The organism is Pseudomonas sp. SWRI92 (genome assembly GCF_014268685.1).
Classification (GTDB): domain Bacteria; phylum Pseudomonadota; class Gammaproteobacteria; order Pseudomonadales; family Pseudomonadaceae; genus Aquipseudomonas; species Aquipseudomonas marvdashtae.
In genome coordinates, this window is sequence record NZ_JABWQY010000014.1 from 1 (window position 1) to 55,914 (window position 55,914).

A 55,914-nucleotide genomic window follows, 5' to 3' on the forward strand; every position below is an offset into this window, starting at 1 on the left:
CCCCCACACCACCCCCCCCCATACCAGGAGTGACGACACATGGACGCATCTCTCGCGCCAGAGCGCGAATTGTCCCTGGCTCAGGCAGCACGGCAAATCGAAGCCGAGCTGCTGGCCCTGGGATTGCAAAGCAGCCTGCGCGCACTGGGCAACCGGGTCGTCTCGGTCCAGGCTGAAGTCGGTAACTCGCGGGCAAAAGTCATGGGGTGCGGCAAGGGATATGCCGAATCGGCTCGCGTCGGCGCGCTGTACGAAGCACTGGAACATTATTTAAGCGACCCGGCCCTCGCCACGGACCTCAGTCTGTTGACGCCCCCTGACTTGAGCGGCGTCGCACTCGACAAAGACGACTTGTTGAATACCCTGCAGGACCAGCCTGACTGCCGGATCGCCTGCCGCTCCTAACGGCCATCACTGACGGCACCTCGTTCCACTACCCCATCGCATTGACGATGCCGCTTTATGCAAATGATCCCCTGCCAACCGATACGACCGACTACCGTTCGCTACGGCGCTATTCCAGCAACAGCGGCACCGCCATCGGCGCGACCCGTGACGAAGCGCTACTTCACGGCCTCAACGAGTGCGTGGAGCGTGATGCGATCTCGATATTCCTGCTGGATCATTTTTATTACCAGAACGCCACGCCCCTGCGCAGAGTCCAGCGCCTGCCCACCGAAGAGGCGGTGGGCAGACTGTGGGCCGATGCCCAGGCGGAGATCGACGCGCCAATCGTGTTATTGGACATCAGCACAGAGTTTTCGGCCACCACGTGCCTGGCCTTTGCCGACACCGACCACGGGTTGGTGGGCGTTTTCGGCGCGGGCACTTCGCTCGACCCGCGTCACGCCGCGTCGCGCGCCTTGACCGAACTGGTTCAACTGCACCTGAACGCCAGCGAATCCCCGCTGCGCGACCAACTGTCCAAGGCCGAGCGCCACTTGGCCAGATTTGCCCGCTTGCGACGCTGCATGCGCTTTGATCCACGCCATCTACTCGACACCCGGCCGCAAAAAATCATTCGGCTGCCGACAGTCGACGGAGCCTGCCCATTGGATCAGCAGATCCGGCAATTGGCCGATAACCTTCACCAACATGGATACATGGCCGGCAGCTCGACGCTTTACCGTTCCGAGGCAGGCACCACACTGGTCAATGTCGTGGTGCCCGGGCTGGAGCGCTTCTACATCGTCTCCAGCGGGAACGTTGTCGTGCCCATGGCGCGCGGACGACAACGCGCCCTGGCGGGAGCGACGACCGATGCCTGAACCGATGACGCGGCAGCGTCTGCGGCGCGAACTGGAGCTGGAAAACCTGTTGCAGGCCGAGCCCGTGGCGCCAGGATCATGGGCGCGCTTTGTCGAACCCAGGGGCGTCGGGCTCAACCACATCTTCATCCTGCGTTGCCGGGGACGCGACTGGGTCGGCCGCAAGACACTGCAACGGGATGAACACGCGCGCCTGCGCTTGGACAGTCGGCTCGCACCCTGGATGCTGCTCGGGCCGCTCGGCCAACTGCACTGGGGTGATGAGGGCCTGGTGCTCGATTACCGGGCCACTCGGCAGGCGGACAAAGTGGCCGCGTTCGCTGATGCGCTGGGAGCCCCCGACAGTGAGATCTACTTTCCTTTCCCCGCCCTTCGGCGCAACGGACGAGAGTTCGTCTGCCCTCCCGACTATTGGGCGTTCACTGAAGGTCTCGCCAGCAAGCTCGACAAGGGCGAAGCACACTTGCGACACCACTGCTGCACGCTGCTGCGGTCTTGGCTGAAACCTGGCGCGGTGATCCATGACCCGGCCTGCTCCACCGGCACGTTCATTCATCAACTGGCCCTTGCCCTGCCAGACAGCCGTTGCATCGGCTCGGATCGTTCGCCCTCGATGATAGAGGCGGCCCGCAATCGCTATGGACGTTCGGTTGACTTTCGGCGGGCCGATGCCGCCGACGCCGACCCCGTCAGCCTCTATTACGATGTACTCGTGCTTCGGTTTCTCAACGCGGAAGTCATGACCCGTTCCGAAGCCGAACAGTTGCTGCCTCGATTGGTGGAGACACTGGTCGTCGGCGGCAGGCTTATCGTGTTCGGACATACGCCCGTGCTGCCGGCGATGGACTACCTGGCCAGCCGATGCGCATTGACGCTCGTTTCCCGTCTCGCCTCGTGTAGCGTCACTGGACAGCTCTTCCAGTTCTACGTCCTGACGAAGGATTCGAGATGATGCAGGCTTTACCGCCCGAAAAAAAACGGCACCTCTCGGTGCCGTTCGTTTGTCACGCTTGAAGCATTACTTGCGTGCCGCCTCCCATGATTTCAACAGCTCGGTGTAGCTCACGGTTTCGCCTTTAGGTTTCTCGTTCGCCAGTTTCGGCTTCGGTGCGCCCGGTTGGTCGAACCAGTATTGCGCGTCGCGCTCAGGGTTCATCTTAGGCGCGCAGGTGGCCTGGGCCTTGGAGCGTTCCAGACGGGTCATGATCGCGTCCTGATCCTTGGCCAGGCCGTCGAGGGCCTGTTGCGGAGTCTTCTCGCCGCTTGCCGCTTCGGCGATGTGGCTCCACCACAATTGCGCCAGGCGTGGATAGTCCGGCACGTTGGTCCCGGTCGGCGACCATTGCACACGGGCCGGGCTGCGGTAGAACTCCACCAGGCCACCGAGTTTTGGCGCCAGGTCGGTCATCGCCTGGGAATTGATGTCCGATTCGCGAATTGGCGTCAGGCCAACAATCGTCTTTTTCAGCGACACAGTCTTGGACGTCACGAACTGCGCGTAGAGCCAGGCCGCCAGGCGCTGTTTCTCAGGCGTGGACTTCATGAACGTCCAGGAACCCACGTCCTGATAGCCCAGCTTCATGCCCTCTTCCCAATACGGACCGCGCGGCGAAGGCGCCATGCGCCATTTCGGCGTGCCATCGGCGTTCACTACCGGCAGGCCCGGCTTGGTCATGTCGGCGGTGAATGCGGTGTACCAGAAAATCTGCTGGGCAATGTTGCCCTGGGCCGGCACCGGTCCGGATTCGGAGAAAGTCATGCCCGCCGCTTCCGGTGGCGCGTACTTCTTCATCCAGTCCACGTATTTGGTGGTGGCGAACACGGCCGCGGGGCCGTTGGTGTCGCCGCCGCGGGTCACGCTGGAACCGACCGGATGACAGTCTTCGACGCGAATGCCCCACTCGTCCACCGGCAAACCGTTGGGCAGGCCCTTGTCGCCGCCGCCGGCCATGGAGAACCAGGCATCGGTGAAGCGCCAGCCCAGGGACGGGTCTTTCTTGCCGTAGTCCATGTGACCGTAGACGCGCTTGCCGTCGATCTCCTTGACGTCTTCGGAGAAGAACTTGGCGATGTCTTCATAGGCCGACCAGTTCACCGGTACGCCCAGCTCGTAGCCGTACTTTTCCTTGAACTTGGCCTTCAGGTCCGCACGCTCGAACCAGTCGGCGCGGAACCAGTACAGGTTGGCGAACTGCTGGTCGGGCAGTTGATAGACCTTGCCATCCGGCGCGGTGGTGAAGGAAATACCGATGAAGTCCTTGAGGTCCAGGGTCGGCGAGGTGAAATTCTTGCCTTCGTTGGCCATCAGGTCGGTGATCGATTCGGTCTTGCCGTAGCGAAAGTGCGTACCGATCAGGTCCGAGTCGTTGACCCAGCCGTCATAGATATTCTTGTCCGACTGCATCTGGGTCTGCAGCTTCTCCACCACGTCGCCTTCCTGGAGCAGGTCGTGGGTCAGCTGGATCCCGGTGATTTCGTTAAAGGCCTTGGCCAGTACCTTGGATTCATATTCGTGGGTGGCGATGGTTTCCGACACCACGTTGATTTTCATCCCGCGAAACGGTTCGGCAGCCTTGATGAACCACTTGAGTTCTTCGAGCTGCTGCTCGGCTGTCAGGGTCGACGGCTTGAATTCACTGCCGATCCATTTTTTAGCGGCGTCTTCATAGGCGTCGGCCCAGGCCGCAGCGCTCAGCCCGCTGAGTGCCAGCATGGCTGCCAATGAAACGCTATGTCGCAGCTTATTGTTTTTATCGAACATAGAGACCTCCTGTTTGGGTTTAAGAGCTTTCGTCGAACTTTTGCGACTAGCCCCACCGCATCACTGCCAACAGCCACACCAAAGACAACGCGAACGCTATCCAGATGCTCCAGTCGGTAACGCCGATCACCAGCAGGTGCAGGTAGGCGCTACCGAGAAGACCGATAAACAACCGATCGCCACGGGTCGTGGCAATCGGCAGGAAACCACGCCGAGGGATACTCGGCGAACGCAATTCCCACGTCGTCATGCCCGCCAGCAGCAAGGCAATGACCCCAAAGAATGCCGCCGTCGGGGCGGTCCAGTTCATCCATTCCATCATCGACTCCTCAGACCCGGCCCAGGGCAAAGCCCTTGGCCACGTGGTTGCGAACGAACCAGATCACCAGCATCCCCGGCAGGATGGTCAACACCCCCGCCGCCGCCAGCACCCCCCAGTCGATACCGGACGCCGACACCGTGCGGGTCATGACCGCCGCGATCGGCTTGGCATTCACCGAGGTCAACGTCCGGGCCAGCAACAGCTCGACCCAGGAGAACATGAAGCAGAAAAACGCCGTGACGCCGATGCCGGAGCCGATCAACGGAATGAAGATCTTGGTGAAGAACTTGGGGAAACTGTAGCCGTCAATGTAGGCGGTCTCGTCAATTTCTTTTGGCACCCCGGACATGAAGCCTTCGAGGATCCACACCGCCAGCGGCACGTTGAACAGGCAGTGGGCCAAAGCCACCGCGATGTGGGTGTCGAACAGCCCTATCGACGAGTACAGCTGGAAGAACGGCAGCAGGAATACCGCCGGTGGCGCCATGCGGTTGGTCAGCAGCCAGAAGAACAGGTGCTTGTCGCCAAGAAAGCGGTAGCGCGAGAACGCATAGGCCGCCGGCAGCGCGACCGCCAGGGAAATCACCGTGTTCAGGCTCACGTAGTACAGCGAGTTGAGGTAACCGGTGTACCAGCTCGGGTCGGTGAAGATCACCTTATAGTTGTGGAAGGTGAAATCGTGCGGCCACAGGGTCAGGCCGCCAAGGATCTCGGTGTTGCTCTTGAACGACATGTTCAGCAGCCAGTAGATGGGCACCAGCAGGAACAGGATGTAGATCAACAGCGGAATCAGCTTTCTCTTGCTCATTGTGCGGGCCTCAACGGTTGGCGTCGGAGTGCGTCATGGCGGTGTAGAACAGCCAGGACACCAACAGAATGATCAGGAAGTACACCAGGGAAAACGCCGCCGCCGGGCCCAGGTCGAATTGGCCGATGGCCATCTGCGTCAGGGTCTGGCTGAGGAACGTCGTGGCGTTGCCCGGCCCGCCGCCAGTGAGTACGAACGGCTCGGTGTAGATCATGAAGCTGTCCATGAAGCGCAGCATCACGGCGATCAGCAGCACGCTCTTCATCTTCGGCAACTGGATGTGGCGGAACACCGCCCAGCTGGATGCCCGGTCGATCCGCGCCGCTTGATAGTAGACGTCTGGAATCGCCCGCAACCCTGAATAGCACAGCAGCGCCACCAGTGAAGTCCAGTGCCAGACGTCCATCACCAGCACCGTGACCCAAGCGTCCATGGTGTTGGCCGCATAGTTGTAGTTGATGCCCATGGCGTTGAGCGTCGAGCCCAGCAGGCCGATGTCGGCGCGACCGAAAATCTGCCAGATGGTGCCCACTACGTTCCACGGGATCAGCAGCGGAATCGCCAGGATGATCAACACCAGGGACGACCATTTGCCCTTGGTCGGCATGGTCAGGGCGATAGCGATCCCCAAGGGGATCTCGATCAGCAACACGCACGCCGAGTAGATGAACTGGCGCAGCAGCGAGTCGTGCAAGCGTGGATCGAGCAGCACCTGCCTGTACCAGTCGGCGCCGACGAAGTAGCGGCTGGACTGGTCAAAGATGTCCTGCACCGAATAGTTGACCACGGTCATCATCGGGATCACGGCGCTGAAGGCCACCAGCAAAAATACCGGCAGCACCAGCCACCAGGCCTTGTTGTTCTGCACCTTGTTCATGGCTGCACCTCGCCAGTGGGTTCGAGCAGATATTCATCGGCATAGACCATCAGCCATTGCGCCGGGAAACTGATGTACGCCGTACCTTCCGGCACCGGTTTGTCTTCGGCCAGGCGCACTTTCAGCGGCGCACCGTCGAGGTTGAGGGTCAGGATCTTGTAGGTGCCGAGGTCTTCGACATGCACGACCTCGGCTCGCATCGCGTCGTCGTATGGACCGTCCCAGACATGGATGAACTCCGGACGGATACCGACCTTCAGGCTTTTGCCTTCGGCTTCGGCGACACGACGTTGCAAGGTTTCCGACAAGGGCAAGTGAGTCGAGGCAAAACCGACGCCGCCGGGCCGCGCCGTGACCTCGATCAGGTTCATGCCGGGGCTGCCGATGAAATAGCCGACAAAGGTGTGGCTCGGGCGTTCGAACAAATCCCGAGGCGTGCCGAACTGGACGATCTGGCCGCCGTACATCACCGCGATCTTGTCGGCGAACGTCGAGGCTTCCAACTGATCGTGGGTGACGTAGACCATGGTGATGTTGAACTGCTCGTGGATCTGCTTGAGCTTGCGCCGCAGTTTCCATTTCAGGTGCGGGTCGATCACCGTCAACGGCTCGTCGAACAGGATCGCCGACACATCGTCGCGCACCAGACCACGGCCCATGGAGACTTTCTGTTTTTCATCGGCGGTGAGGTTGCGGGCCTTTTTGTCCAGCAGGTTCTGCAGGTCGAGGACCTCGGCGATTTCATGCACCTTGGTGTGGATCCGCGCCTCGGCCATGCCTTGGTTGCGCAGCGGAAACGCCAGGTTATCGAACACCGTCATGGTGTCGTAGACCACTGGGAACTGGAACACCTGGGCGATGTTGCGGAGTTCTGGGGTCAGGTCGTTGACGACTTTACTGTCGAACATCACCTGCCCTTCGGAGGGGCTGAGCAAACCGGAGATGATGTTGAGCAAGGTCGACTTGCCGCAGCCCGAAGGCCCGAGCAGCGCGTAGGCGCCGCCCTGCTCCCAGATGTGGTTCATCTCGCGGATCGCGTAGTCTTCGGGGCCCGTCGGGGTGCTGGTGTAGCTATGGGCGAGGTTCTGCAAACGAATTTCGGCCATCAGGCAACCCTCGCAATGCGCTGCCCGGGGGCTTGGACGAGCTTGCCCTGGGCGTCGAAGACAAACAATTTGTGGGTCGGGATGTAGATGCGGATCGGCGCGTCGACATCGTATTCGTGCACGCCGGGCAAATGCAGGACGAGCAGGAAATGTTCGTTGCGCACGTGCAGGAACGTCTCCGAGCCGCTGATCTCGGCCACTTCGACGGTCACTGCCAGTTCGAGGTCGTCATCGTTGCTCGGCACCAGCGAAATATGGCTGGGGCGCACGCCGAAACGGAACTCACCCTCGCCCACCGGACGCAGGTCGACGTTCAACGGGAAGTGGACGAAATTGGCGAAGCTGACTTCATTGCCGGCGATACGTCCCGGCATGAGGTTGATCGGCGGTTCGGAAAACAACTCGGCGGCCAGCACGGTTTGCGGCTGGTGATACACCGAGGACGACTTGCCACTCTGGATCACCCGGCCTTCGTGCAGGATCGTCGTCGTGCCGCCCAGGGCCAGCGCTTCGTTAGGCTCGGTGGTGGCGTAGACGGCGATGGTATGGCGGGCCTGGAACAGCTCGCGCATTTCCTGGCGCAGCTCTTCGCGCAGCTTGTAGTCCAGGTTCACCAGCGGCTCGTCGAACAGGATCAGCTCAGCGTCCTTGACCAGCGCACGGGCCATGGCCGTGCGTTGCTGCTGGCCGCCGGACAGCTCCAGCGGATGACGCTTGAGGAATTTTTCGATCCGCAGCATCTTCGCGGTTTCCAGGACCTTGCCCTGGATGACCTCGTCGGACACCCCAGCCTGGCGCAACGGCGAGGCGATGTTTTCGAAAACAGTCATGGTCGGGTAGTTGATGAACTGCTGGTAGACCATCGACACGTTGCGCAACCGCACCGGGCGGTTGGTGACGTCGACACCGTTCATCAGGATGCGGCCGCTGTCGGGCTTGTCCAGCCCGGCCATCAGGCGCATGAGGCTGGTCTTGCCAGACAGTGTGCGGCCCAGCAGGACGTTGAAGGATCCGGGTTCGAAACTCAGATTGGCATCGTCGATCCAGGTCTGGCCTTCGACGGTGCGACAGATGTGCTCAAGCTTTAATGACATGGCTCGGCCTTTTTATTATTTGGAGTCAAGCGACCCAAGTGCAAAAGCGAAAGCCGTGCCAGAAATCGTAAACTCATGATTTTACTAGGATTTTGTTCTGATCAGTGGAAAATGGCATTCGCTGATGAACACAAGTGAACAATGGGGAATGAACAACTGAACAATGAGCAGGTTGACAATGAACAATTTTGAACAACACTGAATGAACGCTTTCGGTTAGCCTGGCCTCCAGTCGATGGAGGCGGGATTGCCCCAGCACAAGGAGTCTGTGCGAGACTTGCCACAACAATAAAAAACCGCACCTACGAGAGTGCCCCATGGCCGCACCTGCTCCTGCCTTGTCCCACGAGGCCATCATCCAGGCCTCCTGGTCCCGCTGCCGCGCCTTTGGCCTGAATCACCAGAGCGTGCCCGCGTTCGACCAACTGCCCGCCGAGGGCATCGCCCAGTTGCTGGAAAGCCAGCATTCATTGGTGCAGACCACGCACCAGGAAGTCCTGCCGTATTACGAGAACATCCTGAGCAATTCCAATTGCCTGATCATGCTGGCCGACAATCAGGGCCAGGTGCTGACGTCCTGGGGCACCCAGCGGTTCATCGAACCGAAACTGGCCCATGGCTTCAGCGCCGGGGCGAGCTGGATGGAACGCTGCACGGGCACCAACGCCATCGGCACCGCATTGGCCTGCGAGCAGGCGGTGCACATCGAACACGATGAACACTTCCTCAAGGCCAACCGCTTCATGACCGGCTCCGCGGCGCCGATCTTCGACGCCGAGCGCAAGGTCATCGCGGTGCTGGACGTCTCCAGCGACAGTTACTTGCCGCCGTCCCACACCCTGGGCATGGTCAAGATGATGAGCCAGACCGTGGAGAACCGGCTGATCCTCAACCTGTTTCGCGGTGAACACTTCCAACTGACTTTCAACACAGGACTGAACAACCTCGACAGCCAGTGGGCCGGGCTGTTGATTTTCGATGAAAGCGGTCAAGTGCTCTCGGCCAATCGTCGCGCGGATAATCTGCTGGGCCTTAGCTTATCGCGGGTGAGCATCGAGAGCCTGTTCAAGGTCTCGCTGATGGAGTTGCTGAACCAGCCCGACGGCCTGCCGTTTGCCTTGCAGGCGTCTGGACGCAATCGATTCCAGTGCTTACTCAAACGTCCGAAACAGGTGCTGATCAAACCACGCGTCTTCGCCGAACCGGTGTCCCCGTCTGCGCCGACTCCCGCCACTACCGCTATCAGCCTCAACACCCTGCACTTTGGCGACAGCCGCGTGGAAAAAGCCGTGCGGCAAGCCGAGCGCTTGCTGGAAAAAGACATTCCTTTGCTGATCCACGGCGAGACCGGTGTCGGCAAGGAAGTATTCGTCAAAGCCTTGCACCAGGCCAGTTCGCGCAACAAGCAGCCATTTATCGCGGTGAACTGCGCAGCCATACCCGCCGAGCTGGTGGAATCGGAATTGTTCGGTTATGAAAAAGGCGCCTTCACCGGCGCCAACCAAAAGGGCAGCATCGGCCTGATCCGCAAGGCCGATCGCGGCACGTTGTTCCTCGACGAAATCGGCGACATGCCGCTGCCGACCCAGGCCCGCCTGTTGCGGGTATTGCAGGAGCGTTGCGTGCAACCGGTGGGCAGCGCCGAGCTGTTTGCGGTGGACATCCGCATCATTTCCGCCACCAACCGCTCGCTGCGTGAACAGGTGCAACTGGGGCGATTCCGCGAAGATTTGTACTACCGCATTGGCGGCCTGACCCTGGAACTGCCACCGCTGCGCGAGCGCAGCGACAAACAGGCACTGTTCAAACGCCTGTGGGAACACCACCGCGAACCGACCCAATGGGCGGGCCTGAGCCGCGAAGTCCTCGACCTGTTCGAACGCCATCCCTGGCCGGGCAATCTGCGGCAAGTCAGCAGCGTGCTGCAAGTGGCCCTGGCGATGGCCGAGGAACAGCCGATCCGGCCGGAGCATCTGCCCGACGATTTCTTTGTCGATCTGGAAATGGAGCCGGTAGAAACGCCTGAGCCGCTGACGGTGGACCTGAATGATGCCGAGGACCTGAACCGTCAGTTGCAAGCAGTGGGCGGGAACATCTCACATCTGGCGCGACGGCTGGGGGTCAGCCGCAATACGCTGTACAAACGCCTGCGGCAGCTTGAAAGTTGATACGAAAGCAGCCTCTGAAGAGGCTGCGATTTCGTTGGAACAGCGGGTTAATCGAACGCACCGTTGAGCACTTCATAGATGATGCCGCTGGCGATCGCCACCAGGATCAAGTCCGTGCCGACCTGTTGCCACTCATAACCGTCATAGTGCGGCAAGTGTCCCAATAAACGTCCGTCGAGCTTCTTGGCGATGCCCGGTGGCAACGGCTTGCCGCGAGCGAGGTTTTTCTGGATGCCCGGCGGCAGCGCCGGACCGGGGCTCCAGTAATCACGATAGCCACCAATCACGCCAAGAATGCCGCCACGGTCGACGCTCGGGCCGTTATGCCAATCGCCGCCACCGCCCTGGTTGCCCTTGCCTCCCTGGTTGCCCTTGTTGCCGGCATTACCTTGGCCACCCTTGTTGCCCTGCCCGCCCTTGCCGCCTTGCCCCTGGCCTTGATCGAACTGAGCGTTTCCCTTGCCGTTACCCGGGTCCGCAACAACGATTCCAGGACCTGTGACCAAGGCAAAACAGGTCACTGCAGCAATCAACGAGCGCGATTTGAACATGGCAGTTCTCTCGAAAAAGGGATGTCCCCTGTAAAGATATAGAGACTCACGGTGATATTAGTTCCATATCACGCTGCGCGTCGGTTGCCTGCATCGTCAACGTACTTCATGCCCAAGGATGGGTTTGTATTATCAGTGACTTATTTCTGAGGCAAGGTTGAAACGTTGCCGGCCTGAACACCATCGTTTCATGCCGCTGGTCGCTTGGGGAAAGAGGCTTGCATAACGCCGCTGCCTCTGGCGCAAGGTTTGCACCGGAACGTCGTAGCAGCCCCAGGACGACGTCTTTCTGGCGCGGCGGCAAATTCTCATGCTTGGTCAGCCACTGGAGATGTACCGTGTCAACTCTCAATGAAATCGCAGCGAACCACGCGAGAATGGCAAAACTAAAGGAAGAGGAGTCGATGCGGCTGAGCGCACTTGAAAGCCAGGTAGTTGGCAGTTTTGAAATGCCGTGCCCACAAGCAAAGCAGGACATGCCGCTGCACTTTCTGACGATGACCCAAGACCATGTTTTTGCGGAGGCCATGCTCTGAGTGTTGACCTGAGTGCTGGATGATCCTGTCGCCCGTTGTTGAACGGGCGATTCAGGGTGACCTGCCTTTTTCCCTTTCCGCCCCCTTCCTGAGTATTCCTTGCCTGCGTGCGCCGGACTATCGTGATGTCCATCACAGATCAGCTAGCCATTTAAACGACCGGTGCGGTATTTCTGTGCGTGAACGCTTATAAAGCGGGCAGCACAACGCTTCGGATCCAAGGCTAAAGACAGAAGCGCGGGACTCTCGGAAGAAATCCACTTTCATGGAACACAAGGAACGGAAAAATGAGCAGCACTGAACAAGTACAAGGCACCGATAAATACAGCGCCAAATGGCAGGAGCGCTTCGCCTTCTTTGACACCTATGGCGCACCAAACGACCCGCGCTACAAGGAAGCCGTCAAGACGCTGCCAGACTTCAAGAAGAAGATACTGATCAATGCCAACGTCATTGCATTTTTCTTCGGGCCTATCTACCTGTTCGTTCTGGGCCTGTGGAAAAAAAACCTGGCCCTGTTGGGCATTTTCCTGGCAATCAATATCGTATTGAGCGTGATTTTCGCCATCGTCGGCATGGATTTCCCGCGACCTTTGAGCATGGGCCTGAACATCGCCATGTCGATGATGTACGCGCTCATGACCAACTACGCCTATTACTTGAAAGAGGTGAAAGGCGAGCAAGGCTGGAATCCGCTTAAAGGCATGCGCCTCTGACATAAGCCATAAAAATTGCGCAAACAGCCCAGCCTGATTGTCCATTGAGAGTCGCCTGGCGTTACCAGGCCTTCTCAAAGGAACTCGACAATGGCTGACGACTTGAGCAATCGCGGGCCCCAGGACCGGAACCGCATTAACACTTCCGAAGACTGGGAATTGAGATACTGGGCGAAAGAATTCGGCGTAACCGAAGACGAGCTCAAGGCAGCAGTCAAGGCTGCTGGGCCGGTGGCCGATGATGTTCGCAAGCAACTGAAGAAGTAATCAATAAGCCCCACGTACCTGTGGGGCTTTTTTATCCTGATGCCCTATCGAATGACACCGAATGCCTTAGACATGACCTTACTTGGCGCTCTTTCGGAACAGTGTCGACTCGGAGCGATGAGTGTTTTTAATGAACAATATTTGCTTAAGCGTCCCGTCGTCGTTGATAGCGATCACTTGCGGAGTCTTGGACTTATGATACGGATGGTCATAAAGATCTGGCTTGTTGCTGTAGGCGAAGGCCGTGAAATGAAGGCCGTCGTCTCCCCAACTGACATCGTTGAACAGTTGGACCCAGTTTTCAGTCTCTGAATTATAAAGATTCGCTAGAGCCAGCGGCATCTTGAGTCAGCAGCATCTTGAGTCAGCAGCAAGAGCTGACAGGCGCTGAGTGCCCTTGGATCAGCTCGTTAGAAAAATGAATTACCCGTCGCGGCGTCCGGTCAAAAATTATGAAGGCAGTCATCTGACGAGGTAACAGCAATGACTATCGAAGCAGAGACACTCGTAGAACTGACCGAAGCACTTCAGGACCGCGGCATGGTACTGGTCTCGGACGTGGCGTTTATCCGCGCGCCGTATCGGCATGGCCATCACTGGGTTTGTGTGGTCCGGTAAAATATTTTTCGGTCGCGCTGTTTAAAGCGCTTCCAGCGAACGGCGCCGCTGCACTCAGGAAGACCCCGGCGGAATTCCGTCCTTGTTGAAATCCTTCAAACGTTCACGCTCCTGCTCGGTGGAATGGGCGGGAGTGTCGTCCTTGGGCGGCTCTTTTTTCTGTTCGTCGCTCATGCGCTTGTCCTCTTGGTGATAGGCGTTCGGCAGACCATGGCCCGGGCAGTTCAAATTAATTCACGACTTCCCGGGCCGGTCACGCTCCGTCCTCGACTCTCGGCCTGCAGGATCGGTTTGTAGCCATGGGACTTGGCGGGCTTCAGTGAAGCACTCTACGGCTCTCCCCGATCCTTATGCGATCAAGGGCGCGGTTCAACGCATCCTGCCCCTAAGGCTGAGAGCGCGCCTGCGGACGGGTCCACTTACGAACTACTCCGAAGCCAAGAGCTTTTTTACTTCCGCGATGATCGACTCTATGTCGAATGGCTTTGGCAGCACAGCATCAAATAAATCCGATCTCTGCATACCTATGTGCGCCTGGGCACCGCTCATTAAGATGATTGGCAAATGATGGGTGGAGGAAAGAGCTCGCACGGCGGTGGCGAACTCCAGGCCGTCCATGACGGGCATCATGAAGTCCGTAACAATCAACGCTGGACGCTCTCTTTCGAGCACCTCGAGTCCTTTTCGACCATTGCTGGCCTTTACGACCATGAAGCCCTCGTCCTCCAGCGCGAAGCTGATAATGTCAGCGATCAAATACTCGTCGTCGACGACCAGGATGGTGGTCATGTCAATTCAACCTGCCCAAAGACCTATGATGTTGAACCAGGCGATGACTCAGTGGCGACTGGCGGTTCATTTCTCAAAGCCTTTTTCAGGTAAACATCTTGATCACGAATGACCACCTCGAATCGCGAAGGGTCATAGGAGCTATCTCGTACCTTAAGAATGGAAAGCGTCCTGCTTAGTTCAGAACCATTCTCAAAGAAACGCATGAGCATCAGGTTATCGACGATGCTTGATAGGTCAGAGTTCGGTGCGCTGACCTCGGAACCAAACAGGTCACGCATTTCCCAAGAAGCGAATACCGTAACGCCTCGGGAGCGCAGCTCGTTCATAAGCGCACTGTAGAAATCTGTAATCCGCCCCGGATTTGTCGAAACCCGAGTCATGCCGCTTAGGCTATCGATGAATAGGCGTTTGATACCTTTTTCTTTAACGATGCTCAGCAGCCGCGCGCCGAGCCCATCCAGCAACCCTTCGGTGGTGGGCTGCCAGACAATGCTCAACGCACCGCTTGCTTCCATGGCTTCGATGTCGATGCCCAGTGAGCGGCCTTTCAGGCGTAGCCGCTGCGGGCTTTCATAAAATCCAAAATGCAGGCCTGGGGCATCTACCGTCGACTTGGCCAGAAATTTGAGACCCAGCGTCGTTTTACCGATCCCGGAGGGGCCCATGACCAAAGATACACTTGAGCTGTGTAGCCCCCCGCCCAATATGTCATCCAGCGACTCGATTCCACTGGCGATACGCGTCAGGTCCGCACTGTCGGGCGAGGAAGGGCGACTGTACAGGCTTTCGAGGCGCGGATAGACAACTAAGCCGTCATCGGTGATTTCACACTCGTGGAGGCCGGTCAATGCGCTGCTACCGCGAGTCTTACGCAGTTGAATACGCCGTACCGAACGCGTACCGAACAGCTCTTCTCCCATTTCGATCACACCGTCCACCATCGTGTGCTCCGGGCTACCGTCGTCAAGCCGAGAGCTAGTGAGGAACAGTACGGTACAACCGGCGAAAGCCGCATGCCCTTGCAGCTCTGAGATGAACTTCTTGGTGTCGATAGACGAATCGGCCTTGGAACGCGCATTGAGCAAACCATCGACGACCATGACGGTAGCCTTTTGCCGACTGATCTCGCGCCGAAGCAGTTTCACTACCTCATCCAAACCTTCGTTTTCCAACGTATCGAATGCGCTGACGAATTGGATCTCAGCGCCAACTTTGGATGCGTCAAAAAAGCTCAGGGTAGAAAGAAACTGGAAAAGACGGTCATGTGACTCGGCCAGCAGCGTGGCGACTAAAACTCGGCCTCCATTGCGCACGTGATGGAATCCAAGCTGGTTGGCGAGGATAGTCTTGCCTGAACCTGGGCGGCCTTGGACTATGTATGAAGCACCTGCGACCAGCCCTCCATTCAGCAGAGCGTCGAGCCCTTCGATTCCGCTTTGAAGGCGTTTTAGCTTTTCCACAATGTGACCCTGATCTGAAAAACAGGCTTTTTTAGCCGGACGAATGAAATGCTAACGTCAATTCTAATTCGAGGCCATTCAGGTGAATAGAAAGTAGGTGCGGAAAAACGTTCGCTTTCGTCAGATCTCTGTATCACTGCCTGCATTCTGGCTATGCTTTGGCCCAAACGAACCCGAGGTTGCGTCGTGGACAAGCTAGGTAGGGCCGAGATTGAGGACGCGTTGGGACGCCTGCTGCCAGGATGCACGGTCAAATGTACCCTGTGCGCTGACGGCACTGCCTCGCTCACGGTAACAGGAGAGACCGGGGAATCATTTGCAGTGGTGGGATTGGTAAGAAGCGACTATCGAGGAGAAGCCGGATTGAAAAACCTCGCCAAGCATATTTATGGAGACATCCAGCTAGCTCGGCAAGGTTTGAAAACCCGCAGGGCACAGCCCCTTTCCATTCGGATAAGCTCGGCGTTTCGTGCACTTCATAAAGCCCGTCATTAACCTTTTCACACAACGCTATCAGGGGAAGGGATCGATACCAGGACCTGGCCACCCGCAACATTGCCGAGGAACTTGGTGAGCTTTGGGTAGAGCCTTTTCTGCGGCGCCATGGGGTTGCCAATACCGATCAGAAACGGATTAATTTCTATCGGCTTCTGGACGCCGCTCCCGTGCCCGTTGCGGCGGGACACCTAGGGGCGCATCTCGGCGTGGTCACACCTGCTGTTGTAAAAAGCTTCGGCATGCCTTCCGAGAAAGGTGTGTTGGTGTATGGTCCGGAACCAGGCGCCGACACCGCGAAAGTGGGACTTTCGGTCGCATGACGCCGCGGCATCCAGCTCTTTGAGAAGCTCATGGAATGTGGCCCTGAATTCTTCGAACGACGTCATTCCATTTACCTCGGGGCGGTGTTCACCGCCATTGAGGAATACATATTCCTCGATGGGATGGAGTCTCCCGGGCGGCAGTAATTCCAAAGGGCCGGACCACCGGTCAAATCATTACGAAGCGATGCTCACTGCCTGCAGGGGGCCGTCCCTGGAATTGCGCTGTTCATTGGGCAGGAATCGGTTAGTGACCATCGAGACCGCTTGCACCGCAGAGACCAGGAGATTACTCAGGGCAAGCTCATTGGCAACCCTGTAACCCCTGCGGCCCACATCTTGCGCAAGTGCGCCCGTTGACGAGCGGCCATCACGTAAACACTCTAATGCTCAATGAAGAACCCTGCGGCTCTCCCCAATCCTGATCCTGTCGAGCGCCCTGTTTAAAGCATCCAAGGCATCGAGCAAGGCTTTCGCCTCAGCTTCCCGCCCGTCGCCCCAGAGGCGTTCAGCCATTTTGTTCAGAGCCAGGATAGAGCGCTCGATGTCAGCGGCCGTTGCTGTTTTGCTTTCCTGAAGTTTCTTGGGCATTGATTGCCCCTCTTTGCTGAGACTGGGGACAGATTATGATTTTGAACTCACTGGAGGACGCGGGGACAGACGTCGATTTAAGCTCATGATCACTTTCCAGCCCACTGTAACGCCACCCTGGCGATGTTCGCTCCCTGCGGGCTCGGCTCGTCAAGAAAGCACGGAAACGGCGGAAAAGATTTAAATTGGACCAGGCCATATCCAAGCGTGCCTGCACCATCTCATTTTTCGCCTGGACGATCTGCCCTGCCAAACTTAACGCCCTTCTTTTGAATTCCCTGTGAAGCGCCTCCTCCTCGGTCTCGTTTCCCAGTGGCTTAACCATCATCTCGGAAAATGTGAAAAGGACTTTGTCGCTGAGCACATAAAACGTGCCGCGACTTTTTTGTATACCGCCCTGAAAGATAAAATCGACCGAACTGAACGCATGTTCGTCCATGTTTATGTAATACAGCGGCTCACCCAGGAGGTTTCGAACTATTCCGTCCTGGTGAATCCGGCCCAAGGGCGCCCCATCGCTGCCCCGGCCTTTGAAGACCAGGTAGCGGCCGTTCGTGTAGTTGTACGGCATTAACGGTCCTCATCCCGAATAGACATCGGAACACAGGGTTTGGCTATTCGCGGCCCCCACCCATGCCCCGTCCACAACGCCATCAGATCAGGCCTCCCCATGCTCATCTCTCTCGTGACCAAGTCCGCCATGGTGGAAGAGCTCCTTCAAAAAGTGAAAAGGCTCGATGCACAAAACTGTTGAAGCGAGCGGCATCACGCCGCAGCCCTGCCTGTTGGCCCCCAATCAGGCATAGATGGGCCACCTGCCCCATCACCTCTGCTTCGCCTGGCCTATGGGCGAAGCGGCGGCACGCTCGTACCGCGAAGTCCAGTCGTCGTGTGTCAACGCGCTGTTGATACTCGGCTACCAACGGATCGTGCAGCGACCAGGCTCGGATGGAAACTTCCCGCCCAGGTTGTTTCTCAGCGGCAATACTCAAGTAGCGTTTCAAGATTTCGCCCGTGCTACGACCCTGGGCCGCAAAAGCGAGCATGCGCTCCGTGTAGTCTTCTTCCCAAGCGGCCAGCAAGGTGCGGACAAAGTCTTCGCGATTGCGGAAATGGTGATAGAACGATCCGCGGGTCACATTCAATCGGCGCGATAGACTCTCGGCTGACACGCCAATATGCCCTGTCTGGTCGAGGGCCTCAAAACCAGCAGCGATCCAATGGTGACGCGTTAGTTTTTCCATTCGTTATTTCGCTCCCTATTTAGCGCCATACAGGCTGTGTATGGCGCGCAGCCGATTGATACGCTGCGAACTCAGGCAAAGATAGCCGTTGCGTTTTGCATGCCGGTACTTTTCATGGAGCTCGCCTTGAAGAAAATCGCTCTGGTTGCGTTCGACCAATTCACTGACATCGACCTATTCCTGATGTGGGACATCTTAGGCCGCAACACCGAGGACTGGCACGTTCGAATATTGGGTTCCAGCACTGTCGTGCGCTCGGCGCACGGCCTGCCTGTTCCGGTGCACGGTCCGCTTTCCGAGGCCAACAGTGCCGACGCGGTATTGTTCGCCAGCGGCAAGGAAGGAATACCCGCCGCACTGGCCGACCCGGATTTCCTGCCGTCGTTTGAACTAGACCCCAGACGCCAGCGAATCGGCGCCATCTGTGCCGGAGCTTTCATTCTCCAACGGCTTGGGCTGCTCCGCGGCCAGGCAACGACACACCCCGATGCACGATCGGGCTTGCAAGCGCTGGGACTTGAGCCCGTGGACCAGCCTCTTGTATGCCAGGGCAACGTTGCGACCGCTGGCGGATGCCTTTCGGCGCTCTACCTGGTGGGATGGTTGGTTGAATCCTGGTTCGATGCCGACAAGCGCCGTGCGACGCTGCTCCCTGTTCTGCCCGCTGGGCAGCAGGCGCTGTATGATGCGCTGATCGGGCTCAGTATCCGACAAGGAGAAGTTGGCGCCTCCCAACAAAAAACGCGACATGGCATGTCATCTAATTGGTAGTTAAAACTCAGGAAGAGATCCCCAATGCCCCGAGAATTTGAGCTCATTCAGTCCGTGCCGGTCCCCTCGAGGTCCGGCGTCACCCACCTTTACACGGCGACGAACCTGGCGGACGCTTTTGCGATTCAGCTCCCTGCGGGCACCTCCAGCGATCCAGATTTGCTCGCGCGATTCATCCTTTCCCATCAGCCACCCTGGATCGGATGGCTCATGCAAGTCCGAGACACCGTCGTTGCCTGTTTTGGCCTCAAGACAGCCAGACATCTGGCAACCCTTGCTAATCGAATTCAAATCTTCAAGGTCTACAGCACGAACCAGACTGAAATCGTGTTGGGAGAGGACGACAAGCACCTCGACTTCCGGATATCGATCCTCTGCTCTGAAGAGGCAGAGCCAGCAGGCACTCGCCAACTGGTTTTTTCAACCGTGGTCCAGTGCCACAACCGTCTGGGCCGAGCCTACATCTTCGTTATTGCCCCGTTTCATCGTTTGGTTGTTAAGGCGAGCCTGCGCCGTGCAGCACGCATTGGTTGGCCTTTGGCTGCCTGAGCCGCGACAACACAGACCCCGTGGCAAGGGAGCTTGCTCCCGCTGGGTGGCGAAGCCGCCCTAAAAAGGGATGGCGCGGTTTTACAGACAAACCGCATCAACGGTCAAAGACTGGAGACCGATGACCAACATCAGTATCTTGACTTCCAGTATCCAACTGGATACGGTCAACCCATGAATTATCTCATCCAGCAAACGCAGACGTTCACTGCTTGGCATTCATCGGTCCGTGATCTGCGAGCAAAAATCGCTATCGCCCGCCGCATTGATCGCGCAGCAGCAGGTAACCTGGGCGATGTAAAACCTGTCGGTGATGGTATTTCAGAGTTGCGTGTGGATGTAGGCGCCGGCTACCGGGTCTATTTCACCATGCGCGGTGGAGTGGTCATCGTGCTATTGGCTGGTGGTGACAAGTCTTCACAGAGTGCTGACATCCGGCGAGCGAAGAAATTGGCAAAGGAGATTTGAACATGAGCCAACACCTGACGACATTTGACATGGCGGCACTGCTCGATAGCGACGAAGCCATCAGTGAATACCTTTCTCAGGTGCTGGCTGATGGTGATAGCGAGGAATTTCTCCGAGCGATCGGCTATGTCGCCAAGGCCCGAGGCATGGCGCAGATCGCTAAGGACTCTGGCATGGGGCGAGAAAGTTTGTATAAGGCGTTCGCACCCGGGTCAAAGCCGAGATTTGATACCGTACTCAAGGTCATTCATGCGCTAGGCATTGATCTTCATGCGCAGCCTGGGCATGGAGTTGAACATTCGCCTGTCTGAGTATGGGTTTCCTTGTTCTTTGGCTTCGCCTCTTCTTTACCCATACCCTGCAGTCAATGGGGACACATGTCCTGCCCTCTTGAATTTTCTCCCAAGCTTTATGAAACGGGCGACTGATTAGTCGCCCGCTTTCATTATTCCGCCACCTGCGCCCGCAATCGTCGTCCGATCACATCCATGACATCACAGCCATCGCGCAATGACGTGGTCAGCAATTTACAAAAATCAGTGAGCACCACGGTGTCTGAGCTGATGTCCGAGCGAAACGCGATATTTTCCAAGACTTGGGTCACCGTGCGGATGCGGTAATCGGCGGTTTCGAAAAGGACGTCTAGAGGTGCTTCGGTGTCGATGAGCAGGGTTGCGGGGATGCAGTCGATGCCGGTGATGGGCATGTATCGGGTCATGAGCAGTACCTCTTCAATTGATAAGGAGCAGGAGCTTCTGCGCTTCATTCAATCGAGTCGCCAAACCCGAATCGCCATCTGGGCGATATAGAGACAATAAGTTGCCTATCCAGATGCTGCAATGCGCTGGCTTCCGAGGTTTGTGTAGGAATTTGCGTCAATGCCTTTCGCGGCGCTCGTTTGAGCCCTCATAAGCCGCAGCGGCAAAAAAATCCCTCATCTTTCCCTTTTTCCCGCCCCCCTTTTCCCGAAACAAAAACGTCCGGAGCAGCCAAGCTCCATCCAACCTTTGAACGAGGGATTGGAACGCTGAGCGCTTGCCTACACAGCAGCAAAAGACCAGAATAACAACCTAAATAGGAGTCTTATCTATGCAAAATATCCTGGCCGATGTGGCCGTCAGCGTATCCGAACTCAAGAAGAACCCCTCTGCCGTCCTGAGCGGCGCCAACGGCTTGCCCGTGGCCGTGCTGAATCACAACCGCGTTATGGGCTACATGGTCCCTGCCAACGTGTACGAGGCGATGGTTGAGCGCCTGGACGAACTGGAACTGGTTCACTTGGTCAAGGCACGGCTCGATGCCAACGAAACACCCGTTCGAGTATCTCTCGACGATCTCATCGGCGAGGCCGAGGCAGATATCGCCAATGGCCGTTGAGTACGGAGTCGAGTGGGATCCGAAAGCTCTGAAGGAACTGCGGAAGCTCGACGGCACCACCCGCCTCCAGTTCTTGCGAAAGCTTCAAGAACGGCAGGCCGGGCCACGAGTGCCAGGAGATGAACGTGAATTAGGGACAGACCACGATTGAGCTCACCTGGAACCGAGGGGGACAGACCACAATTTTGGTCCGTCTATAATCGGCCAGTCTCATAATTGTGGTCTGTCCCCCGCTTTTTCCGTTTGCATCAGCGCTGCCGCGAGTTTTAAAGATAATTATCTTCCGGTGTGATGCTTCGTGTTCAGCACTTGAACAGTACATTGCACCGACTACACCACCCTTCAGCTGCGCTCCGGTTCATTGGAAAACGGAGGGGAGGATGGCTTGTATCGGCAACCGTCAGAACCAGTACGAACCCTATGAATCTACGCCGAATCTCGTCGGCTGGAACACTCATGCCCGCCCCATCGACTATTTGAAGAACCCCACCCGACACCCTGGTGTCAATCTGTTTCCACTCACACTGCCAGCCTATTACCCACGTGATATCTCGTACTTGATAATCGCCGGTGGCGCTTTGGCATTGAGCGAGTTTGTTGTTGGAGACGTCAAAGACAAAAAATGTTGGACTTCTTGGATAGCCGAGCAACTGAGTATCTTCAAGACTCAAACCTTCTTTTAGGTTGATGGATGCTACAAGCGCTTTTGCTCGTCTCTTGCGCCGTATCAAATGCCATATGGCGAGGCAAAAAATAGAAACAGAAGCCAGGAAGAGCTGACGTCCTTCGACGGTAAGCTTACCGGACGAAAACTCTATCATGCCCCACAAAAGTCCTATCGTCACAATCCCCGATAACCAAGCGGCGGGGACCACTACTCTGTTAGCGAGGCTAGCTCCGAGCGTCCTCTCACCGCTTTTCATAACTTGATCCAATATCATTTATAGAAGAATGCTTAGGTTATCACTCACAGAGTGCTAACTTATCGTATCTATCCGCTTACCAGTTTCCATATCATCAATCTAAGTCCCACCAGTCTTCACTTGGCACAGCCTTAAGACCGTGCTCCCGTCTGGCCTTCAGATTCACACATCCGCTAAGTCTCGAGCGGGAGGGCTTCAATCCTTCCTCCAAACCGATAGTCCCCGCTCTTTTCTTCAGTTCTCTCCATCTCCCTTGCCTCTTCCCGGGTCTCGGTCAGCGTAATGAGAAGGTGACACCGCTCCTCCAGATAGCGTTGTCGGCCGATCTCAGTCTTCAGGTCATAACCCAAGACTGGCAGCGAAAAATAAAGGTGCTTAGCGAGGATTGATTGCTTGCTGGTGACGTCAGCCGGGTTACGCCAGTCGCCTCCTTCTCTGAGTTTCAGACGAGACTGTTTCGACTGCCGATGTTGTATCAGCCTTCTACGAAGATTACCGCTGATGCCAACCTTCAGAAGCTCGCCGTCGTCAGTGATGATCTGATAAAGGCCTGGGCTCTTAGGCACAGCTGTTTCGACATCAGAGAAGCAAATTCCGGGAGCTTGGTAGGCCATGATTTCTTTCCTTGGGCAATGATGACACCAGGCCGACCTGCAGATCGAGCGCGGCTCCGGAGGTGTTGAATGCATTCACGCTGTTTGTGTTGGATGAGCTACACCAAAAAGAGCACTGCCGCCCAAAAAACCACAACGCACCGAGCCCTTTCGCCAAGAGCGCAGAACAGTGCGTCGTAACGCAGTCGACATTTAGCAAGATTTATCACCTTTGATCCACGAACGAAGCTTGTCCAACGTAGGCGCCTTGACCCCAATCGAACTCCATCCCTTGAGGGTATATAGCTTTATCTCAACGATACCCTCAGGGGTGGCCTCGATAGTGATGATCGCCAAGCTGAGCCTCACGCCTTGGGCAACCATACGCTGGGTGATCTGCCCGCTACCGAGCTCTGAATCGAACTCACCTTCTGTTGTGACCGGAGTCCCGAGCGGAGAGTGCTCCAAACAAATTCTGCTTGCTTGACGGATGTTTCGGTAAGCAGATTGAGCAGTAACGTTCGGCTGGAACGAGCCATCGTAACTGTCCGATTCAGACATGAGGTTAGCGGGTGTATTTGTGCACCCCGTCAACAGTATGCCAAAGCTGAAAGCCCATATGAATTTCAACAAAAAACTCCAATTTGTCGACAGGATGACCAAAAAATCCCAGCCACCTCCCCCTTTCCCCCAAAAAACCAGGACCGCACGAAACTCAATCGGTGGCCTTAACCACAACTGCACCAACCAGTGCAAACGGCAACAGGGCGACGCCGAGCATAGTCATCCAGACGGCCCCGTAGGCATCATGGATCTTATCGCCCAGGCCTCGTTTCGACGGAGGAGCGACTACTCCCTCGGACACGCTCAGGGCATAACGATAGGTTTGGGATTGATCGTACCGACCGACATTGCATTGCGTGGTGTCCAAGCTGACGTAATGATCACCCAGCACTGGCGCACGGTTTTCGTGGCTGGCCAGGAGCTGCTTCAACTGGGCGACCTGCGCCTCAAGCTCGATCTCACATTCAGGCTGACGTGCAAAAGCACGACTCGTCTTCCTAATAAAATCTGGGCGAACCTGACGATCAAGGAAAACCTCGTAGGTATCGCCTTGGTCATCGACGCGCTTGTAAACCCTGGAGCCCGTGCCCGACTCGCCTCCGGTAGCGGAAAGCGCCTTGAACTCATCGCTGGAAAGCGGTTGATTCAAGGTATAGCCATAAATCTGGGGGGCTATGAACGGTTCCTTCGCAGGTTTTGTGGCGCACCCGGTGGATGACGCAATAATCGAAAGGCTCAGCGCGGTACAGAGCGTCCTGTTCATGACTCTTCCTTGAACTGCTGGGGCTACCTGAGAGCAGGCGTGGGAGAGTATCGGAAATGGGCAGTGGGCGCCGCGCAAGAACGATCAACTGCCCCCTTTTCCGCTGCGGTCTACGAGATAGCTTAAATAGACCTTTTTTCAACAACTATGATGACTGAAAAATTTCCATTCCAGACAATGGACGCATCAAAAATATGGGGGATAAGTCCTGTGTTGCGAGGAAGGTTAGCTATTTCTTTCCGTGATCCCCATAGGCATACCCCATCTTCTTCGTCGCCTCTTGGCTCTGTCTGAGGTAAATGTCACTCAGCGTCCATCTCAGCCTCTCATTCTCAGCTTTCAATGTACCAATCTCTTTCAGTGCACCCCGATACATGACGATCAGCCCTGCAAGCTCCCTGTGGGCTGCTCTGAGGTTACGGCGGGTCATTTCCAGGTCTGAACAGAGTATGTCCACTTGATGCTTGAGTATTTCCTCACGGCTAGGTAGGCCAAGCTCAAAACCACTGTCATCGATCAGATTGTCTTGCATTGCTGCCACACCAAAATACTGTACAAATGACCAGTATCCGTACAACGAAGGACACTCAAGACAAGGGGGATGAACGGTGGTTCGGCGGGAATGAACGGGAGAAATGACGAACCAACTACCCCACGCCAGCGCATGACGCGGCGTCTGGCCAAAAAAGGATCTCATTCGCACGCTAGGTATCGAGAAATTCAAACGAAGAGCTTTAGCAGATTCTCCAACAGCGCTTTAAACTCAGCGCGATCTATAAATCTCCCGATGCGTAGACCGGTGGAGGATCTGCCCAGCCGTCATCACGGCCGGAGTTTTTCGATCACATCGAACGCTTCGATGTAGTTGTCTCAGAGCCCAAACTCAACGACGGAGATTTTCTCCTGCGCTCACGATTGCTTGAATCGTAGCGTGTTGAAAGAAGAGATCCGCAAAAAATATTCTTCATTTACATGTACTTCCAGCAGCAAAGGACGTTTGATGAGAACCCCGCTACTCGCCCTGACCGTTGCAGCTCTATTGAGCGCATGCGCCATCCCTTACGAAACCCCGCAAGACCGCGCCAATATTGAACGTGACCTGAAGCTCAGCGCAGACGAAATCGTCACTATCACCGAAACCAACTGGTGCTTATTTCCCTATGGGGATTCGCAAGTGTGCAGACCCACGCAAGGCTTGGGTGTGCTGACTAAGAGCAAGCTAGTGCTGGCCCTGTATCAGGGCGGCATCTACCAGCAAGCTGAAGTCATCAAAGCAAGTGATGTGCAGTGTGCCCACCTGCAAAGTGGCAGAGCCGCAGCCGATACCTTCTACCTGTTCAGTGAACGTTGGGCCGCCATGCTGGCGCCCATTACCGTGGGAGGTGCCTTGGCCCTCGACAAGAAAGCCCAGTTCCTGAGCGTGTTAGTGCCGCCGAACACTGAGAACTTCACGGCTGCGCAAGGCAGTTTTATTCGGGTCACCGATCGCAAGAATTACTCGGCTGTGGCAGTACCAGGTACCAAAACCTATGTAGGCACCAGCGAGAGTATTCGGGAAATTTTTAATCCGTGTACTCAGGGAAAGAATCGCTCAACCGCATCCTGAGTCCTGACCTTTCGAATGAAACAATCCCGGCAGCAGTTGAAGCGCAAGTAGTTCAATGCAAGCTCGATGCGCCGGGCCTGTCGAGAGCCGACAGTGACGTTATACTCGCCACCCTAAACATCAGCCAGGGAGGCGAGCATGAGCGTTCGCGGCAAAGACCGACAAATCGACAATATCGAGCTGAATGTAGGTGATATCGCCCGTAGCAAAGCCTTCTACGGCAGCGCATTCGGTTGGACATTCGTCGACTACGGTCCCACCTACACCGAGTTCACTGACGGCCGCCTCACTGGCGGTTTCACTACAGGCGAGCCCGTTCGACCCGGTGGGCCTTTAATCATTTTGTACGCCGACAACCTCGCTGAAACACAACGGCGGCTCAAGGCCCTAGGCGCTGTTTTCACCCGGGAGATATTTTCTTTCCCTGGTGGCAGCAGGTTCCACTTCACAGATCCAGATGGCTATGAACTGGCCGTGTGGACCGAGCAGCAGTAAGAAACGGCAGTTTTCGGTCAGCCGCAGTCAATCGTAAGCACCGAGAACTGCGTCAGCTAGCTGCATCTAAGTACTCCGTGTCAATTCTCGCTTCGGCTTGCCAGTGCTAAACGTCAGCCTATTAGAGTGTCTGAATGACGCAAGCGCCACCTCGCTCCTACCGGAAGACCCCAGGATCGAATCCGTTCGATGGAAGCTCTCAGCGAAGCGAAGCAAGATAAACCTGACCCTTTTTTCCTCCGCAGCTCGATTAACACGAGCGCTGCTCCTTCATGTAAATTGAAGGCAACGAAAAACCCGGCACGATGGCTGGGTTATCCGTCGTCATGCTGTTCAGCAATCTACTTAGCACCACCATTCTCACGATTCGTCTGGGCGTCTTGGTCAGAACCCGGGTTGCCAGGAGGCGGGCTCCAGTCCTCCGGTCTCTCGCCAGTGCCCTGCTTCGGCTCAGACTTAGCTTGCTCCAGCCCGGATCCATGGCCTTCGCCTGCGTCGGGCGTCTTCTCATCTGGCCCGGGGTACGGCGCTTCGGGGCCGTTATTGTCATCCACCATGCTATGTCTCCTCTAATGCGCGGAATCTGCGCCTATATAGCTGAGAGGCGGCGCTCAGAATGAGAGTGCTATGGCGTCGACGAGCGGACAATAAAAAGCCCGGCTTGATGGCCGGGCTGCGCTTGTTAGTTCTTGCAGACTTCCTGCGGAGGCGCAGCAGGCGTCAGCTTCTTGGGAATCACAATTGAAGTCCCAGGAAAAGCGGCGAGTTCAAAAACCGCGAACATGCAAACAAGCGTCTGCTGACCATCTTTGTTTGGTCTGCTACTCACCCCAGCCAAAGCTTCGTAATCTCTCCCTGGTTCCAGCTTGTAAACGAGCGCCTGGCCACCGCAGGTCGAGTAAGTGCTGCCATAGCTACCAATGGTCGCGCCCAGGGTCGCCATTTGGAACGGCAGATCAGTCCTAACGCGATACTCGGTTACGACTTCTTTGTAAGCCCCTTCGCCCATCCGAATGGCAGGGACGTACTGAGCAAGAGTAGGGAAAACTCGTTGCGGCATGCCAAGGCTCGCCGACTTCTGGGGGTACTGCGGATAGTTGATGTTCGCCGTCCCGTCCCGCCCGAAACGTCCGGCTTCAGCCATTTTATGCCGGGTAGCAGGAGCACAACTGCCGGTGATGCTATCGCCGAACACATCGGAGTTCGTAATAACGCGAACGCGCGCCATTCCCTCCGATTGGGCAGGCTCTTCGTATGGAACTGAAGGAATTCCAGAGCAACCAGCAAGTGCTACAGAGAGAAAAGTTACGAAAGTGACGACTCGCATGACCATGTCCTTATGTACTCGACAACTCAACATCCGACACTACGGCGATTGGATACGTTGAGTTGGATGTCGAATGAGCGTTGTGAGGTGGGATGTAAAAAGCTTTGGGAAAGCTTGAAACGCATCCAACAAAAAAGGGCCCACCTTTCGGTGAGCCCTTCTAGACCGCCCAGCAGAGCGGATTTTGTTTGGTAGGCGCGATTGGACTCGAACCAACGACCCCCACCATGTCAAGGTGGTGCTCTAACCAACTGAGCTACGTGCCTGCTGTGAGGCGGCATTCTACGGAATTCCGGAGGGGTGTCAATACCTTTTTTTCACCTAACCCTATGAATATGCAAAATATTTAATTGCGCCGATGCGACGAAGATTTTGCGGTGGCTGGCGGCGGATTTTTATCTCGGGTAGGATCGCTGCATTCGTAAAAAATATAAAACAGAGGTTCCAGAATGGCGAACACAGCCTACCCAGCGTCGTATTACGCCGCATCGGCCAATCCGACGCCTTCGCGCCCCGCCCTGCAGGATGACGTCGAAACCGATGTGTGCGTGATCGGCGCCGGTTATACCGGCCTGTCCTCTGCACTGTTTTTGCTGGAGAACGGTTTCAAGGTCACCGTGCTTGAGGCGGCCAAGGTGGGCTTTGGCGCTTCGGGTCGCAACGGCGGGCAGATCGTTAACAGTTATAGCCGCGACATTGATGTGATCGAGCGCAGCGTCGGCCCGCAACAGGCGCAGTTACTGGGCAACATGGCGTTCGAGGGTGGGCGGATCATTCGTGAGCGGGTGGCGAAGTATCAGATTCAGTGTGATCTGAAGGACGGCGGTGTGTTCGCCGCGCTCACTGATAAACAGATGGGCCATCTGGAGTCGCAGAAGCGTTTATGGGAGCGTTTTGGCCATACCCAGCTGGAGCTGCTGGATCAGCGGCGCATTCGCGAAGTGGTGGCTTGCGAGGAGTATGTGGGCGGCATGCTGGACATGAGCGGCGGGCATATTCATCCGCTTAACTTGGCGTTGGGCGAAGCGGCGGCGGTGGAGTCGCTGGGCGGGGTAATTTACGAGCAGTCGCCGGCGGTGCGCATCGAGCGCGGCGCCAGTCCGGTGGTGCATACGCCGCAGGGCAAGGTCAGGGCCAAGTTCATTATCGTGGCGGGCAACGCTTATCTAGGCAATCTGGTGCCGGAATTGGCGGCCAAGTCCATGCCTTGCGGCACCCAGGTGATTGCCACCGAGCCGCTGGGGGAAGAGTTGGCCCGTAGCCTGCTACCGCAGGATTATTGCGTCGAGGACTGTAACTACCTGCTCGATTACTACCGGCTGACAGGCGACAAGCGTCTGATCTTTGGCGGCGGCGTGGTGTATGGCGCGAGGGATCCGGCGAACATTGAGGCGATCATTCGACCGAAGATGCTCAAGGCGTTCCCGCAGCTCAAGGATGTGAAGATCGATTACGCCTGGACCGGAAATTTCCTGCTGACGCTGTCGCGTCTTCCGCAGGTCGGGCGGCTGGGGGATAACATTTATTATTCCCAGGGCTGCAGCGGTCATGGCGTGACGTATACGCACCTGGCGGGCAAGGTATTGGCCGAGGCGCTGCGAGGGCAAGCGGAGCGTTTTGATGCGTTTGCTGACCTGCCCCACTACCCCTTCCCCGGCGGTCAGTTGTTGCGTACGCCGTTTGCGGCGATGGGGGCTTGGTATTACGGCTTGCGGGATAAGTTGGGGTTCTGAGGCGGCCAACAACAGGGGGCTGCTTCGCAGCCCAGCGGGAGCAAGCTCCCTCGCCACGGGGCTTGCTCCAACCTTTCAAATTCCGAAAACAAAAAACCCCGGTCTTTCGACCAGGGTCTTTGCTATCGACTAGAAGGAGCTTTTCAGCTTTCTTCTTAGCTTCAAGGCGTTCAGTGGGCCTCGAAGCAGATATGGCGCAGCGGACGGGACTCGAACCCGCGACCCCCGGCGTGACAGGCCGGTATTCTAACCGACTGAACTACCGCTGCGTATCGCTATGGACTTGCGTCCAGTTAACTCGTCTGATCAAAACCCTTGGGCTTTAATCTCGAACCAGGCGAACCTGCTTCGGAAAATATGGCGCAGCGGACGGGACTCGAACCCGCGACCCCCGGCGTGACAGGCCGGTATTCTAACCGACTGAACTACCGCTGCGCGTCGGTGGAGGCTTTTGACAGCTTCCATCTTGCTTTCGCAAGACTCTCAAGAAACATGGTGGGTGATGACGGGATCGAACCGCCGACATTCTGCTTGTAAGGCAGACGCTCTCCCGGCTGAGCTAATCACCCTTTGCTGCGTTGAGGCCGCGAAATTTACGCAGGTACCGAAGCTAAGTCAATAGCAGCGTTGAAGTTTTTTAAAAACAGTTCAAACGAGGCACAGAGACGCTCGTCACTGATAAATCATCTTCTTGGTCATGCCGCCGTCAACGATGAACTCCTGACCCGTGACGAAACTGGCGTTGCGCGACAACAACCACGCCACCATCGCCGCCACGTCCTCCACCGTGCCCACCCTGCCCGCCGGATGCTGGGCATGATCGGCGTCGGTCAATGGCTCTGCGCGACGTTGGGATGGGTCCCGCGCATCGATCCAGCCAGGGCTGACCGCATTGACGCGGATCTCCGGGCCCAGGCTGATCGCCAGGGCGTGGGTCAGCGCCAACAGCCCCCCCTTGCTTGCGGCATAGGCCTCGGTGTCGGGTTCCGATTGCGCGGCGCGGGTCGAGGCCAGGTTGACGATGGCGCCATTGTGGGCGCGCAGGTAAGGCGCGCAATGCTTGGCCAGCAGCATCGGCCCGCCGAGGTTCACCGCCAGGACCCGGTTCCAGTGAGCCAGGTCCAGGCTTTCCAGGATGATGTTGTGCGGCTCGGCGATGGCCGCATTGCACACCAGCGCGTCGAGCCGCCCGAACTGCCCGAGCACCTCGGCAATACCGGTGGCGACCTGCGCCTCGTCCGCCACATCCATCGTGATGAACCAGGCGTTGTCGCCCAGGGTTTTCGCTACCTTGGAACCACGCTCGCGATCCAGGTCGGTCAGCACCACTTGCCAGCCTTCACAGATCAGCCAGGCGGCAATACCCAGGCCGATCCCCCGTGCGGCGCCCGTCACCAGGGCAACCCGGCCGTGAGTACCGCTCGGCGGCGTTGCCAGCTCGATCACAAGGCCGCCAACCCGCGGGCCAGGTCGGCTTGCAGGTCCGCTACGTCTTCCAGGCCGACCGCAACGCGGATCAGACTGTCGCGGATGCCCGCCGCTTCACGCTCCTGCGGCGACAGGCGGCCATGGGACGTGGTGCTCGGGTGCGTGATGGTGGTCTTGCTGTCACCCAGGTTGGCGGTGATGGAAATCAGTCGAGTGGCATCAATGAAGCGCCAGGCGCCCTCCTTGCCCCCCTTGACTTCGAAACTCACCACAGCGCCGAAACCGCGTTGCTGGCGCGCCGCCAGATCGTGTTGAGGATGGCTCTTGAGCCCGGCGTAATGGACTTTCTCGATGCCGTCCTGCTGCTCCAGCCACTCGGCCAGGACCTGGGCGTTGGCGCAATGGGCTTTCATGCGCAGGCCGAGGGTTTCCAGGCCCTTGAGGAAGATCCAGGCGTTGAACGGGCTGAGGGTCGGCCCGGCAGTGCGCAGGAAACCCACCACTTCTTTCATCTGCTCGCCACGACCGGCGACAACGCCGCCCATGCAACGGCCTTGGCCGTCGATGAACTTGGTGGCCGAGTGCACCACCACATCCGCGCCCAATTTGAGCGGCTGTTGCAGCGCCGGGGTACAGAAGCAGTTGTCGACCACCAGCATGGCGCCCTTGGCGTGGGCGATCTCCGCCAACGCGGCGATGTCCACCAGTTCAGCGAGCGGATTGGACGGCGATTCGACGAACAGCAGCTTGGTATTGGCCTTGACCGCGGCATCCCAAGCGGACAGGTCCGCCAGGGGTACGTAGTCGACCTCCACGCCAAAGCGCTTGAAGTACTTCTCGAACAGGCTGATGGTCGAGCCAAAAACGCTGCGTGACACCAGTACATGATCGCCAGCGCTGCACAGGCTCATCACGACCGCCATGATTGCGGCCATGCCAGTGGCGGTGGCGACGGCTTGCTCGGCACCTTCCAGGGCGGCGATGCGCTCCTCGAAAGCCCGGACGGTCGGATTGGTATAACGCGAATAGACATTGCCCGGCACCTCACCGGCAAAGCGCGCCGCGGCATCGGCGGCGGTGCGGAAGACGTAGCTGGAGGTGAAGAACATCGGATCGCCATGCTCGGCTTCCGGTGTACGGTGCTGACCCGCGCGAACCGCCAGGGTATCGAACGCTACGCCTTCAAGGTCGCTGTCCAGCCGACCGGCATCCCAATCCTGACTCATGCTGTCACTCCTTAATCGGTTAAACGCAAACCGGCCCCTCAGGGCCGGTTCGTGACTCAGTTGTTGTACAGATCGATGATCGCGCTGACCGCCTGAGTCTTGGCCTTGGACGCATCGTTACGCGCGTTCTCGATCCGGTTCAGGTAGGCCTCGTCGATATCGCCGGTGACGTACTTGCCGTCGAATACCGCGCAATCGAACTGCTCGATCTTGATCTTGCCGCCGCCGACCGCTTCGATCAGGTCCGGCAGGTCCTGGTAGATCAGCCAGTCGGCGCCGATCAGGTCGGCGACTTCCTGGGTCGTGCGGTTATGAGCGATAAGCTCATGGGCACTCGGCATGTCGATGCCGTAGACGTTCGGGTAGCGCACGGCCGGGGCCGCGGAGCAGAAATACACATTCTTGGCACCCGCTTCGCGGGCCATCTGGATGATCTGCTTGCAGGTGGTGCCGCGCACGATGGAGTCGTCCACCAGCATCACGTTCTTGCCGCGGAATTCCAACTCGATCGCGTTGAGCTTCTGGCGTACGGATTTTTTCCGGGCAGCCTGGCCGGGCATGATGAAGGTACGGCCGATGTAGCGGTTCTTCACGAAGCCTTCGCGGAACTTCACGCCCAGGTGGTTCGCCAGTTCCAGGGCCGCGGTGCGGCTGGTGTCCGGAATCGGGATGACCACGTCGATGTCGTGGTCCGGACGCTCGCGCAGGATCTTGTCGGCCAGCTTCTCGCCCATGCGCAGGCGCGCCTTGTAGACCGAGATACCGTCGATGATCGAGTCCGGACGCGCCAGGTAGACGTGTTCGAAGATGCACGGGGTCAGGCTCGGGTTGGTCGCGCACTGGCGGGTATACAGCTTGCCGTCTTCAGTGATGTAGACGGCCTCGCCCGGGGCCAGGTCGCGAATCAAGGTGAAGCCCAGCACGTCCAGGGACACGCTCTCGGAGGCGATCATGTACTCGACGCCCTCGTCGGTATGACGCTGGCCGAATACGATCGGACGAATACCGTGCGGGTCACGGAAGCCGACAATGCCGTAGCCAGTGATCATCGCCACCACCGAATAACCACCGACACAACGGTTGTGCACGTCGGTCACGGCGGCGAACACGTCCTCTTCGGTCGGCTGCAGCTTGCCGCGCTGGGCCAGCTCGTGGGCGAACACGTTGAGCATCACTTCCGAGTCGGAGCTGGTGTTGACGTGGCGCAAGTCAGATTCGTAGATCTCCTTGGCCAGCTGCTCGACGTTGGTCAGGTTGCCGTTGTGCGCCAGGGTGATGCCGTACGGCGAATTGACGTAGAACGGCTGGGCCTCGGCCGACGTCGAGCTGCCCGCGGTCGGGTAACGCACGTGGCCGATGCCCATGTGGCCGACGAGGCGCTGCATGTGACGCTGATGGAACACGTCGCGCACCAGGCCATTGTCCTTGCGCAGGAATAACCGGCCGTCATGGCTGGTCACGATACCGGCAGCGTCCTGGCCGCGGTGCTGGAGCACGGTTAGCGCGTCATACAGCGCCTGATTGACGTTCGACTTACCGACGATACCGACGATGCCACACATGCGACGCAACCCCTACTTAATGGATCTGAACTGAACAACACTCACTGCGGCGTTTTGGCCATCGGCAAGAGGTGTTCCTTGAACGGTATTTCAGCGGGTACGCTGATACCGCTGGCAAGCCACTGACTGCTCCAACCCAGGATCAGGTTCTTGGACCAGTCTGCGACCAATAGAAATTGTGGCACGAGCCGGGACTCCTGCCACCACGTATCCTGTTGGACCGGCCCCAGGCTCAGCAGCCCGACGGCCACGACCACCAGCAACGCGCCACGCGCCGCGCCGAAGGCCATGCCCAGGAACCGGTCGGTCCCGGAAAGCCCGGTGACGCGAATCAGTTCGCCGATCAGATAGTTGATCATTGCGCCAACCAGCAAGGTGGCGATAAACAAGATGGCACAACCCGCGATCACGCGAGCCGATGGGGTTTCGATGTATCCGGCGAGGTACTGGGACAGCGAGCCACCAAACATCCAGGCGACGACTCCCGCGATGATCCAAGTCAGCAGCGAGAGGGCTTCCTTGACGAAGCCGCGGCTCAGACTGATCAATGCGGAGATGGCGACGATCGCAACGATCGCCCAGTCAACCCAGGTAAATGGCACGGTGCAGCCTACAGACGGATAAGGCGGCGCATTTTAGCAGAGCGCAGGGCTGTCGGTAAGCTGCATGACTCAAATCAGCTAAATGGCCGTTCAACCGCGCTCTGGCTGGAAACGCACCACGAAACCCTTGAGGTTTTGCTGGCGATTGAGCAGGTCACGCAGGCGGTCGGCTTCGGCACGCTCGATCAGCGGGCCGACAAACACCCGGTTCTTGCCATCGGCGGAACGGATATAGGCGTTATAGCCTTGGCTGCGCAGGTTTTTCTGCAGTTTTTCAGCGCTTTCGCGGCTGGTGAGGCTCGCCAGTTGCACTGACCAACTGACCGACAGGCCGTTGGCATCGACGCGACTTTGCGTGGTGTCCGGCTTGGTGGCGGGGGTGATCGGCTGGCTTGGCGGCGGCTTGACCGCTGGTGTGGCCGGAACAGGCGTTGGCGCAACGACCGGCTTGCTCGGCGCCGACGGAGCAGGCGCTACGGCAGCGGGCGCGGAGGCAGTCGGCGCGGAAGGCTCGGTGGATTGCTCGGCCAGTTCCTCGTCGCTCGGAACAGGCTCTTGAGGCAACGCCTGCGGCTCGGGCACCGCCACCGGTTCGACCTGTACCGGCGGCACGGATGGCGCCTGGGGCGCGGACGGAGCATCAACCGTGACCTGGCGCTGCTCGTCCTGACGGGAAAACAGCATCGGCAGGAAAATCACTGCCAAGGCCACCAATACCAAGGCCCCGACCATGCGCTGCTTGTACGCTTTATCCAGCAATGCCATCTGCAGCTTCCTCCGTGGAGCGCCGGGCTAACCATTGAAGGGCCTCGGCAACGCAAAAAAATGATCCGAACAGCAGGATCTCATCAGCGGCCGTCGCCAGGGCGCACTGCCCTTCCAACGCGTCAGTCACGCTGCCATAGGCATCAACCGAAGCGCCACGACGCTGCAATGCTGCCTTCAACTCGCCTGCCGGACGCGAGCGCGGTGAATCCAGCGGCGCCACGGCCCAATGCTGGACACTAGCATTCAACGCGTCGACAACGCCATCCAAGTCCTTGTCCGACAGCAGCCCGAACACCGCCAAACGCTTGCCTGCCACCGGCCGTCGCGCCAGGCGCTCGGCCAGGTACTGGGCCGCATGGGGGTTATGGCCGACATCCAGCAGCAGGTTGATGCGCTTGCCTTGCCAATCGAACGAACGGCGGTCGAGACGACCGACGACGCGGGTTGCCTGCAACGCCTGGATACTCTGGCCGGCGTCCCAAGGCAAGCCCAACAACGAGTAAGCCTGGAGCGCCAGCGCGGCGTTTTCCATCGGCAGGTCGAGCAGCGGCAGATCATGCAGCTCCACCGGGTTGCCCTTGGCATCGGTGCCGCGCCACTGCCAATGCTGCTCGGTCATCGCCAGGTCGAAATCCCGCCCGCGCAGGAAGAATGGGCAGCCCAGCTCGCGAACCTTGTCCAGCAAAGGCTGCGGCGGATCGAGGTCGCCACAGAGCGCGGGCGCGCCCTGGCGGAAGATGCCGGCTTTTTCGAACGCCACGGATTCACGGGTATCACCCAGGTAATCGGCATGGTCCACGCCAATGCTGGTGACCAGCGCGACGTCCGCATCGACAAGGTTGACCGCATCCAGCCGTCCGCCCAGGCCGACTTCCAGCACGACAGCATCCAGGCCGGCACGAACGAACAACCAGAACGCCGCGAGGGTGCCCATCTCAAAATAGGTAAGGGATGTTTCGCCCCGCCCGGCTTCCACCGCGGCAAAGGCTTCGCACAGCTGGGCGTCAGTCGCCTCGACGCCGTTCACCTGTACCCGCTCGTTGTAGCGCAGCAGGTGCGGCGAACTGTAGACCCCGACGCTCAGCCCCTGGGCACGCAGCAGCGAAGCCACAAAGGCGCAGGTCGAACCCTTGCCGTTGGTGCCGGTCACCGTGATGACCCGGGGCGCCGGCTTGGCCAGTCCCATGCGGGACGCTACCGCTTGCGAGCGCTCCAGCCCCATGTCGATGGCCGATGGATGCAACTGCTCGAGGTAGGCAAGCCAGTCGCCCAGGGTGCGTTGGGTCATAGCCCGGCAGGCACTGGCGGAACCACGATCGGCTCGATCGGTGCGGCGACGAATTTCGGCGTCGGCAGGCCCATCAATTGCGCCAGCAGGTTGCCCAGGCGCGGACGCAGTTCCTGGCGGTGAATGATCATATCGATGGCGCCGTGCTCCAAGAGGAACTCACTGCGCTGGAAGCCTTCCGGCAGCTTCTCGCGCACGGTCTGCTCGATCACACGCGGGCCGGCAAAGCCGATCAGCGCCTTCGGCTCGCCGACGATCACGTCGCCCAGCATCGCCAGACTGGCGGAAACACCGCCGTAGACCGGGTCGGTCAGCACCGAGATGAACGGAATGCCTTCTTCACGCAGACGCGCCAGCACCGCCGAGGTCTTGGCCATTTGCATCAGGGAGATCAGCGCTTCCTGCATCCGCGCACCGCCGGAAGCGGCGAAGCAGATCATCGGGCAACGGTTTTCCAGGGCGTAGTTGGCGGCGCGAACGAAGCGCTCGCCGACGATGGCGCCCATGGAACCGCCCATGAAGGAGAACTCGAAAGCCGAAACCACCACCGGCATGCCCAGCAAGGTACCGCTCATGGACACCAGGGCGTCTTTTTCACCGGTCTGCTTCTGGGCAGCGGTCAGGCGATCCTTGTACTTCTTGCCGTCGCGGAATTTCAGGCGGTCCACCGGCTCCAGGTCGGCGCCAAGTTCCACGCGACCTTCTGCGTCGAGGAAAATATCGATACGGGCACGCGCGCCGATGCGCATGTGGTGGTTGCACTTGGGGCAAACGTCCAGGGTCTTTTCCAGCTCGGGACGATACAGCACCGCCTCGCAGGACGGACATTTGTGCCACAGACCTTCAGGCACCGAGCTTTTCTTCACCTCGGAACGCATGATCGAAGGGATCAGTTTGTCTACCAACCAGTTGCTCATGCTTTCTTTCTCCAGTACCGGCGGCCCGAACGCTTTGGTTCGCGGCCCCGCGTATGCCCTTGAGCTAAATTCATTGTGCGGCGAGGATCGAACGGCCACCACGATCAGCGCGAAACATGACCTGCGTGCAGCCCAACCTCCTCAGCCATCCCGGCAACCGCTGCACTGCGGCCGCCACTACGCTATCGGCCCACCCGGAGGCGGTGCCTGCCTGCTTTGTACAGTGCAGGTATGGACGGCGGCAGTCTGCCAGCCGTCACATTGACTACTGGCTGTTGCGAACAGCAGCCATGAACGCGCGAATCTTTGCCGGATCCTTGATGCCCTTGGCCTGCTCCACCCCGCCGCTGACGTCCACCGCGTAGGGGCGAACCTGGGCGATGGCTGCAGCGACGTTGTCCGCCGTCAGGCCTCCGGCCAGGATGATCGGCTTGTCCAGGCCTTGTGGCACCAACGACCAATCGAACGCTTCGCCGGTACCGCCAGGAACGCCTTCCACATAGGTGTCCAGCAAAATGCCGCTGGCGCCGGCGAAAGCCGCGCAACTGGCCGCGACGTCATCGCCGGCCTTGACCCGCAACGCCTTGATGTACGGACGATGCCAGCCCTCGCAATCGTCCGGCGTCTCGTCGCCATGGAACTGCAGCATGGCCAGCGGCACCGCATCGAGGATCTCGCCCAGCTCGCAACGGCTGGCGTTGACGAACAACCCTACAGGGGTCACGAACGGCGGCAACGCCCGGATGATCGCCCTCGCCTGTTGCACCGTCACCGCTCGCGGGCTCTTGGCATAAAACACCAGCCCGATGGCATCGGCCCCGGCCTCGACCGCCGCCAACGCGTCCTCGACGCGGGTGATCCCGCAAATCTTGCTGCGAACGACCGGCATGGTGGGTAAACCCTCAGGCAAATCCGTGAAAGTCCCGGATGGTAACAAATGCAACGAAGGCCGTCAGCCGTCGAGTTCCGAGAAGCCCGTGAGGAAATGTGGCCCTATGTAACGTTCCGGCAGCTCGAACTCATCGTGGTATTCCACCTGCACCAGATACAAGCCAAACGGGTGCGCGGTGACGCCACCGGTACGGCGGATGCGGCTCTCGAGCACTTCCTTGATCCATTCCACCGGTCGCTCGCCCGCGCCAATGGTCATCAGCACGCCGGCAATGTTGCGCACCATGTGATGCAGGAATGCGCTCGCGCGGATGTCGAGCACGATCATCTTGCCGTGACGAGTCACGCGCAGGTGATGCAGTTCCTTGATCGGCGACTTGGCTTGGCACTGGCCGGCGCGAAAGGCACTGAAGTCATGGACACCGACCAGGTATTGCGCGGCCTCGGCCATGCGTTCGACGTCCAGCGGGCGGTGGTTCCAGGTGATTTCTTCGTTCAGGTGCGCCGGACGGATCTGGTCGTTGTAGATCACGTAGCGATAACGCCGGGCGATGGCCTTGAAGCGCGCGTGAAAATGCGCAGGCATCGCCTTGGCCCAGCTGACGCTGACGTCGTGGGGCAAGTTGATGTTGGCGCCCATGACCCAGGCTTTCATCGAGCGCTCGACCTGGGTGTCGAAATGCACCACCTGGCCGCAGGCATGCACGCCGGCATCGGTACGCCCGGCGCAATGCAGCGACACGGGCGAGTCGGCGACTTTGGACAGCGCGTTTTCAAGGGTTTCCTGCACCGTCAGTACGCCGGAGGCCTGACGCTGCCAGCCGCGATAGCGCGAGCCTTTGTATTCAACGCCCAGGGCGATCCGGAAGAAGCCGTCCGCCGCCATTTCGGCGGCTGGGTTGTCTATGTTTGCCAAGGAATTACAGCCTGCTGAGATACGCAAAGGCGGGCATTATAAGGCCGCAGCGACGGGATGCCAGTGCAACCGGCGGTCCTTCGCCACGATGAATCGCGCGCAAACAAGAACGGCAGCCTCATCGGCTGCCGTTCTTGGTCTACTGCTGACTCACGCCAGGCGCGAGAGCATTTCCTGCGCTTCGCTTTTCTGCGTGGCGTCGCCTTCGCTGAGGACTTCGCCGAGGATATCCCGCGCACCGTCGCTGTCGCCCATATCGATGTAGGCCTGGGCCAGGTCGAGCTTGGTTGCCACTTCGTTGGTGCCGCTGAGGAAGTCGAAGTCTTCCGGTTCATCGCCAGCACTCGCCAAGGCGTCTTCTGCGGTGAAGGTTGGCTGGCTCAGACTGTCGGACAGGCGATCCAACTCGGCGTTGACATCATCCAACTCCGATTCGAAAGCGTCTTTCGGCCGGTCCTGGGCGTCCATTTCGTCGGCCAGGGACAGATCGAAATCCGCTGGCAGCTCGAGATCGTCGGACAGGGTGTCATCCAGGGCAGGCGTGTCGGCGGCTGGCGTGTCCAAGCCTTTGAGATCGTCGTCCAGGTCCAGCAGGAAGTCTTCATCAGCCAAGGCTGGCGCCGGAGCATCGGCACCCAGGTCCAGGTCGAAGTCCGACAGATCGTCGAGGCTTTCGTCAGCCTGATTGGCTTCGGTCTGCTGCTTGAGCAGCGCCTCGAAGTCCAAGTCGTCGTCTGGAAATGCGTCCAGCTCGACAGCAGGCTCCGGCGCCGCGGGGGTCGGTGTTTCCAGATCGTCCAGGCTCAAGTCAAAGGCACTGTCGAGCTCTTCATTGGTCGCCGGCGTGTCTTCCAGCAGCGACTTGACGTATTGAGCATCCAGTTCGGCGGCGACCGCCGCAGCGGCCAAGCCTGCGCCGGCGGCGACCGCCATGGCCGGGAAACGGCTCTTGAGCTGTTCAACCTGCGCGTAGTTCTCGCCGTTGGCGACCAGTTGGCGCTCTTGGGCCACAAAGGCATCGCGGTCGCCTTGCTGGCCATAGACCTCCATCAATTTCAACCGCAGATCGCTGCGCTGGGGCTCGGCCTTGATGCCTTGCTCCAGCAGGTCAGCGGCCTGATTCAAGCGACCGCGGTCGATGTGAGACTGGGCCTGGGGCAACACATCGTCATCGGAAGGCTCGGCGGCCGGTGCCACCAGCGGTGCGGCGATCGGTGGCGTGACGATCACGGGCGCAACCAACGGCGCTGGCTTGGGTACTGGCGCCGGGGCTGGCTTGGGCTCGAGCTTTACGCTTGGCGGTGGAACGTCAATGCCCTCGAAGCTGCTCGGGGGCAGATCGAGCTCCGGGGAGAAGTCGGCCTCCTCCTCGAGGGCTCGGGCCATGCGCAGATGTTTCTCAGCTTCCTGCTGGGCCTTGCGGCGACGGGCGAGCAACAACAGCAGGAGCAAGAGGACCAACGCGCCACCGCCGATCAGACCCAACAGGATCGGATTGGTCAGCAGGTCGTTGTACTTTTTCTCATCGGAAGCAGCAGCTGTCGACTCGACCGGAGTGGCCGGCGGAGTCGCCTCTGGGGAGGCTTCGGGTGCTGGCGTTGGTGTCGGCGCTTGTGCCGACGGCCCAGGGGTCAACTCTGCCGACATCGTCGGGGTCGACCCGCCGGCCGGAGGAACAGCGGCGCCCTCGCCCTGCATCGTGGCCAGTTGATTGTTCTTCAGCTCGATCAGGCGCTGCAGCTTGTCCAGCTGGCTTTGCAGATCGGCCATGCGGCTTTTCAGTTCTTCATTGTCGCGGCGGGCCGAATCGAGGCTCTCCTGCGTCACCGCAAGCTTGTCGCTCAGCGCCTGGGCATCGCCAGCGGCCCCTTTGCCCTTGTTGCCGGCCTTCGCCGACTCGGCGGAAACCAGGCTCAGGTTATCGCGACCGGCCGCCTGGGCTGGGGCGCCTTCATTAGCGCCACGCTTGGTGGCGTCCAACTGCTGTCGACCGTTACCTGCCACACCCCGACGCCCCTGGCGCCAGGCAGCATTCTGCGCGGCCACTTCAGCGATGGCCTGGGGTTGTGGCAACGCGGTGCTTTGCACTGGGTCCGGCAGGCGCAGTACTTGGCCGGTCTTGAGGAGATTGATGTTGCCGTTGATGAATGCGTTCGGATTCAGCGCTTGAATCGCCAGCATGGTCTGCTGCACGGACCCGCCATTGCGCACCTTGGCGGCGATTTCCCACAGGGTGTCGCGCGGCGTGGTGGTGTATTGGGAAGGCTTGGTGGCGCCGGTTACTGGCGAAGAGACCGCCTGGGACGGCTTGGCCCTGGCGGCATCGGCGGCCTGCGGCGAGAATTTGGAAGGATCGATCAGCACACTGTAGTCGCGCAGCAAACGGCCATTGGGCCACATCACTTGCACGAGGAACTTGACCATGGGCTCGGACATTGGCCGACTGGACGTTACCCGCAGGACGCTCTTGCCGTTGGCGTTGATGACCGGGGTGAAGCTCAGGTCATTGAGAAACGCCTGGCGATCGATGCCTGCCTTGGCGAATTCTTCGGGCGGGGCCAGGCTTGGCACGACTTCGGCGGCCGTCAGCTGCTGGACATCGAGCAACTCGATCTCCGCCACAAGAGGTTGGTTCGGCGGCGACTTCAGGGTCAATTCCCCAAGCCCGAGCGCTTGCGCCATACCGGAGGACAGCGCCGAGGCGGCCGCTATTGCTAACACCAGTTTGCGAACTTGAACCATAGCCTCTTCCTTTGTTTGAACATTCCTCGGCCAGCGAGAAGGTGTTGATGCCGCTGCCGTAAGGCATTGCGCGCAGCCCCGAAGCGACGGCGCGCGCGATCGTTTCACTCATGCCCAGGAGAAGTCCCCGGGAGGGAGGTTCGCCTTCAGCATTCTGACCAAGCATAGCGCCCAGCTAGAACCATTCGACAAATTGTTGCCAAGTATCTTTTACAGCAGGTCTTTTATCAACAACTCAGCCACCTGCACCGCATTGAGCGCCGCACCCTTGCGCACGTTATCTGACGTCAGCCACATATTTAGTTCCGCCGGGTCGTCGATACCGCCGCGCACGCGTCCGATATAAACCACGTCCTGCCCCACCGCATCCCCCACTGGGGTCGGGTAATCGCCCGCGTCTACCAGCTCGATGCCAGGGGCCGCTTCCAGAGCTGCGTTGATCTTCGCCAGGTCAATGGCACGGGCAGACTGCACGGTCACGCTAAAGCTATCGCCAAAAAACACCGGGGCTTGAATGCAAGTGACGGAAATCTTTAACAAAGGTTGTTCCAGCACCTGGCGCAACTCGCCCACCAGGCGTTTTTCCAGCGATGTGTGACCCTGTTCATCCGGAGCACCGACCTGGGCCAGCAGGTTGAATGCCATCTGCCGATCGAAGAATTTCGGCTCAAGTGGGCGAGCGTTGAGTAGCTCGGCGGTCTGGCGCGCCAGCTCGCTCACCGCCGCGCGTCCTTGGGCGGACACGGCGAGGCTGGCGGTCAGGCTGATGCGCTCCATCTCCAAGTATTCGCGCAGCGGTGCCAATGCAACAGCCAACACCGTCGCCGAGGCGCTGGGGCTGCTGACCTGGATCGGCTTGCGCAGGCCAGCCAGCTTCTTCGGGTTGGCCTCCGGCACAATCTGCGGGGCCTGTTCTGGCGACAACGCGCCGGACAGATCTATCAGCGCACAGCCGGCAGCCGTGGCACGCGGGGCGAAACTCAGGGTGACCGCCGGTCCGGCCGCGAAGAACGCCAGTTGGACTTTGCTGAAATCAAATTCATCGACCTCACGTACCCGCACGTTTTTGCCGCGAAACATCACCGAGCTTCCCGCCGATTCGCTGCTGGCCAGCAGGTGCAGGGTGCCGACCGGAAAATCCCGCTCTTCAAGAATCTGGACTAGGGTTTCGCCGACAGTACCGGTGGCGCCGATCACGGCAATATCAAAGGACTGGCTCATGGGTCTACCTCAGGTAAAACGTGGGGAGCGGCACTTTACCGGCTGGCTGGCGGGCAAGCAATTGAGCGTAGGAAAACCGCTGCCGGCACATAAAAAACCCGCACCTCTCACAAGGCACGGGTTCTTTCACGGCAGCAATCGATCAACGTTCGAGCAGGATCCGCAACATGCGACGCAACGGCTCGGCCGCGCCCCACAACAGTTGATCGCCAACGGTGAAGGCACCGACGAATTGCGACCCCATGTTCAGTTTGCGCAGACGGCCCACCGGCACGTTCAGGGTGCCAGTGACCTTGGTCGGGCTCAGCTCCTGCATGCTGGTTTCACGATTGTTCGGCACCAGTTTGACCCAAGGGTTGTGCTGGCTGATCAGGCCTTCGATGTCGGCAATCGGCACGTCTTTGTTCAGCTTGATGGTCAGCGCCTGGCTGTGGCAACGCATCGCACCGATACGCACGCAGATGCCGTCCACCGGGATCGGGCTCTTGAAGCGACCCAGGATCTTGTTGGTTTCGGCCTGGGCCTTCCACTCTTCACGGCTCTGGCCGTTGGGCAGTTCCTTGTCGATCCAGGGGATCAGGCTGCCGGCCAGCGGTACGCCGAAGTTCTCGGTCGGGTAGGCATCGCTGCGCATCGCCTCGGCGACCTTGCGGTCGATGTCGAGGATGGCACTGGCCGGGTTGGCCAGGTCATCGGCGACGGCGGCGTGGGTCGCGCCCATCTGCTTGATCAGCTCACGCATGTTCTGCGCGCCGGCACCGGACGCCGCTTGGTAGGTCATGGCGCTCATCCATTCCACCAGGCCGGCTTCGAACAGGCCGCCAAGGCCCATCAGCATCAGGCTGACGGTGCAGTTGCCGCCGATATAGTTCTTGGTGCCCGCATCCAGCTGCTGGTCGATGACCTTGCGGTTGACCGGGTCGAGGATGATCACCGCGTCGTCCTGCATGCGCAGGCTGGAAGCGGCGTCGATCCAGTAACCCTGCCAGCCGGCTTCACGCAGCTTGGGGAACACTTCGCTGGTGTAGTCGCCGCCCTGGCAGGTCAGGATCACGTCGAGGGTCTTGAGCTCTTCGATGCTGTAGGCATCCTTGAGCGCACCGGTGTCCTTGCCCACGGATGGGCCTTGGCCACCGACATTGGAAGTGGTGAAAAACACCGGCTCAATGAGATCGAAATCCTGCTCTTCCAGCATTCGCTGCATGAGCACGGAACCGACCATGCCGCGCCAACCGATCAGACCTACACGTTTCATCGCAACTACACCTATACAAAAGTGGGCCACCGTCGAAGCGGTGGGCCGCAAAGATTACAGATTCCGCAGCGCGGCGACTACTGCATCGCCCATTTGCTGCGTACCGACTTTGGTACAACCCTGCGACCAGATATCACCGGTGCGCAAGCCTTGGTCCAGGACCACGCTGACGGCTTTTTCGATCGCGTCGGCGGCATCGTTCAAGTTGAAGCTGTAACGCAGCATCATCGACACCGACAGGATGGTCGCCAATGGGTTGGCAATGCCCTGCCCGGCGATGTCCGGCGCCGAACCGTGACATGGCTCGTACATGCCCTTGTTGTTGGCGTCCAGGGAGGCCGACGGCAGCATGCCGATGGAGCCGGTGAGCATCGACGCTTCGTCGGACAGGATGTCGCCGAACATATTGTCGGTGACGATCACATCGAACTGCTTCGGCGCGCGTACCAGTTGCATGGCGGCGTTGTCGACGTACATGTGGCTCAGTTCGACGTCCGGGTAATCCTTGGCCACCTGCTCGACCACTTCGCGCCACAGTTGGCTGGAAGCCAGCACGTTAGCCTTGTCCACGGAGCAGAGCTTCTTGCCACGCACGCGGGCCATGTCGAAGCCGACCCGAGCGATGCGGCGGATTTCGCTTTCGCTGTACGGCAGCGTGTCATAGGCCTGGCGCTCGCCGTTCTCCAGCTCACGAGTGCCACGCGGGGCGCCGAAGTAGATACCGCCGGTCAGCTCGCGGACGATGAGGATGTCCAGGCCCGAGACGATTTCGGGCTTCAGGCTTGAGGCATCGGCCAGTTGCGGGTAAAGGATCGCCGGGCGCAGGTTGCCGAACAGGCCCAGTTGCGCGCGAATCTTCAGCAGGCCGCGCTCAGGACGGATGTCGCGTTCGATCTTGTCCCATTTCGGGCCACCCACGGCGCCCAGCAGCACGGCATCGGCCGCGCGGGCACGGTCCAGGGTTTCATCGGCCAGCGGCACGCCGTGCTTGTCGATGGCCGCGCCGCCGATCACGTCGTGGCTGAGCTCGAAGCCCAGGCCGTACTTGTCGTTCGCCAGCTCCAGGACCTTGACAGCCTCGGCCATGATTTCCGGGCCAATGCCATCACCTGGGAGAATCAGAATCTGCTTGCTCATGCTTTCCTCATTTGCTCTGTCGGAACACGCCTCTGGGCATGGCCGGGAAAAATGTTATCGCTCGGCCCACAGCACCAGCACATCCGTACTGAACGAACCATCGGCCTCAATCTGAAAATATTCACGCACTTCATCGCCCATCGAGCGCTGCAACTCAAGAATCGCCGCTCGCATCACTTCCGGGGTGCGCATGCGCTCGACCCACGATTGGTACTCCAGGCGCAAGCGCTGACGGGAGGTGCTACGGGTGTGCAGCCCCGCCTCGCTGACGTGGCGCAACCACTCGGCAGCCGAATAGTCGCGCACATGGCTGGTGTCGCGCAGCACTTCGACGCTTTGCAAGTAGGTATCGAACAGCGGCGTGCCCGGCGACAGGATGTCGATGAACGCCGTCACCCCACCCGGCTTGAGCACCCGGCGAACTTCGCGCAGCGCCAGGCCCAGGTCGCTCCAATGATGCGCCGAATACCGGCTGAAGACGAAATCGAACTCGCCGTCGGCAAACGGCAAGCGCTCGGCGGCGCCACGTACCGTGCTGATATTGCCCAGGCCACGCTCCGCTGCCGCCGTGGCAACTACGTCGAGCATTTGCTGGGACAAATCATAAGCCACCACTTCACCGGCCAGCGGCGCCACGTGGAAACTCACATGGCCAGCGCCGCAGCCCAGATCCAGCACGCGTGCATCGCCGCGACCGGCCAACGCCGCCTGTAGCAGTGCGAATTCAGCACCCTGGGCGTGCACGGCACTGCTCAGGTAGGCCGAGGCCTGTTCACCGAATTGCTTTTGTACAACCTGACTGTGGGCGGCGCTGGTCATGGGATGTCCTTATGGTTTCGTGTTTCTGGCGTCTTTACTCGTTACGCAAAATCAAGCATCGCGAAACAACCAAGGCTGGCTCGCCCGGTGCTTGGCCTCGAACGTGGCAATCGCCTCGCCGTCCTGCAAGGTCAGGCCAATGTCATCCAGGCCGTTGAGCAGGCAGTGCTTGCGGAACGCGTCGATCTCGAAACCCAGCACCTTGCCGTCGGGACGGGTCACGGTCTGGGCGGCCAGGTCGACCTGCAATTGATAGCCAGGGTTGGCCTCGACCTGCTGGAACAGCTCATCCACTTCGGCATCGCTGAGGATGATCGGCAGCAAGCCGTTCTTGAAGCTGTTGTTGAAGAAAATGTCGGCGTAGCTCGGCGCGATGATGCTGCGAAAACCGTACTCTTCCAGGGCCCATGGCGCGTGCTCGCGGCTGGAACCGCAGCCGAAGTTCTCCCGCGCCAGCAACACGCTGGCGCCCTGGTAACGCTCGGCGTTGAGCACGAAATCCTTGTTCAACGGACGCTTGGAGTTGTCCTGGTACGGCTGGCCGACATCCAGGTAGCGCCATTCATCGAACAGGTTCGGGCCGAAGCCGGTACGCTTGATGGACTTCAAGAACTGCTTGGGAATGATCTGGTCGGTGTCGACGTTGGCACGATCCAAAGGCGCGACAAGACCGGTGTGCTGGGTAAAAGCTTTCATGCTGCGCTCCTTCAGATCAATTCGCGGACATCGACAAAACGGCCGTTGACGGCAGCGGCGGCGGCCATCGCCGGGCTCACCAGGTGCGTGCGGCCACCGGCGCCTTGACGGCCTTCGAAGTTTCGGTTGGACGTCGAGGCGCAATGCTCGCCCGACTCCAGGCGATCCGGGTTCATCGCCAGGCACATGGAGCACCCTGGCTCGCGCCATTCGAAACCGGCCTCGAGGAAAATCTTGTCCAGCCCTTCCGCTTCGGCCTGGGCTTTTACCAGGCCCGAGCCCGGCACCACGATGGCCTGCTTGATGGTCGAGGCGACCTTGCGGCCCTTGGCGATCACGGCAGCGGCGCGCAGGTCTTCGATCCGCGAATTGGTGCAAGAGCCAATGAATACGCGGTCGAGCTGAATGTCGGTGATCGCCTGGTTGGCGCTCAAGCCCATGTACTTCAAGGCGCGGACAATGGAGTCACGCTTGACCAGGTCCATTTCCTTGGCCGGATCCGGCACGTTCTGGTCCACCGCCAAGACCATTTCCGGGGAAGTGCCCCAGCTCACTTGCGGCTTGATCTGCGTCGCGTCGAGTTCGACCACGGTGTCGAACTGGGCATCGGCATCGGAGACCAGGTCTTTCCAGGCTTCGACCGCCATGTCCCACTCGGCGCCTTTTGGCGAGAACGGACGGCCCTTGACGTATTCCACGGTTTTTTCATCGGCGGCCACCAGGCCGACGCGGGCACCGGCCTCGATGGACATGTTGCAGATGGTCATGCGGCCTTCCACCGACAAGTCACGGATCGCGCTGCCGGCGAACTCGATGGCGTGGCCGTTGCCCCCGGCAGTGCCGATCTTGCCGATCACGGCCAGGACGATGTCCTTGGCGGTCACGCCGAACGGCAACTGGCCTTCGACGCGCACCAGCATGTTTTTCATTTTCTTGGCGACCAGGCACTGAGTGGCGAGCACATGCTCGACCTCAGAGGTGCCGATGCCATGGGCCAGGGCGCCGAAAGCACCGTGGGTCGAGGTGTGCGAGTCGCCGCAGACCACGGTCATGCCGGGCAGGGTCGCGCCCTGCTCAGGGCCAATGACGTGGACGATGCCTTGGCGCACATCGTTCATCTTGAATTCGACGATGCCGTATTCGTCACAGTTATCGTCGAGGGTCTGGACCTGCAGGCGCGAGACCTGGTCGGCAATGGCCTCGATGCCGCCCTTGCGCTCCGGGGTGGTCGGTACGTTGTGGTCCGGGGTGGCGATGTTGGCATCGATGCGCCAAGGCTTGCGCCCGGCCAGGCGCAGACCTTCGAAGGCTTGCGGCGAGGTCACTTCGTGAATGATGTGACGGTCGATGTAGATCAGCGCCGAGCCATCGTCGCGCTGCTTGACCAAATGCGAGTCCCAGAGCTTGTCGTAGAGCGTTTTGCCGGCCATCAGACGGTTTCCTCATCAGCTTGTTTCTATGCCCCGGGCCTCGAACGAATCAATAACCCCTTGGCTTGTGAGGCTGATGGTAAGAGGCTACATTAAATAACTCAAATTCATATTTTTCATGCTTTGCATAACTAACTGGAATCCGACCAGAAACGCCATGGACCTTGCCAACCTCAATGCCTTTATTGCCATCGCCGAAACCGGCAGTTTCTCCGGCGCCGGCGAGCGCCTGCACCTGACCCAGCCGGCCATCAGCAAGCGCATCGCCGGGCTGGAACAGCAACTCAAGGTGCGCCTGTTCGACCGGCTGGGCCGGGAAGTCGGCCTGACCGAAGCCGGGCGGGCCCTGCTGCCACGGGCCTATCAGATCCTCAACGTGCTGGACGACACCCGCCGTGCCCTGACCAACCTGACCGGCGAAGTGACCGGGCGCCTGACGCTCGCCACCAGCCACCACATCGGCTTGCATCGACTGCCGCCGCTGTTAAGGGAATTCACCCGACGTTACCCACAGGTGGCATTGGATATTCAGTTCCTGGATTCAGAAGTGGCCTACGAGGAAATCCTCCATGGCCGGGCGGAACTGGCGGTTATTACCCTGGCCCCCGAGCCCCACTCACTGGTGCGAGCCACACCGGTGTGGGACGACCCGCTGGATTTCGTGGTCGCGCCGGAACATGCATTGCTGGACAACGGCGCGGTGAGCCTGGCGGACATCGCCCTGCATCCGGCGGTTTTTCCAGGCGGCAACACCTTCACCCACCACATTGTGCGACGGCTGTTCGAGGCCCAGGGGCTGACGCCGAACATCGCCATGAGCACGAATTACTTGGAAACCATAAAAATGATGGTCTCCATCGGCCTGGCCTGGAGCGTTTTGCCGCGCACCATGCTCGATGAACAGGTGGCGCGCGTGCCTTTACCGGGCATACAGCTCAGTCGCCAGCTAGGCTATATCTTGCACACCGAAAGGACGCTGTCGAACGCTGCGCGGGCTTTCATGGCTCTATTGGATGCACAAGTCGATCTGCCACGGACACCGGCATAAGTTGTGCTACTCCTATAGGGCCATTACGCCTGCGCTTAACCCCCATCTGCCCAAGGCCCGCTAAAGAATGCCCAAACCCGCCGACCACCTCCCGCCCCTGCCGCGCATCCAGGCACTCGACCCGAAGCGGTCCGAGCAAAGCTGGGACAGCGCGCCACAGTTGCTGGCCGCCCTGAACGGTGCGCGCCTGGGTGCGTGGTCGTGGGACATCGACACCGGGCAGATCAGTTGGTCGCGAGGCACCCAGGCGCTGTTCGGATTCGATCCGCGCCAGCCGTTACCGGCGGACGTGGACTACCTCGACCTGCTATTGCCCGAAGACCGAGCCAGGGCCATACGCGCTTTTCACGCGGCGGTGGCCGGCGCGCCACTGGAACAGGCGATGCACCACCGCATCGTCTGGCCCGACGGCAGCCTGCATTGGCTGGAAATCAACGGCAGTGTGTTGCCGGACAAGCACGGCCGCCCGCGCATGATCGGGGTGATCCGCGAAATCACCCACCAGCGCGAACGGGAACAGGCACTGCGCAGCTCGGAAAAGCGCTTCGCCACGCTTTTTCACCTGTGCCCTAACATGGTCTTGCTGACCCGCCAGGAGGACGGGCTCATCAGCGAAGCCAACCAGTATTTCGAAAGCCTGTTCGGCTGGCCGGTGCACGCTGTGATTGGCCGTACCACCCTCGAATTGGGCTTGTGGGTCGACCCTTCGCAGCGGGCGAAGCTGGTTGAGGCGACCAAGGCCAAAGGCGAACTGATCAGCATGGAAGTGGAGTTCCGGGCCAGCAACGGCCAGGTTCACAACGGTATTCTCAGCGCCCAGAAAGTCGAACTGGAAGGCCAACCGTACCTGCTGAGCACGTTCCTCGACACCACCGAACGCAAACTCGCCGAACAGGCCCTGAAGGACAGCCAGGACCGCCTCGACCTGGCCCTCGACTCGGCGCAACTGGGCACCTGGGATTGGCACATTCCCAGCGGCATGCTCTACGGCTCGGCCCGGGCCGCGCAACTTCATGGCCTGGAGCCCAAGGCTTTTCACGAATCGTTCGACGCGTTTTTCGAAGGCGTGCCCACCGAGGAACGCAACAACATGCGCAACGCTTACCGCAGCCTGCGCGAAGGCCCGGCGGGCAACTATCAATTGACTTATCGCGTGCAGTTGCCGGACGGCACCTCCCGCTATCTGGAAAGCCGCGCCCGCCTCTACCGCAACGACGACGGCAGCCCCTTGCGCATGGCCGGCACTTTGCTTGACATCACCGACCAGGTAGAGCGCGAGCAGAGCCTGGCGGCGTCGGAGGAAAAGTTCGCCACTCTGTTTCAGGTCAGCCCGGACCCGATTTGCGTCACCCACCAGGATGACGGCAGGTTCCTCGAGATCAATTCCAGCTTCACCCAGACCTTCGGTTGGGCAGCCAGCGACGTGCTCGGTCGCAGCGCCGACGAGATCGGCCTGTGGGACGCCTCGGGCAGCAGCCTGCAACGCATCGAGCGGGTGATCCGCGAGCAATCGCTGAGCAACGTCGCCATGGTGGTCTATCACAAAAATGGCCAGCCGTTGACCTGCGTCATTTCCAGCCGACAGATCCACGTCGGCAACCAGCCCTGCATAGTCACTACACTGCGCGACATCACCCAGCAGCAACGCTCCGAAGCGGCGCTAAAGGCCAGCGAGGAGAAGTTCGCCAAGGCGTTCCATTCCAGCCCCGACGCCATCACCATCACCGAACTTGAAAGCGGCCGCTACCTGGAGGTCAACGACGGCTTCTGCCGCCTGACCGGCTACCGCGCCGACGAGGTGATTGGCCGCACGGTCTACGAGGTCGGCATCTGGGCCGAAGAGAAACAGCGAACGGCGCTGCTGGCCGAATTGCAGCTCAAGGGCCGCGTCGTGCATCAGGAAATGCTTGGACGCAACAAACGCGGAGAAACCCTCACCGTCGAAGTGTCGGTCGAGCCCATCACGCTCAACGAGACCGCATGCCTGTTGCTGACCGCCCGGGACGTAAGCCTGCTGCGCAACGCCGAAGCGCAGATCCGCCACCTGGCCTACCACGATCCACTGACCAATCTGCCTAACCGGGCGCTGCTGCTGGATCGGTTGAGCCAGCAGATCGCCTTGCTCAAGCGCCATAACCTGCGCGGGGCTTTGCTGTTCCTCGACCTGGACCACTTCAAGCACATCAATGACTCCCTCGGTCATCCGGTCGGCGACACGGTGCTGAAAATCATCACCGCGCGCCTCGAAGCCAGCGTCCGCCTCGAAGACACCGTAGCGCGACTGGGCGGTGATGAATTCGTGGTACTGCTCAGCGGCCTGGAAGGTACGCGCGGCGCGGTCACACAACAGGTCCAGACCCTCGCCGATACCCTGCGTGAATTACTCTCGGAACCGATGTTCCTCGACGGCCAACGGCTGCAAGTCACCCCGAGCATCGGGATGGCGTTGATTCCGGACCACGGCTCCACGCCTACCGACCTGCTCAAGCGCGCCGACATAGCCCTGTACCGCGCCAAGGACTCGGGACGCAACACCTCGCAGATGTTCCACGCCACCATGCAAAAAGCCGCCAGCGAACGGCTGCGCATGGAAACCGATTTGCGCCAGGCCCTGGCCCGTAACGAATTCAGCGTACATTTCCAGCCCCAGGTCGACGCCCGCGACAACCGCATCATCGGCGCCGAAGCCTTGGTGCGCTGGCATCACCCGGACCTGGGCGCGCAGTCGCCCAGTGAGTTCATCAAGGTATTGGAAGACAGCGGCTTGATCCTGGAGGTCGGCACCTGGATCCTCGACGAGGCCTGCGATGGCTTCAAGCAACTGATCGCCAAGGGCAAGGTTGACCCGCAACGGTTCAAGCTGTGCGTGAACATCAGTCCACGGCAGTTCCGCCAGAGCGATTTTGTCGAGCGCATCGAAAACTGCCTCGCCAGCCACGGCCTGCCCTACGCCATGCTGAAACTGGAAATCACCGAAGGCATCGTGATCCAGAACCTGGACGACACCATCGGCAAGATGCGCCGTCTCAAGAAAATGGGCGTGAGCTTCGCCATGGACGATTTCGGCACCGGTTATTCATCGCTGACCTATCTCAAGCGGCTGCCGGTGGACACGCTGAAAATCGACCAATCCTTCGTACGCGATGCCACCAGCGACCCCAACGACGCCGAAATCATCCGCGCCATCGTCGCCATGGCCCGCAGCCTGAACCTGGAAATGATCGCCGAAGGGGTTGAGACGCTGGACCAATTGCAGTTTTTGCAGGGGCTTGAATGCCATTTGTACCAAGGTTACCTGCACAGCCGACCGTTGCCGCTGGAGGCGTTTGAGCGGTTGTTGCCGTAATTTGGACCGCGATACAAGACAGGCTTTTGTGGCGAGGGGATTTATCCCCGCTGGGCAGCGAAGCGGCCCTAAAAACCGTCGCCTCGGTGTGTCAGGCTGAACAGCGTCGTCTGTTCTTTTTTGGGGCTGCTTCGCAACCCAGCGGGGATAAATCCCCTCGCCACAACTTAATCCTCTAGCGATACAAAATGAAAAAGGGCGCCATTTCGGCGCCCTTCTTCATTGGCGTTGGATCAATTCTCCAGTGCAGGTTTCTGCTGCGCACCGTTGATTGGAATGCGCTTGGCTTTCGCCTCTTCCGGTACCACGCGCAACAGGTCGATGCTCAACAGACCGTTGCTCAGGCCAGCGGACTTGATCTCGATATGATCCGCCAACCGGAAGGACAGCTTGAACGCACGCTGGGCGATGCCCTGGTGCAAGAAGGTCACGCTGTCGTTGCTGGCCTCGCGCTTGCCGCCGCTGATGGTCAGCACACCTTTTTCCACTTGCAGGTCGAGATCTTCCTCCCGGAACCCGGCGGCGGCGACTACGATGCGGTATTCGTCATCGCCATGTTTTTCCACGTTGTAGGGTGGATAGCTGCTGCCCGGTTCGTTACGCAGCGCGGTTTCGAACAGGTCGTTGAAACGGTCGAAGCCCACCGAGGAACGGAACAGAGGGGCCAGGGAAAATGCAGTACTCATGATTCAAATCTCCTGAAAAGTTCAGCAAGGTTTTTTGTCTCCGCGACCCGAATTCGGCATCGCGTAACCCTTATCTAGGGACCGCCAAAAACTTTTCAAGAGCTTTTTCTGAATTTTTTTCAGGCCGCTTCGGTGCGTTTCACACCCAGCAAATGCCCCACTGCGTCCAGATCGGTTTCCCGGCGCAGGGCGGTAAATAGCTCAACCGCCTCGGGGTAATTACGGGTCAGCATCGCCAGCCATTGTTTCAATCGGCCGGGCGCCTGGCGCGGGGTCAGTTGCTCGACCACTTGCATCCAGAAATCCTGGAGCATCGGTTGCAGCTCGGCCCAGGACATCTGCGTCACTTGCTCACCGGCCCGGGCAGCGGCGATCTGCCGGGCCAGGTCGGGACGGGAAACGAGGCCGCGTCCGAGCATGATGTCTTCGACACCGCTGATTTCGCGGCAGCGGCGCCAGTCTTCCACGCTCCAGATATCACCATTGGCGAACACCGGCACCTTGACCACTTCCTGGACGCGCGGAATCCACTCCCAATGCGCCGGTGGCTTGTAGCCGTCGGTCTTGGTCCGCGCATGCACGACGATGTGTGCCGCACCGCCTTCGGCCAGCGCCGTGGCGCAGACCAGCGCGCCGTCCGGACTGTCGAAACCCAGGCGCATCTTGGCGGTGACGGGGATATGCCTGGGGACGGCACGACGTACATGCTCGACGATTTGGTTGAGCAGCTCCGGCTCCTTGAGCAGCACCGCGCCGCCTCGGGATTTATTCACGGTCTTGGCCGGACAACCAAAATTCAAGTCGATCACTTCAGAGCCCAGCTCGCAGGCCAGCGCGGCATTTTCCGCCAGGCACACCGGGTCGGAACCCAGCAGCTGCACCCGCAGCGGTACGCCTGCCGCCGTTCGAGCGCCGGTCAACAATTCCGGGGCGAGCTTATGAAAGTAAGCCGGTGTGAGCAGACGGTCGTTGATACGGATGAACTCGGTGACGCACCAATCGATACCGCCAACACGGGTCAGGACGTCCCGCAGGATGTTGTCGACCAACCCCTCCATGGGCGCCAGGGCAATTTGCATGGAAAACACACTCAACGAAAAAACGTGCGGCAGTTTAGCGGATTTCGCTTACCAAATCGGCAATTCAACAAGCGATAAGCGCGGGGCCATAGCCTTCGATGAACTCCGGCGGCATGCGCTTGGGGCGGCCGGTGGAGAGTTCGATGCAGACAAATGTAGTCTGGGCGCGCAACAACGTCGCGTTATCACTGGGGCGGACCAGTTGGAAATGCCGAGACATTTTCAGGCGCTGGTCCCAATCGACGATCCAGGTCGCCAACTGCAGCTCGTCGCCCTCGTAGGCCGCCGCCAGATAATCGATTTCATGGCGCACCACCGCCATGGCCCGGTCCAGCCGCCGGTATTCCACCAGATCCAGGCCAAGGCGCTGGGAATGCCGCCAGGCGCAGCGTTCCAGCCAGGTGACGTACACCGCGTTATTGGCGTGGCCCAGCCCATCGATGTCTTCGGCACTCACTTGAAGATCAATGATGAACGGCGTTGCGCGATCCCAACCCATGCCCGTCTCCTGTCAAAATGGATCGGGGCAGTGTAACGGAAGCTCAGGCCGATTGCCGCGCCTGCAGGCTGCGCCCGGCCAACAGTGATAACACACCATCAATAACACGGGGATCGGCCAGCACTCGCTGATGCCCACCCTGGGGCAAGCGCAGCAAGCGACTGTCGAACCAGGCTTCATGGATCAATTGCGACTCCTTGACCGAGACTGAATTGTCGTCTTCGGCGTGGACAATCAGCCCTGGAATATCCAACTGGTATTGCGCGACATCCATCTTCGACGCCTGCATGCCCACGTCCTGTTCCACCTGGCGAATGAAGGCTGAACGTGCCCGAGGCGGCAGGCCCATCATCCGCGCGAATCCACGCAGGACACCAAGAATACGTGCCGGCGCGGCGATGCTGACCAGCGTCTCGGTACGCAAGCCCAACTGCACTGCAAGCATGGCACTGGCACCGCCCATGGAATGGCCGATGACTGCCTGCAACGGCGGAAGCTCGGCGGCAGCTTCGAGCATCGCCCTGGCGAACAGCAGGACATTGGCCTCGCGCCCCGGCGAACGACCATGGGCCGGTCCATCCAGCGCCACCACGGTGTAACCGGCGTCTACCAGCGCGGTAATCAGCGCCGCGAATTGAGTGGGCCGCCCTTCCCAACCGTGCATCAGCAGGACAGCCGGGCCTTTGCCCCAGCGCAAGGCGGACAGGCCGAAGCGCAAGGTGATGCGCTCGGACGTGGCCAGCAAGGGCAATTCCCAGTCCCGCGGCGGCAGGTTGCGGGGATGCATGAACACCTTGCGCATTTTCTTCGCCACCAGGCTCGGTGCTATCCGGCCAAGCGTGCCATTGACGCCACGAATCCAGCTCAACCTGTCCATGCTCATCTCCAGGGCTTGCGCCTTAGCTCAGCGCACCGCCGACTTGGCGGCGCGCAGCAAACGATCCGATAACTCGCCCGGGCCCAACGCCCGGGCCAGGGCCAGGCCACCGACCATCAAGGCGATGTCGGACAACGCTTTGTCGGCGTCTTCCGGGCTGGCGGCCAATTGCGCGACCATCAGCTCGATGTGTTCATTGAGGACTTCACGAAACGCATCCGGCAGCCGCCCGAGCTCGCCGACCGACGCCGGGATCGGGCACGCTTGCTCGGTGGAGTCGCGGTGCTTGCGCGACAGGTAGAACGCCGCAACCAA

At 59.4% G+C, this 55,914-nt stretch carries 57 protein-coding genes, 4 tRNA genes and 2 pseudogenes (1 of these 63 only partly in view); 20 read left to right on the top strand and 43 right to left on the bottom strand.

Annotation, left to right across the window (positions count from 1 at the left end):
• The first annotated feature begins 39 nt into the window (after positions 1-39).
• Genes HU762_RS26765 through HU762_RS19650 form a run of 3 tightly spaced genes read left to right on the top strand, consistent with a single transcriptional unit; the run spans position 40 to position 2,220 of the window.
• Positions 40-405, top strand: a complete 366-nt coding sequence (locus HU762_RS26765; RefSeq protein ID WP_238340412.1) for a hypothetical protein — start codon at positions 40-42, stop codon at positions 403-405.
• Positions 406-452: 47 nt separating this feature from the next.
• The gene (locus HU762_RS19645) at positions 453-1,268 is read left to right on the top strand and encodes a YcaO-like family protein (RefSeq protein ID WP_238340413.1); all 816 of its coding nucleotides are present in this window, start codon (positions 453-455) and stop codon (positions 1,266-1,268) included.
• A complete protein-coding gene (locus HU762_RS19650; protein ID WP_186639838.1) occupies positions 1,261-2,220 on the top strand; it encodes a class I SAM-dependent methyltransferase in 960 nt (319 codons plus the stop codon). Before HU762_RS19645 ends, HU762_RS19650 begins: the two co-directional genes overlap by 8 nt.
• Positions 2,221-2,286: 66 nt before the next feature.
• On the opposite strand, the gene HU762_RS19655 is transcribed toward HU762_RS19650, so the two are convergent.
• Genes HU762_RS19655 through HU762_RS19680 form a run of 6 tightly spaced genes read right to left on the bottom strand, consistent with a single transcriptional unit; the run spans position 2,287 to position 8,236 of the window.
• Positions 2,287-4,029, bottom strand: coding sequence for an ABC transporter substrate-binding protein (locus HU762_RS19655; protein WP_186639840.1), 1,743 nt, complete (start codon positions 4,027-4,029; stop codon positions 2,287-2,289).
• A 46-nt stretch (positions 4,030-4,075) separates the two neighbouring features.
• Positions 4,076-4,348 carry a DUF2160 domain-containing protein gene (locus HU762_RS19660; RefSeq protein WP_025212861.1) on the bottom strand — a complete coding sequence of 91 codons (273 nt, stop codon included), beginning with the start codon at positions 4,346-4,348 and terminating at the stop codon, positions 4,076-4,078.
• A gap of 10 nt (positions 4,349-4,358) precedes the next feature.
• Positions 4,359-5,159, bottom strand: coding sequence for a carbohydrate ABC transporter permease (locus HU762_RS19665; RefSeq protein WP_186639842.1), 801 nt, complete (start codon positions 5,157-5,159; stop codon positions 4,359-4,361).
• A gap of 10 nt (positions 5,160-5,169) precedes the next feature.
• Complete coding sequence (locus HU762_RS19670; RefSeq protein ID WP_186639844.1) at positions 5,170-6,036, bottom strand: sugar ABC transporter permease; 867 nt, start codon at positions 6,034-6,036, stop codon at positions 5,170-5,172.
• Entirely contained in the window at positions 6,033-7,142 is a 1,110-nt protein-coding gene (locus tag HU762_RS19675) for an ABC transporter ATP-binding protein (RefSeq protein WP_186639846.1), read from the bottom strand. Before HU762_RS19675 ends, HU762_RS19670 begins: the two co-directional genes overlap by 4 nt.
• Positions 7,142-8,236: an ABC transporter ATP-binding protein gene (locus HU762_RS19680; RefSeq protein ID WP_186609559.1), complete on the bottom strand. Its 1,095-nt coding sequence runs from the start codon at positions 8,234-8,236 to the stop codon at positions 7,142-7,144. Before HU762_RS19680 ends, HU762_RS19675 begins: the two co-directional genes overlap by 1 nt.
• Before the next feature lie 317 nt (positions 8,237-8,553).
• Here HU762_RS19680 and HU762_RS19685 point away from each other — a divergent pair, with 317 nt between their 5' ends.
• Positions 8,554-10,404 carry a sigma-54-dependent Fis family transcriptional regulator gene (locus HU762_RS19685; RefSeq protein WP_186639848.1) on the top strand — a complete coding sequence of 617 codons (1,851 nt, stop codon included), beginning with the start codon at positions 8,554-8,556 and terminating at the stop codon, positions 10,402-10,404.
• A gap of 47 nt (positions 10,405-10,451) precedes the next feature.
• Here the strand turns inward: HU762_RS19685 and HU762_RS19690 are convergent, their stop codons facing one another.
• The gene (locus HU762_RS19690; protein ID WP_186639850.1) at positions 10,452-10,955 is read right to left on the bottom strand and encodes an anti-virulence regulator CigR family protein; all 504 of its coding nucleotides are present in this window, start codon (positions 10,953-10,955) and stop codon (positions 10,452-10,454) included.
• Between the two features lie 338 nt (positions 10,956-11,293).
• Between HU762_RS19690 and HU762_RS19695 the strand changes: the two genes are divergently transcribed.
• The 4 genes from HU762_RS19695 to HU762_RS26925 all read left to right on the top strand — a co-directional run bounded on the left by HU762_RS19695 (position 11,294) and on the right by HU762_RS26925 (position 13,092).
• Positions 11,294-11,491 (top strand): hypothetical protein, encoded by a 198-nt coding sequence (locus tag HU762_RS19695; RefSeq protein WP_186639852.1) that lies wholly within the window; start codon positions 11,294-11,296, stop codon positions 11,489-11,491.
• A gap of 287 nt (positions 11,492-11,778) precedes the next feature.
• On the top strand, positions 11,779-12,207 hold the full coding sequence (locus tag HU762_RS19700) for a DUF2628 domain-containing protein (protein WP_186639854.1): 429 nt from the start codon (positions 11,779-11,781) through the stop codon (positions 12,205-12,207).
• A gap of 90 nt (positions 12,208-12,297) precedes the next feature.
• On the top strand, positions 12,298-12,474 hold the full coding sequence (locus HU762_RS19705) for a DUF3606 domain-containing protein (protein ID WP_186639856.1): 177 nt from the start codon (positions 12,298-12,300) through the stop codon (positions 12,472-12,474).
• A gap of 483 nt (positions 12,475-12,957) precedes the next feature.
• Positions 12,958-13,092: a hypothetical protein gene (locus tag HU762_RS26925; RefSeq protein WP_264082664.1), complete on the top strand. Its 135-nt coding sequence runs from the start codon at positions 12,958-12,960 to the stop codon at positions 13,090-13,092.
• A gap of 426 nt (positions 13,093-13,518) precedes the next feature.
• Here the strand turns inward: HU762_RS26925 and HU762_RS19710 are convergent, their stop codons facing one another.
• Both HU762_RS19710 and HU762_RS19715 read right to left on the bottom strand, forming a co-directional pair.
• Complete coding sequence (locus tag HU762_RS19710) at positions 13,519-13,881, bottom strand: response regulator (protein ID WP_186639858.1); 363 nt, start codon at positions 13,879-13,881, stop codon at positions 13,519-13,521.
• Positions 13,882-13,904: 23 nt separating this feature from the next.
• Positions 13,905-15,344 (bottom strand): ATPase domain-containing protein, encoded by a 1,440-nt coding sequence (locus HU762_RS19715; RefSeq protein ID WP_186639860.1) that lies wholly within the window; start codon positions 15,342-15,344, stop codon positions 13,905-13,907.
• 524 nt (positions 15,345-15,868) lie between these two features.
• On the opposite strand from HU762_RS19715, the pseudogene HU762_RS26770 reads away from it, so the two are divergent.
• Positions 15,869-16,000: pseudogene (locus HU762_RS26770) on the top strand (APH(3') family aminoglycoside O-phosphotransferase); the annotation flags it as partial.
• Between the two features lie 447 nt (positions 16,001-16,447).
• On the opposite strand, the pseudogene HU762_RS26775 reads toward HU762_RS26770, so the two are convergent.
• The 4 genes and pseudogenes from HU762_RS26775 to HU762_RS19730 all read right to left on the bottom strand — a co-directional run.
• Positions 16,448-16,519: pseudogene (locus tag HU762_RS26775) on the bottom strand (kinase); the annotation flags it as partial.
• Between the two features lie 33 nt (positions 16,520-16,552).
• Complete coding sequence (locus HU762_RS19720) at positions 16,553-16,753, bottom strand: hypothetical protein (RefSeq protein ID WP_186639862.1); 201 nt, start codon at positions 16,751-16,753, stop codon at positions 16,553-16,555.
• The gene (locus HU762_RS19725) at positions 16,710-17,324 is read right to left on the bottom strand and encodes a hypothetical protein (RefSeq protein ID WP_186639864.1); all 615 of its coding nucleotides are present in this window, start codon (positions 17,322-17,324) and stop codon (positions 16,710-16,712) included. The genes HU762_RS19720 and HU762_RS19725 overlap by 44 nt, the downstream gene beginning before the upstream one ends.
• 103 nt (positions 17,325-17,427) lie before the next feature.
• Entirely contained in the window at positions 17,428-17,997 is a 570-nt protein-coding gene (locus tag HU762_RS19730; protein WP_186639866.1) for a TetR/AcrR family transcriptional regulator, read from the bottom strand.
• A gap of 126 nt (positions 17,998-18,123) precedes the next feature.
• Here HU762_RS19730 and HU762_RS19735 point away from each other — a divergent pair, with 126 nt between their 5' ends.
• The 4 genes from HU762_RS19735 to HU762_RS19750 all read left to right on the top strand — a co-directional run bounded on the left by HU762_RS19735 (position 18,124) and on the right by HU762_RS19750 (position 20,096).
• Positions 18,124-18,768: a DJ-1/PfpI family protein gene (locus HU762_RS19735; RefSeq protein WP_186639868.1), complete on the top strand. Its 645-nt coding sequence runs from the start codon at positions 18,124-18,126 to the stop codon at positions 18,766-18,768.
• Positions 18,769-18,792: 24 nt separating this feature from the next.
• The gene (locus HU762_RS19740; protein WP_186639870.1) at positions 18,793-19,317 is read left to right on the top strand and encodes a DUF2867 domain-containing protein; all 525 of its coding nucleotides are present in this window, start codon (positions 18,793-18,795) and stop codon (positions 19,315-19,317) included.
• A 174-nt stretch (positions 19,318-19,491) separates the two neighbouring features.
• The gene (locus HU762_RS19745; RefSeq protein ID WP_025212842.1) at positions 19,492-19,785 is read left to right on the top strand and encodes a type II toxin-antitoxin system RelE/ParE family toxin; all 294 of its coding nucleotides are present in this window, start codon (positions 19,492-19,494) and stop codon (positions 19,783-19,785) included.
• Between the two features lie 2 nt (positions 19,786-19,787).
• Positions 19,788-20,096 (top strand): addiction module antidote protein, encoded by a 309-nt coding sequence (locus HU762_RS19750; protein ID WP_186639872.1) that lies wholly within the window; start codon positions 19,788-19,790, stop codon positions 20,094-20,096.
• A gap of 134 nt (positions 20,097-20,230) precedes the next feature.
• Here HU762_RS19750 and HU762_RS19755 read toward each other — a convergent pair whose 3' ends face one another.
• The gene (locus HU762_RS19755) at positions 20,231-20,503 is read right to left on the bottom strand and encodes a hypothetical protein (RefSeq protein ID WP_018610855.1); all 273 of its coding nucleotides are present in this window, start codon (positions 20,501-20,503) and stop codon (positions 20,231-20,233) included.
• A gap of 371 nt (positions 20,504-20,874) precedes the next feature.
• Here HU762_RS19755 and HU762_RS19760 point away from each other — a divergent pair, with 371 nt between their 5' ends.
• Both HU762_RS19760 and HU762_RS19765 read left to right on the top strand, forming a co-directional pair.
• Entirely contained in the window at positions 20,875-21,162 is a 288-nt protein-coding gene (locus tag HU762_RS19760) for a type II toxin-antitoxin system Phd/YefM family antitoxin (protein ID WP_053123436.1), read from the top strand.
• Between the two features lie 380 nt (positions 21,163-21,542).
• On the top strand, positions 21,543-21,845 hold the full coding sequence (locus tag HU762_RS19765) for a hypothetical protein (protein ID WP_186639874.1): 303 nt from the start codon (positions 21,543-21,545) through the stop codon (positions 21,843-21,845).
• Between the two features lie 413 nt (positions 21,846-22,258).
• Here the strand turns inward: HU762_RS19765 and HU762_RS19770 are convergent, their stop codons facing one another.
• The 3 genes from HU762_RS19770 to HU762_RS19780 form a co-directional block, all read right to left on the bottom strand.
• A complete protein-coding gene (locus tag HU762_RS19770; RefSeq protein ID WP_186639876.1) occupies positions 22,259-22,699 on the bottom strand; it encodes a hypothetical protein in 441 nt (146 codons plus the stop codon).
• A 694-nt stretch (positions 22,700-23,393) separates the two neighbouring features.
• Positions 23,394-24,005, bottom strand: a complete 612-nt coding sequence (locus tag HU762_RS19775; protein WP_186639878.1) for a hypothetical protein — start codon at positions 24,003-24,005, stop codon at positions 23,394-23,396.
• A 229-nt stretch (positions 24,006-24,234) separates the two neighbouring features.
• Complete coding sequence (locus tag HU762_RS19780; RefSeq protein ID WP_186639880.1) at positions 24,235-24,537, bottom strand: hypothetical protein; 303 nt, start codon at positions 24,535-24,537, stop codon at positions 24,235-24,237.
• 399 nt (positions 24,538-24,936) lie between these two features.
• On the opposite strand from HU762_RS19780, the gene HU762_RS19785 reads away from it, so the two are divergent.
• Positions 24,937-25,611 (top strand): hypothetical protein, encoded by a 675-nt coding sequence (locus HU762_RS19785; RefSeq protein WP_346656876.1) that lies wholly within the window; start codon positions 24,937-24,939, stop codon positions 25,609-25,611.
• Positions 25,612-25,749: 138 nt separating this feature from the next.
• A complete protein-coding gene (locus HU762_RS19790) occupies positions 25,750-26,106 on the top strand; it encodes a VOC family protein (protein WP_186639882.1) in 357 nt (118 codons plus the stop codon).
• Positions 26,107-26,788: 682 nt separating this feature from the next.
• Here the strand turns inward: HU762_RS19790 and HU762_RS19795 are convergent.
• Together HU762_RS19795 and HU762_RS19800 are read right to left on the bottom strand one after the other, a co-directional pair.
• Positions 26,789-27,433, bottom strand: coding sequence for a hypothetical protein (locus HU762_RS19795; protein ID WP_186639884.1), 645 nt, complete (start codon positions 27,431-27,433; stop codon positions 26,789-26,791).
• 189 nt (positions 27,434-27,622) lie between these two features.
• A tRNA-Val gene (locus tag HU762_RS19800) sits at positions 27,623-27,699 on the bottom strand.
• Between the two features lie 183 nt (positions 27,700-27,882).
• Here HU762_RS19800 and HU762_RS19805 point away from each other — a divergent pair.
• Entirely contained in the window at positions 27,883-29,166 is a 1,284-nt protein-coding gene (locus tag HU762_RS19805; RefSeq protein WP_186639886.1) for an FAD-binding oxidoreductase, read from the top strand.
• Positions 29,167-29,358: 192 nt separating this feature from the next.
• Here the strand turns inward: HU762_RS19805 and HU762_RS19810 are convergent.
• The 19 genes from HU762_RS19810 to leuC form a co-directional block, all read right to left on the bottom strand.
• Positions 29,359-29,435, bottom strand: a tRNA-Asp gene (locus HU762_RS19810).
• Between the two features lie 89 nt (positions 29,436-29,524).
• Positions 29,525-29,601 (bottom strand) — tRNA-Asp (locus tag HU762_RS19815).
• 58 nt (positions 29,602-29,659) lie between these two features.
• Positions 29,660-29,735 (bottom strand) — tRNA-Val (locus tag HU762_RS19820).
• Positions 29,736-29,838: 103 nt separating this feature from the next.
• Positions 29,839-30,612: an SDR family oxidoreductase gene (locus HU762_RS19825; RefSeq protein WP_186639888.1), complete on the bottom strand. Its 774-nt coding sequence runs from the start codon at positions 30,610-30,612 to the stop codon at positions 29,839-29,841.
• Complete coding sequence (locus tag HU762_RS19830) at positions 30,609-31,820, bottom strand: O-succinylhomoserine sulfhydrylase (RefSeq protein WP_186639889.1); 1,212 nt, start codon at positions 31,818-31,820, stop codon at positions 30,609-30,611. The genes HU762_RS19825 and HU762_RS19830 overlap by 4 nt, the downstream gene beginning before the upstream one ends.
• Before the next feature lie 56 nt (positions 31,821-31,876).
• Entirely contained in the window at positions 31,877-33,382 is a 1,506-nt protein-coding gene (gene purF / locus HU762_RS19835; RefSeq protein WP_030142021.1) for an amidophosphoribosyltransferase, read from the bottom strand.
• Positions 33,383-33,423: 41 nt separating this feature from the next.
• Positions 33,424-33,984 (bottom strand): CvpA family protein, encoded by a 561-nt coding sequence (locus HU762_RS19840; protein WP_003179770.1) that lies wholly within the window; start codon positions 33,982-33,984, stop codon positions 33,424-33,426.
• Between the two features lie 90 nt (positions 33,985-34,074).
• Positions 34,075-34,749: an SPOR domain-containing protein gene (locus HU762_RS19845; RefSeq protein ID WP_186639891.1), complete on the bottom strand. Its 675-nt coding sequence runs from the start codon at positions 34,747-34,749 to the stop codon at positions 34,075-34,077.
• Positions 34,733-36,040, bottom strand: coding sequence for a bifunctional tetrahydrofolate synthase/dihydrofolate synthase (gene folC / locus HU762_RS19850; RefSeq protein ID WP_186639893.1), 1,308 nt, complete (start codon positions 36,038-36,040; stop codon positions 34,733-34,735). The genes HU762_RS19845 and folC overlap by 17 nt, the downstream gene beginning before the upstream one ends.
• The gene (accD, locus tag HU762_RS19855) at positions 36,037-36,957 is read right to left on the bottom strand and encodes an acetyl-CoA carboxylase, carboxyltransferase subunit beta (protein ID WP_030142025.1); all 921 of its coding nucleotides are present in this window, start codon (positions 36,955-36,957) and stop codon (positions 36,037-36,039) included. The genes folC and accD overlap by 4 nt, the downstream gene beginning before the upstream one ends.
• Positions 36,958-37,222: 265 nt before the next feature.
• Positions 37,223-37,846 (bottom strand): phosphoribosylanthranilate isomerase, encoded by a 624-nt coding sequence (locus tag HU762_RS19860; RefSeq protein ID WP_186639895.1) that lies wholly within the window; start codon positions 37,844-37,846, stop codon positions 37,223-37,225.
• 63 nt (positions 37,847-37,909) lie between these two features.
• Positions 37,910-38,734 (bottom strand): tRNA pseudouridine(38-40) synthase TruA, encoded by an 825-nt coding sequence (gene truA, locus HU762_RS19865; protein ID WP_186640018.1) that lies wholly within the window; start codon positions 38,732-38,734, stop codon positions 37,910-37,912.
• Between the two features lie 180 nt (positions 38,735-38,914).
• Entirely contained in the window at positions 38,915-41,506 is a 2,592-nt protein-coding gene (locus tag HU762_RS19870; protein ID WP_186639897.1) for a FimV family protein, read from the bottom strand.
• 210 nt (positions 41,507-41,716) lie between these two features.
• The gene (locus HU762_RS19875; RefSeq protein ID WP_186639899.1) at positions 41,717-42,727 is read right to left on the bottom strand and encodes an aspartate-semialdehyde dehydrogenase; all 1,011 of its coding nucleotides are present in this window, start codon (positions 42,725-42,727) and stop codon (positions 41,717-41,719) included.
• Positions 42,728-42,869: 142 nt separating this feature from the next.
• The gene (gene asd / locus HU762_RS19880; RefSeq protein WP_024779161.1) at positions 42,870-43,982 is read right to left on the bottom strand and encodes an aspartate-semialdehyde dehydrogenase; all 1,113 of its coding nucleotides are present in this window, start codon (positions 43,980-43,982) and stop codon (positions 42,870-42,872) included.
• Positions 43,983-44,036: 54 nt separating this feature from the next.
• The gene (leuB, locus tag HU762_RS19885) at positions 44,037-45,119 is read right to left on the bottom strand and encodes a 3-isopropylmalate dehydrogenase (protein ID WP_053123468.1); all 1,083 of its coding nucleotides are present in this window, start codon (positions 45,117-45,119) and stop codon (positions 44,037-44,039) included.
• Between the two features lie 54 nt (positions 45,120-45,173).
• Positions 45,174-45,938, bottom strand: coding sequence for a class I SAM-dependent methyltransferase (locus HU762_RS19890; protein ID WP_186639901.1), 765 nt, complete (start codon positions 45,936-45,938; stop codon positions 45,174-45,176).
• Positions 45,939-45,989: 51 nt separating this feature from the next.
• On the bottom strand, positions 45,990-46,634 hold the full coding sequence (gene leuD, locus HU762_RS19895; RefSeq protein ID WP_186639903.1) for a 3-isopropylmalate dehydratase small subunit: 645 nt from the start codon (positions 46,632-46,634) through the stop codon (positions 45,990-45,992).
• 11 nt (positions 46,635-46,645) lie between these two features.
• Positions 46,646-48,064, bottom strand: coding sequence for a 3-isopropylmalate dehydratase large subunit (gene leuC / locus HU762_RS19900; RefSeq protein ID WP_186639905.1), 1,419 nt, complete (start codon positions 48,062-48,064; stop codon positions 46,646-46,648).
• 157 nt (positions 48,065-48,221) lie between these two features.
• On the opposite strand from leuC, the gene HU762_RS19905 reads away from it, so the two are divergent.
• Both HU762_RS19905 and HU762_RS19910 read left to right on the top strand, forming a co-directional pair.
• Positions 48,222-49,112 (top strand): LysR family transcriptional regulator, encoded by an 891-nt coding sequence (locus tag HU762_RS19905; RefSeq protein ID WP_186615491.1) that lies wholly within the window; start codon positions 48,222-48,224, stop codon positions 49,110-49,112.
• A 67-nt stretch (positions 49,113-49,179) separates the two neighbouring features.
• The gene (locus HU762_RS19910) at positions 49,180-52,458 is read left to right on the top strand and encodes an EAL domain-containing protein (protein WP_186639907.1); all 3,279 of its coding nucleotides are present in this window, start codon (positions 49,180-49,182) and stop codon (positions 52,456-52,458) included.
• 233 nt (positions 52,459-52,691) lie between these two features.
• Here HU762_RS19910 and HU762_RS19915 read toward each other — a convergent pair whose 3' ends face one another.
• The 5 genes from HU762_RS19915 to HU762_RS19935 form a co-directional block, all read right to left on the bottom strand.
• A complete protein-coding gene (locus tag HU762_RS19915) occupies positions 52,692-53,144 on the bottom strand; it encodes an Hsp20 family protein (RefSeq protein WP_030142036.1) in 453 nt (150 codons plus the stop codon).
• Positions 53,145-53,263: 119 nt separating this feature from the next.
• On the bottom strand, positions 53,264-54,223 hold the full coding sequence (locus HU762_RS19920) for a tRNA-dihydrouridine synthase (protein ID WP_186639909.1): 960 nt from the start codon (positions 54,221-54,223) through the stop codon (positions 53,264-53,266).
• Positions 54,224-54,287: 64 nt separating this feature from the next.
• The gene (locus tag HU762_RS19925; protein ID WP_186615484.1) at positions 54,288-54,722 is read right to left on the bottom strand and encodes a thioesterase family protein; all 435 of its coding nucleotides are present in this window, start codon (positions 54,720-54,722) and stop codon (positions 54,288-54,290) included.
• A gap of 43 nt (positions 54,723-54,765) precedes the next feature.
• Entirely contained in the window at positions 54,766-55,599 is an 834-nt protein-coding gene (locus HU762_RS19930; protein ID WP_186639911.1) for an alpha/beta fold hydrolase, read from the bottom strand.
• Positions 55,600-55,626: 27 nt separating this feature from the next.
• On the bottom strand, positions 55,627-55,914 hold the 3' portion of the coding sequence (locus HU762_RS19935) for a TetR/AcrR family transcriptional regulator (protein ID WP_186639913.1). 252 nt of this gene lie beyond the right edge of the window; the window shows 288 of its 540 coding nt (coding positions 253-540); its start codon lies beyond the right edge, outside the window; its stop codon occupies positions 55,627-55,629.

Bases quoted from the DNA above. Each gene is read 5' to 3' on its own strand.
- HU762_RS26765 (WP_238340412.1), top strand. From the start codon at position 40: ATGGACGCATCTCTCGCGCCAGAGCGCGAATTGTCCCTGGCTCAGGCA.
- HU762_RS19645 (WP_238340413.1), top strand. From the start codon at position 453: ATGCCGCTTTATGCAAATGATCCCCTGCCAACCGATACGACCGACTAC.
- HU762_RS19650 (WP_186639838.1), top strand. From the start codon at position 1,261: ATGCCTGAACCGATGACGCGGCAGCGTCTGCGGCGCGAACTGGAGCTG.
- HU762_RS19655 (WP_186639840.1), bottom strand. From the start codon at position 4,029: ATGTTCGATAAAAACAATAAGCTGCGACATAGCGTTTCATTGGCAGCC.
- HU762_RS19660 (WP_025212861.1), bottom strand. From the start codon at position 4,348: ATGGAATGGATGAACTGGACCGCCCCGACGGCGGCATTCTTTGGGGTC.
- HU762_RS19665 (WP_186639842.1), bottom strand. From the start codon at position 5,159: ATGAGCAAGAGAAAGCTGATTCCGCTGTTGATCTACATCCTGTTCCTG.
- HU762_RS19670 (WP_186639844.1), bottom strand. From the start codon at position 6,036: ATGAACAAGGTGCAGAACAACAAGGCCTGGTGGCTGGTGCTGCCGGTA.
- HU762_RS19675 (WP_186639846.1), bottom strand. From the start codon at position 7,142: ATGGCCGAAATTCGTTTGCAGAACCTCGCCCATAGCTACACCAGCACC.
- HU762_RS19680 (WP_186609559.1), bottom strand. From the start codon at position 8,236: ATGTCATTAAAGCTTGAGCACATCTGTCGCACCGTCGAAGGCCAGACC.
- HU762_RS19685 (WP_186639848.1), top strand. From the start codon at position 8,554: ATGGCCGCACCTGCTCCTGCCTTGTCCCACGAGGCCATCATCCAGGCC.
- HU762_RS19690 (WP_186639850.1), bottom strand. From the start codon at position 10,955: ATGTTCAAATCGCGCTCGTTGATTGCTGCAGTGACCTGTTTTGCCTTG.
- HU762_RS19700 (WP_186639854.1), top strand. From the start codon at position 11,779: ATGAGCAGCACTGAACAAGTACAAGGCACCGATAAATACAGCGCCAAA.
- HU762_RS19705 (WP_186639856.1), top strand. From the start codon at position 12,298: ATGGCTGACGACTTGAGCAATCGCGGGCCCCAGGACCGGAACCGCATT.
- HU762_RS26925 (WP_264082664.1), top strand. From the start codon at position 12,958: ATGACTATCGAAGCAGAGACACTCGTAGAACTGACCGAAGCACTTCAG.
- HU762_RS19710 (WP_186639858.1), bottom strand. From the start codon at position 13,881: ATGACCACCATCCTGGTCGTCGACGACGAGTATTTGATCGCTGACATT.
- HU762_RS19720 (WP_186639862.1), bottom strand. From the start codon at position 16,753: ATGCCCAAGAAACTTCAGGAAAGCAAAACAGCAACGGCCGCTGACATC.
- HU762_RS19725 (WP_186639864.1), bottom strand. From the start codon at position 17,324: ATGCCGTACAACTACACGAACGGCCGCTACCTGGTCTTCAAAGGCCGG.
- HU762_RS19730 (WP_186639866.1), bottom strand. From the start codon at position 17,997: ATGGAAAAACTAACGCGTCACCATTGGATCGCTGCTGGTTTTGAGGCC.
- HU762_RS19740 (WP_186639870.1), top strand. From the start codon at position 18,793: ATGCCCCGAGAATTTGAGCTCATTCAGTCCGTGCCGGTCCCCTCGAGG.
- HU762_RS19745 (WP_025212842.1), top strand. From the start codon at position 19,492: ATGAATTATCTCATCCAGCAAACGCAGACGTTCACTGCTTGGCATTCA.
- HU762_RS19750 (WP_186639872.1), top strand. From the start codon at position 19,788: ATGAGCCAACACCTGACGACATTTGACATGGCGGCACTGCTCGATAGC.
- HU762_RS19755 (WP_018610855.1), bottom strand. From the start codon at position 20,503: ATGACCCGATACATGCCCATCACCGGCATCGACTGCATCCCCGCAACC.
- HU762_RS19760 (WP_053123436.1), top strand. From the start codon at position 20,875: ATGCAAAATATCCTGGCCGATGTGGCCGTCAGCGTATCCGAACTCAAG.
- HU762_RS19765 (WP_186639874.1), top strand. From the start codon at position 21,543: ATGGCTTGTATCGGCAACCGTCAGAACCAGTACGAACCCTATGAATCT.
- HU762_RS19770 (WP_186639876.1), bottom strand. From the start codon at position 22,699: ATGGCCTACCAAGCTCCCGGAATTTGCTTCTCTGATGTCGAAACAGCT.
- HU762_RS19775 (WP_186639878.1), bottom strand. From the start codon at position 24,005: ATGAACAGGACGCTCTGTACCGCGCTGAGCCTTTCGATTATTGCGTCA.
- HU762_RS19780 (WP_186639880.1), bottom strand. From the start codon at position 24,537: ATGCAAGACAATCTGATCGATGACAGTGGTTTTGAGCTTGGCCTACCT.
- HU762_RS19790 (WP_186639882.1), top strand. From the start codon at position 25,750: ATGAGCGTTCGCGGCAAAGACCGACAAATCGACAATATCGAGCTGAAT.
- HU762_RS19795 (WP_186639884.1), bottom strand. From the start codon at position 27,433: ATGCGAGTCGTCACTTTCGTAACTTTTCTCTCTGTAGCACTTGCTGGT.
- HU762_RS19805 (WP_186639886.1), top strand. From the start codon at position 27,883: ATGGCGAACACAGCCTACCCAGCGTCGTATTACGCCGCATCGGCCAAT.
- HU762_RS19830 (WP_186639889.1), bottom strand. From the start codon at position 31,820: ATGAGTCAGGATTGGGATGCCGGTCGGCTGGACAGCGACCTTGAAGGC.
- purF (WP_030142021.1), bottom strand. From the start codon at position 33,382: ATGTGTGGCATCGTCGGTATCGTCGGTAAGTCGAACGTCAATCAGGCG.
- HU762_RS19845 (WP_186639891.1), bottom strand. From the start codon at position 34,749: ATGGCATTGCTGGATAAAGCGTACAAGCAGCGCATGGTCGGGGCCTTG.
- folC (WP_186639893.1), bottom strand. From the start codon at position 36,040: ATGACCCAACGCACCCTGGGCGACTGGCTTGCCTACCTCGAGCAGTTG.
- accD (WP_030142025.1), bottom strand. From the start codon at position 36,957: ATGAGCAACTGGTTGGTAGACAAACTGATCCCTTCGATCATGCGTTCC.
- HU762_RS19860 (WP_186639895.1), bottom strand. From the start codon at position 37,846: ATGCCGGTCGTTCGCAGCAAGATTTGCGGGATCACCCGCGTCGAGGAC.
- truA (WP_186640018.1), bottom strand. From the start codon at position 38,734: ATGGCGGCGGACGGCTTCTTCCGGATCGCCCTGGGCGTTGAATACAAA.
- HU762_RS19870 (WP_186639897.1), bottom strand. From the start codon at position 41,506: ATGGTTCAAGTTCGCAAACTGGTGTTAGCAATAGCGGCCGCCTCGGCG.
- HU762_RS19875 (WP_186639899.1), bottom strand. From the start codon at position 42,727: ATGAGCCAGTCCTTTGATATTGCCGTGATCGGCGCCACCGGTACTGTC.
- asd (WP_024779161.1), bottom strand. From the start codon at position 43,982: ATGAAACGTGTAGGTCTGATCGGTTGGCGCGGCATGGTCGGTTCCGTG.
- leuB (WP_053123468.1), bottom strand. From the start codon at position 45,119: ATGAGCAAGCAGATTCTGATTCTCCCAGGTGATGGCATTGGCCCGGAA.
- HU762_RS19890 (WP_186639901.1), bottom strand. From the start codon at position 45,938: ATGACCAGCGCCGCCCACAGTCAGGTTGTACAAAAGCAATTCGGTGAA.
- leuD (WP_186639903.1), bottom strand. From the start codon at position 46,634: ATGAAAGCTTTTACCCAGCACACCGGTCTTGTCGCGCCTTTGGATCGT.
- leuC (WP_186639905.1), bottom strand. From the start codon at position 48,064: ATGGCCGGCAAAACGCTCTACGACAAGCTCTGGGACTCGCATTTGGTC.
- HU762_RS19905 (WP_186615491.1), top strand. From the start codon at position 48,222: ATGGACCTTGCCAACCTCAATGCCTTTATTGCCATCGCCGAAACCGGC.
- HU762_RS19910 (WP_186639907.1), top strand. From the start codon at position 49,180: ATGCCCAAACCCGCCGACCACCTCCCGCCCCTGCCGCGCATCCAGGCA.
- HU762_RS19915 (WP_030142036.1), bottom strand. From the start codon at position 53,144: ATGAGTACTGCATTTTCCCTGGCCCCTCTGTTCCGTTCCTCGGTGGGC.
- HU762_RS19920 (WP_186639909.1), bottom strand. From the start codon at position 54,223: ATGCAAATTGCCCTGGCGCCCATGGAGGGGTTGGTCGACAACATCCTG.
- HU762_RS19925 (WP_186615484.1), bottom strand. From the start codon at position 54,722: ATGGGTTGGGATCGCGCAACGCCGTTCATCATTGATCTTCAAGTGAGT.
- HU762_RS19930 (WP_186639911.1), bottom strand. From the start codon at position 55,599: ATGGACAGGTTGAGCTGGATTCGTGGCGTCAATGGCACGCTTGGCCGG.